Here is a 57,671-nt window from a genome sequence, read left to right as displayed (position 1 = left end):
TAATCACCGAACGGAGGACGAAACAGCGTCATATCCGCGCCGGTCAGTTCTTTTACTTTTTGATGAACAGTGAGCAGTTCTTCTGTCTGCTTTTTGGCGTCGAGACCGTTCATATCAGAATGCGTGGCGCTGTGATTTCCCAGATCATGACCTGCTGCCTGAATTGCTTTTATATCTTCCGGGTAGGCGTCGACCCAGCCTCCGGTCACAAAAAAAGTGGCGGTGACATCGTTGGATCTGAGGATTTCCAGAATCCGGGCAGTGTCTTCATTGCCCGATGCGGTATCGAAGGTCAGGGCGATCTGAGGGCTGTCTGTCTGGACACATTTGATCGGGAGCTCACTGCTGCCGGATGCGCCTCCGGAGACTGTCAACTGCCCCTTGATGTTGCTCCAGTATAAGACGGACAGTGCTGATATCAGGCAGAAGGTAAATGCCAGAAGGGCACCGTATCCCCGTGTTTTCATAGAATGCTCCCTTTTATCAGGTTTCTCTATATATATGCGGGTTGGGATGCAATCTTTCCGGTGAATGGGGGGATGCCTCCGACAAAAGTCAAAAAACAGAAAGATTACGGTTAAAATTCGGAGAAGATCGTGTTATTATATAAGATAAGTGAAAATCTACTGACACACTGGCTATCGAGGGCAGGGGGGAACTGAGTTGAAAAGATTTGTAAAGGAATTTAAACGGGATTACATGATAATGGCATTGATGTGCATTGTTGTAGGAATATTATTCCTGTTTTTTCCGGTGTCTTCCGGAAAGATCATTTGTTACATGATTGCCATTCTATTCGGTGTGATGGGCGTGATACATATTGTGATTTACTTCCGGAAGGCGATCGATGATTATATCTTCCAGATGGATTTTGCGCGGGGTCTGATGGAGGCGGCCTGCGGGGTGTTCTTTCTGATCAGGCCTGAGCTGCTGCTTGGCATTTTGCCCATTGCGCTTGGAATCCTGGTCATAGTTGACTGCTTTGTGAAGATTCAGCACGGGACGAACCTGATGCGCATGGGATATGAATACTGGTGGGTGGTCATGCTGCTCGGCATTGCGGCGGGTGTGCTGGGGATCTTCATGCTGTTCAATCCTTTCGGGACGATGAAGGCACTGATGATTTTTATCGGAATTGCCCTGATCGCTGATGGCCTGATGGACTTCTGGACACTTTTCTGTGTATCCGGGCTGTTGAAGCGGATCTCTGAACAGGTCCTGGAGGAGGATATTGTACTCTATGATGATGAACAGAACCGGAGGGCATGAAAAGAGCGTTTCCCGTATCAGCAGAAGCTGAATACAGGAAACGCTTTTTTCATGTCAAAAATTAAAGGTCCAGTATTTTTCGTACGCTCCTCAGAGTGAAGCGGTAGAACAGCCAGATGACCAGGGTCATGATTATGACAAAAACGGCACAGTTTCGAAGACCCGCGAGTTCACCTGGAGTCAGTCCGTCGTCGTTAAAATACATAATCATAAAATACAGCAGATACATTAGAACAGTTCCCACAATCACGGGCGTCTTAAATACCTTCCCAATCTGACTCCTGACAGAGGCGTACAGGTAATTTTGGTCAGCGCCCAGATGTTTCAGATCGTCATAGACCTGCCGGTTGATATATGCAACAGTCATGCACCGGGTATAAGCGATCACAAATACTGCGGCAAAGCAGATGACGGAGATAAATACAAACAGCATCAGAAAGACTGCAAATGTTGTGTTAAAGTCATTCAGATCCATGATCCTGAACATCGGCGTATATTTCCAGTAGATTTTGAATTCAGACGAGTAGAGGTCTTTATAATGTAAGCTATAATTATCCATATCGTATGTCTCGCCGTTTTCTTCGGCGCGCTGCCTGATGATGCGGTCATAAGAATCGGCGACTTCACATTCCGGACCAAAACGACGGACGATCTCCTCGTAGAGGTTTCTTGCAAATGCATAGGAGGCGTCCACATCCTTTACGTTAAAGACGGTCAGGTATTCCTTCCATTCCGGGGTGGAACCCTCGGTAATCTTCTGATAGTCCGCATCGTCCAGCACGTAGTAATTAGCGGCGAGCATATCGTCATACGCATATGTTTCAAATGCGATATCCATCTGCAGACCTGTTACCGGATTCGTAAGCTTGGTGATATCATTTGGGATCATATAGCTGCCGCTTCCGTCTTTTGCAAGGACCGCACGCAATTTCCCCCTGGGCACATCGATGGAAGTGCCGGTTATCTTTGTGAAATCAGATTCAGACAGAAAGTTGCCCTCCCGGTTTATTTCCAGGTATTTCAGATCATACGTTCCGTTGGAGTGCTCAATCTGCTCATATCCGTCGGTGGCAATATTCGTGGTCTGTACCTGTGTGTAATCTGTGATATCGACATTGTAAATGTCAGCCATATCGCGGATATCAGCTTCTGTCAGCATATTCTGGTCCTGACGGTAATGGAACATATAATCATATGGACGGTTGTCAATGCTCATCCGGCTTCCTGTCGTGAGCATCGGCGCATAAAATGAGGCAAAGTAGGCGCCTGCAAGAAGTACTGTGATGATGAGCATGTTGTTGACCGTCTGGCGGCCCTGAAATTTCATCATGCTCCGGGTTATAATATCCTTATAACGGTTCTTTCCATGTCTCCAGCCGTGTATCACGGTGTAGAGCAGCAGCATATACAGTCCCGCAAAAAGCGGAAGATAGGCGATATTGATCCATGCGGGCGGGTACCAGTGCAGTACGGTAATGCAGAAAGAAGGGAGGATATAGCCGCCAAAGCCGCCGACTGCCATCAGCAGGATTCCGACAATGCCATACCATGGACGGACATCGTGAACGGGTTCGCTCCTGCGCTGTGCATTGACGATATCGATGATATTGGTCTGACGGATGAAGCGGATACTCATAAAAAACAGTGCAGCAATCACGTAAAGCAAAAACACACCGGCAAATAAGTAGGCCTGAGCAGAAAAAACAAAATCCATCTCAGGACTGTTGACGAGCAGCGTGCCGAACAGTTTCCAGATGCCGAACGCCAGAGGAGTGCCGAGAGCCGCACCCAGAAGGCAGGCGCCGACTGCGATCTGCATCAGTTCCTTGAAAAGCTGCCGGTGCAGCTGGCTGGCAGAGGCGCCGAGTGCCAGAAAGATACCCGTATCCTTTGCCTTATCTTTGAAAAACAGTGCTGCCGTATAAGTTACAAAGACACCGCAGCCGACAGCGGCGAGTATGAAAACTGCCATGACCTGTTTGCGGGAATCTCCGCCTTCCGGCAGGATCGTCAGTACTGTCGGCGAGCGCATCATAGTGACGTACGCCGTGATCAGAAGGACTGAGAAAAAACAGCAGAAAAACAAAAGCCGGTAATGCTTTTTGTGATGGCGGCGCAGTGCCTGATTGATCTGTGTTAAGGTCTTCATACATTATCACCACTCATTTCTTTGATAATTTCGAGAAGCTGATCCTGAAAGCTGCTTCTGTTGCCGCCGTTTTGGGCGATACAGAAGATGCTGCCGTCCTTCAAGATAATCACGCGGTCGCAGAAAGAGGCTGCGTAGCTGTCATGCGTTACCATAAAGATCGTGGCATTCAGCTCATGGCGTGCCTGTTCAAAGGAGCTGATGACAGCCTGGCTGGATTTGGAATCCAGATTCCCGGTGGGTTCATCTGCCAGCATGACCAGAGGATGGTTGATCAGAGCACGGGCGACTGCGGTTCGCTGTTTTTCACCCCCGGATATTTCGGCGGGATACTTGCCGCTGATATGCGTAATGCCGAAGATGCCGCAGAGACGGTCTGCCTCTTTTTCCATGCTGCTGTCGATCCGCCCGCTGATGATTCGAGGGAGCATGATATTGTCACGCACTGTCAGGCCGTCCAGCAGCATAAAATCCTGAAAGACAAATCCCAGCTTCTGATTACGGATATGCGCCAGTTCATTTTCGCTTAAGGAGGCAAGATTTTCATCTCCCAGCCGGATCTCTCCTTTATCAAACGGGATATAACAGGATATACAGTTCAGAAGAGTCGTCTTTCCGGAACCGGAAGGGCCCATGACAGCCACAAATTCACCCTTTTCCACTTCGAAAGATACATCTTTTAAAACCTCGTAGTTCATATTTCCGGTATGATAAGTTTTGTATAAATGCTGTATTTTCAGCATAGTCGTACACCTCCATTAGGTTATGTGATTTCTTTGCTGCAACTCTATTGTAAGGCACAGGCGCATCCCTGTTCCCCTCCAATTTTGTCATATTTGACACAAAATTTGTAACGTTTGGTTCCGGTACTTTTTAACCGGGGAAGAATGTGTTAGAATGGGGAACATGACAGAAGAAAGAGGTGAAGATGTGATACAGATTGCCGTGTGTGATGATGAAAAAGGACAGAGGAGTGTGCTGCGGGAGATCCTGACTTTGCATCTGCAGCTGAAGGCGGAGGCGCATGAATTCTATGAATTTGCATCGGGAGAAGAACTGTGCACTGCCTGCCTGAGAAACAGTTTTGATCTGATCTTTCTGGACATTGAGATGAGCGGGATGAACGGCATGGAGACGGCCAGGCAGCTGCGGCAGCTGGGTGTGCAGTCGGTCCTGGTCTTTGTGACGGCATATCCTGATTTCGTGTTCCAGGGATATGAAGTACATGCGTTTCATTATATATTGAAGCCGTATAAAGAGAAGAAGATCAGAGAAGTGGCAGACGCTGCCCTCAGAGAGATTGCCGGCCGTGAGGCAGAATATTATCTGATCCCGACGGGAAGCGGAAGCTACCGGCAGAACCTGCGGGAAGTCTGCTACTTCTACAGTGACCGGCGCAGAATCACGGCAGTGACAAAATCAGATAAGAAGACGTTCTACGGGAAGCTGGACGAGCTCCAGAAAGAACTGCCGGACTATTTCCAGCGTATTCACCAGAGATATCTGGTCAATATGAATCAGGTTATGGAGACGAAAGACAATTCCGCGCTGGTTGGGACAGAGATACTTCCGGTGAGCCGGGCACACAGACAGGAGTTCCTGATCGCATTTGCAAAGAGAATGTTAAAATAGGGGGGATAATACGAAATGGAAGCAATAGGAACAGCCGCCCGGCTGGTTCAGTTTCTGCTGATGTTGGGGACTGCTGTCGTATTCATGCGCATGACGGGGGCATTTGCAGAGACCAGAAATCAGCTGTGGGCAAAAATACTGATTGCCTTATCCCTGATTCCTGTTTCGAGTATTGTCATTTTCAATGGTGATATTGTAAATATTACGTACGCGGGTATCTGGTATCTGATCGTGGTGATGGCGGGGTACAGGGGAAGACTGATTAAAAAGCTGTCCGCCGTCCTGATTCTCTATCCGCTGGTGGTGGCGGTCAATTTTCTGGTTCCGTATGTGATCAGTATTGAGTATAACAGGTATCCATCCCCCCGCTGGTATCTGGAACTTTGTCTGCATGCGCTGCTTTGTCTGCTGGCATGGCTCGGTATCTATCAAACGTTTTTTGGCAAAATCCGAAGGGCAGGAAACTATCTGACCATACAGATGTGGGCGATGCTGGACGTCGTGTCACTGATGCCGCTGTTTGTCACAGGATACGTCATTATCATAACCACGGAAGCGCAGGTAGCCTTCAGTATAGGTATCACGGTCATCAGCTTTATATCCAATCTGGGAATTTTATACCTTATCACCTATATGATAGAAAACACAAAGGTCCTGCTGGAGAACGAAAACCTGCACCAGGAACAGGAATATTACCGGGAGCTGGAACATAACCAGAAGGAGATCCGGAGGCTGCGCCACGATATGAATAACCATCTCGCCGCAGTGGACGCCCTGCTGGAACAAAAGGAGACGGAGAAAGCCCGGGCATATTTTGCAAAGCTGTCTGCAGCGGCCGCGGGGACGAACCGTTCTTTCTGTAAAAACAGCCTGGTCAATGCGGTACTTGCAAGCAAGTATCAGCGGGCGGAAGAACTGGGAATCGATCTGTTTTTCAATATCGACCTGGGGGAGGAACTCTGGATGGATGAAGTGGATGTCTGTTCTCTGTTTGCCAACACGCTGGACAATGCGATGGAAGCCTGCATGCAGATCCGTGAAGCCCAGGAGCGCAGGATAGAGCTGCGTGCCCGGATAAGCGGGGGATATTTCAGTTTTCAGCTGGAGAATCCTTATGTAAATGAAATCACATTCTGCCATGGGGAGTACCGCACAACGAAGCGTGACCGCAGGCAGCACGGGCTGGGAATCGGAAAGGTCCGTGATATTGTAGAAAAATACGGAGGGAATCTGAAGATATCCCACCAGGGCGGCATTTTTTCGATAGTTGCCATTATTCCCAAAGAAGGCGTGAATCCGGCTGAATGATCAGCGGGTCTCACGCCAAAACACAATCTGTTTTATATCGTCGTTCAAGTCAGCCGCGAAGTCTCGTGATAAAATTTTCCAGGCGGCTCACGGCTTCTTTTAATTCCTGGATAGAATATGCATAGGAAAGCCGAAGATAACCTTCGCCGCTCTCACCGAATGCGCTGCCGGGGATAACCGCAAGTTTTTCTGATTCCAGCAGCTTCAGTGCAAATTCTTCGCTCGTCATCCCGAATTCCCGGATACTGGGGAACATATAGAACGCTCCCTGTGGCTTAAAACAGGGAAGATTCAGCCGCTGCAGCTCATGGTGCAGATAGTTCCTACGCTGGTTATAGGAGATACGCATTTCTGCAACATCCTGATCCCCGTTAGTGAGCGCTTCCACAGCAGCGTACTGGCTGACCGTCGGTGCGCACATGATGGCAAACTGGTGGAGCTTGAGCATCTGTTCCATGATCTCATGATGGGCGGCGGCATATCCGAGACGCCATCCTGTCATCGCATACGCCTTCGAAAAACCGTTGATCACAATGGTGCGGTCGCGCATACCCGGGAGTGACGCGATGCTCGTGTGGGGCTCACCATAGGTCAGTTCACTGTAGATCTCATCGGATATCACGATCAGATTATGCTCTCTGGCCACCTCTGCGACAGCTTCCAGATCACCTCTGCTCATAACAGCTCCCGTCGGGTTATTGGGAAATGAGATCAGCAGCGCCTTGGTCTTCGGTGTGACGGCGGCCTCAAGTTCTCCCCTGGTCAGACGAAATTCATTTTCCTCGCGGAGAGGAATTCTCACAGGCACGCCGTTTGCCATGATGATGCACGGTATGTAGGATACGAAGCACGGTTCGGGACAGATGACCTCGTCACCATCGTTCAGGATGGTGCGCAGTGCAAGATCAATCGCTTCACTTCCGCCTACTGTCACTAGGATCTCATGCTGCCAGTCGTAAGTATTCTGAAGGCTTCGTTTCAGATAATCGCTGATCGCGCGGCGGAGCTTTGGTGTTCCGGCATTTGACGAATAAAAGGTCTTACCGTCTTTCAGTGTGCGGATTCCCTCCTCGCGGATATGCCAGGGAGTGTCAAAATCAGGTTCTCCCACGCCCAGTGAAATTGCATCCGGAATATCGGAAACGATATCGAAAAACTTACGGATTCCGGAAGGGGCAAGGGCAACGACACGTTTGGACAACAGTTCTCTCATGGTGTCACCACCATCCTCTGATCTGGTTTCCCCGCTTCCAGGTCAACACCCAGTTCTTTATATTTGGTCAGCGTAAAATGTGTGGTCGTACTCTGTACTTCTTCGATTGATGCGAGCTTTGAGTTGACAAACATGGAAATTTCTTTTAAATTCCGTCCCTTCACCATGACCAGAAAGTCGTAGGAACCGGACATCAGGTACAGGGTCTCGACCTGGGGGTATCCCTTGATCTCGTCTGCCAGCCGCTGGTATCCATCTCCGCCGTGAGGGGTTACGCGCAGTTCAACGAGCGCCTCCACGTCGTCTTCACGCACCTTGTCCCAGTTGATCAGGGCGCGGTATCCGCAGATCACATGCTCTTTTTCCAGCCTTTCCACTGTGGTCCGTACCTCCTGTTCGGGTTCGTCAAGCATGACCGCCAGATCTCTGCAGCCAAGCGTACAATCTTTCTCGATGAGCTTTAATAACTGCTCCTTTTTATTCATATCCATCTGTTAACCCTCCTGTTCTGATGGTGAGTAGCGTTCTGATAAAAATCACCCCCGGCAGCCGTGTGTTCACGGGATAATCGATGTGAGACCGGACACCGGCTATACGGGCGGAACCGCACTCCTTTCGGAACCTGGGGATATTAAAAGTATATCACTATTTTAACAAAATACAATAATCTTTTCCGGCGTTGTCTGGGCAGGGATACTTCTGGTGGTGTTGAAGTAATATACGAGCAGAATGTGGCCGCCGGGAGAGCAGTCAAAACGCTGACCGTTTACCGTGGTCACATTAGTCGAACGGCTGATATTCAGGCTCAGTGTTCCGTCGGATGAGGTCAGGTCTTTGCCGAAGTAGTCCAGTTTGACATTTTCATTCGGCCTGAGTACGGTGATCATCTCAGCGCGGTACTGCGGGGGAAAGATCAGAGGAACGGGCAGATCGCTGTCATAAAAGGCGGCAACACGCATTCCGGGCCGGAGTCTCGTGCAGCCCACTACGAAGGTTTCCGGCGCTACGACAAAGTTGGTAATGCCGCCGGAAGACATGATGGATATCATGCGGTTGCAGCATTCTCCTGTCATTGGTGTGATTTCCCGTATAATGCCGGTAACGGGTACAAAAGATTGATAAGGCATATAAAACCCCTTTTTCTTTATCCTATGAGAAAAAGGGGGAAAGGGTACTTATTTTGCTTTGAAGTATATCTGCTGCTGGTGGCTGCCATTGGAGATCCGGTTGATCTCATAATCGCCGAGCGACTTCACGAAAGGTGTCAGTTTGGCGTAGCCAAAGTTACGGACGTCGAAATCAGGAAGACGCTTTGACAGCTGGTCACCCAGTTTTCCTGAGAAGATCCAACCGTCCTCGTCGGAGAATTTCTCTACGATCGCGGCAATCGTCAGTTTGATAACGTCCAGATCGGACTGCGGCTGTATGTCTTCCGGCGGCGGTGCTGCGGATTCTTTTTTGCTGGCTCGGCTCTTTTCTTTCACCGAGGACCTGATTTCCTTTATCAGGGGACGCTCGGCCGCAGCTTTCTTTTCCTTTTTCTGCTGATTGGAGAAGAGGAGATCCAGGTATTTAAACTGGTTGCATGCTGCGATAAAAGGTTTCGGGGTCTTGCTCTCGCCCATACCGATGACCTGCATGCCCGATTCCCGAAGCCGCGCTACGAGCCGGGTGAAATCACTGTCCGAGGAGGCGATGCAGAATCCGTCTACGGTTCCCGAGTAAAGAATATCCATCGCATCGATGATCATCGCGCAGTCCGTCGCGTTCTTTCCGGAAGTATAGCTGTACTGCTGCATCGGGATAATGGAATTGTCCAGAAGCACAGATTTCCAGGACGCCAGCTGCGGACTTGTCCAGTCTCCGTAGATCCTTTTGTAAGTTGCGACTCCGCTGTTTGCGGTTTCCTCCAGAATGATTTTAATGTATTTATCAGATATGTTGTCTGCATCAATCAGTATGGCAAATTTTAATTCGGTTTCCATGTACTTACCTCAATCATTTTTTATCTATACTATACCATTTTCCGGATGCAGGCGTAAAGGCTAATCTTTACATTTATTGGATGATCAAGTATCATGGAGGAAGGAAACCAAAAGAGGAGGACGCCGGATGAAAGATATTGGCTACTACAACGGCGAAACAGGGAGAATAGGGGAACTGAGAGTGCCGATGACCGACAGAGCGCTTTACTTCGGGGATGGATGTTATGACGCGGTAAGGATCGCCAACCGTGTCCCCTTTGCGCTGAATGAACATATCGAGAGATTTTATGAAAGCTGCCGGCTTCTGGAGATCGAATTTCCGTACGGCGCGGAAGCGCTGAGAGAGATTCTGACGGGGCTTGCCGGTGAGCTGGACGATGATGAGGGCATGCTGTACTGGCAGACGTCACGCGGGCTCGCGCCGCGCGGGCATGCATTTCCGGAGACGGGGGGAGACGCAAGCCTCCTGGCATATGCCTGCCCTGCCAGGATGTGTCCGATTGACCAGGAATTCCAGATCATCTCGCTGGAAGATACCAGGTTCTATCACTGCCACATCAAGACGCTGAATCTGCTGCCGAATGTGATCGCATCCCAGAGGGCAAAGGAAGCGGGATGCCAGGAGGCCGTGTTCCACAGAGGGGAACGTGTGACGGAATGCTCGCGCAGCAGTATTCTGATGCTGAAGGACGGCGTGCTGTGTGCGCCTCCGCTTGACCGGCTGATACTGCCGGGGATTACCAGAGCACATTTGCTGCAGCTGGCAAAAGGACTGCTGATTCCGGTGAGAGAGGAGGCGTTCTCATTACAACAGCTGCGTGAGTCGGATGAAATCATCGTCTGCAGCTCCGGCGCATTGTGCAACCGGGTATCGAAGCTGGATGGACGGGCTGTCGGAGGAAGGGCGTCTGGACTCCTCAGGAAACTTCAGGATGCATATGTTGATAAGTTTAAAAGAGAGACGGGTCAGAGATAAGCAGATGGATATTAAGGATTTGCAGTATTTTCATGTGGTATATGAGGATAGGAGCATTAACCGTGCGGCGGGCAAACTGTTTATCTCCTCTCAGGGCCTGAGCAAGATCATCCTGAAGCTGGAGGAGGAGCTTAAGACAACTCTGTTTGAACGGAGCAAGAAAGGAGTCCGCCCCACGGAGAGCGCGGTTTTTCTGTATGAGAAGGCGGAAGAGATTATCCGGCAGTATGAGGAAATCCGGCACGGGATCTATCAGCTGACGGTCAAGGATAATACGCTTCGGCTTGCGTGTGCGAGAGGTGTGCTGAACGCGCTTTCTTTCGAGCTTTTGATGGATTTTATACGGGGACATTCCGGGATCGAGGTGGAATGGGTGGAGGAATCCAACCAGGACGTCAAGGAGAAGATTGCGTCGATGCAGGCGGAGGTGGGGATCGTAGTCGGACATACCAGGCTGCCGGAGGTGCAGGAGATGAAGCTGGCGAGCCGTGCAATCCGGCTGATCGTTTACCGGGGACATCCGCTGTATGAGCGCAGTGAGATCGGCATTGATGAACTGCGTGGCGAGCGCATCATTATCTTGAACGAACAGTTTGAGATTTATCACACGTTTGCGGGGGTCTGCAGGGCGAAAGGGTTCGAACCGGATATTGCAGCAAAGACGGTGGACAGCAGCTTTTTGTATCAGCTCTGCAAGGGAGGTGTCGGCATCGGTGTGGTGATCGATTTTTCCACGGAACATTTTCGGATGGACGGAGTGCGGGTCATACCGCTTCGGGAACGGATCACGTGGGATATTTATCAGATCTGGAATAAAAAGAGCGCCCGGTATCCCAATGTCCGGGAGTTTCAGCAGTATCTAACAAATCGTTGTAAGGTGGCAGAGGATTATTGATAGTCCGCGCCGCCTTTTTTTGTTATGCTGGAATCAGAACACAGAATATCGAGGAGGAAAACAATGAATTATAAATATCCGAATTTATGTAAACCCATCAGGCTGGGAAATGTCACGTTCCGAAATCGTATGTTCTCCGCGCCGATGGGCGGCACGGACATCACGGCGGACTGCTGTATCGGAAGAGGGTCAACAGGTTTCTATGAACTCAGAGCCAAAGGAGGTGCCGGAGCGGTTACAGTCAGCGAATGCATGGTGCACCCGGAGACGGACGGCTCCCATGCCTTTCACCTGGATCTGGCGACGCCGGGCTCTCTGTCAGGATTTACATACACAGCAGATGCCATCCGCAGACATGGCGCAATCGCCAGCGTGGAGCTGTCGCATTCCGGTCAGTATGCGGGAACGTATCTGACAGACAAGGACAGGAAGAGAGGACTGGCGCAGTATGGTCCAAGCGCCGGCGTACGGCCGGACGGCCTGGAAGTGAAGGAACTGACGAAAGAACAGCTTGCGGACATCGCGGCCGCCTACGGACACTGTGCGGAGCTGGCAAAGCGGGCGGGCTTTGAGATGGTGATGGTACACGGAGGACATGGCTGGCTGATCAACCAGTTCCTGTCACCGTATTTCAACCACAGGACCGATGAGTACGGCGGTCCGCTCGAAAACCGGGTTCGGTTTGCGAAAGAAGTTCTCGACAGCGTGCGAAAGGCAGTCGGACCGGGCTTCCCGATCGAATTCAGGATGAGCGGCTCAGAGCTGTTCGAGGGCGGTTATGACCTGGAGGAAGGTGTAGAGATCGCAAAACAGCTGGAGAGCCGCGTGGAGCTTCTGCACATATCCGCCGGCACATACCAGCGGGGGTTCTCAGTGACACATCCGTCGATGTTCCGGCCGCACGGCTGCAACGTCTATCTCGCGGAGGAGATCAAGAAGCATGTGAGCGTGCCTGTCGCGACGCTGGGGGGGCTGAACGATCCGGCGATGATGGAAGAGATTATCGCGTCCGGGAAAGCCGACGTGGTGGAGATGGCGAGGGCCCTGCTCGCGGATCATGAGCTGCCGCGTAAGGTGATGGCTAACAGGGATGAAGACATTGTAAAATGCCTGCGGTGTTTTACCTGTATGGCGGAACGTGCGGTGACCTCGACGAGACGGTGTACGGTCAACCCGCTGATCGGGCGGGAGCTGGACGGCACGGAAGTACTGCCCGCAGCGAACAGAAAAAAAGTCCTGGTGGCGGGAGGCGGACCCGGCGGGCTGAAGGCGGCGCTGACGGCCGCACAGAGAGGTCATGAAGTCATTCTGTGCGAGAAGGAAGACCGGACAGGAGGCATTCTAAAAGGGGAAGAGGCAATCCCGTTTAAGCATGAGATGTACGAGCTGGGAGTCACCCTTGAGAAGCTGGCACGTGACGCGGGAGTTGAGATTCGTCTTAACACGGAGGTGACCCGGGAGTACGTGGACCGGGAGAATGTGGATGCGCTGATCATTGCGGTGGGCTCCGCCCCGCTGATTCCTCCGGTGGAAGGGCTGGACGGCAGTCAAGTTGTCGTTGTCAATGACTATTATCTGAAGCAGGATCAGGTGGAGGATGAAGTTGTCGTGCTCGGAGGCGGACTGGCAGGATGTGAAGCGGCAATTCATCTGGCTCAGGAAGGAAAGTGCGTGACTGTCGTGGAGATGCGGGATGAGGTTGCCGTGGATGCCAATATCAGACACCGTCCGATTCTCCTGACGGAACTGGCAGACAAAAATGTAAGGCTCTGTACGGGATACCGGGGGCTGCGTGTGACCCGGGAGGGCGTCATTTGTCTGAATCCGGAAGGAAAAGAAGAACTGGTTCCGGGAAAAACGGTCATCTGTGCAGCCGGTCAGCGGGCGCGCAGGGAAGTCGCGGACAGTCTTCTGGGAACAGCGCCTTATATCGCGCAGATCGGTGACTGTGTGCGCCCCTCCACAATCACGACGGCAGTCTATCAGGGATATCACGCTGCGCTTGATATTTAAAATCATTTATTACTATAACAGGAAAGCTGCTTATCTAACCATATGTTATGTGTCTGGCGGCAGGCACAGTGTTGGCTGGATAAGCAGCTTTTTTGCTTTTATGGCTGAAACCCTTCCGGGTCAAAGAACTTGCGAAACATGGCGGGCGTCGTACCTGTGATTTTTTTAAAGGTCCGGATAAAATGTGAGGAGCTGGAGAAACCACATTGTATCGCAATGACTTCTATCGTACTCCTCGTTTCTGTCAGCAGCTGTTTGGCGTGGCGGATCCGGATGCCGGTCAGATGTTCATATGGAGCGCAGCCGGTCTCATTCTTAAACACACGGGAGAAATGATACTGGCTTAGCGAGGCGTGATCAGCAATGTCCGACAGACTGATCGGTTCATGATAATGGCTCAGCATGTATTCCTGGGCTTTTGCGACCGGGGCGCTCACAGCGGAAGATTCCTGCAGTGTCAGAACGCTTAAGATATTGTGAACGAGAAAAGAAAGCTTGTGATCGTTCGGAAAATCGCCGGAAATCTCATCCTGAAGATAATTAAATAAAAAAGAGGTTTTGGCACGGTTTAAAAAGTGGACCCCGTGTTGTCTGTAAAGCATATCAAAATATGCCTGAGAACAGTTGCCGGTAATCATGTATGTCTGAAGACGGAGCGGTCCGAGTGCCCTGTAATAATGCGGGAACCGTGCATCGAGAAATACAACATCGCCGGAAGTGGCGGTAAAGGATTTTTCACGGTATTCGAAAAACATCCCTCCGTCCACAATACGGAATAAGACAAGGGTATCCAGATAATTCCGTCTGACCTTGTACGGTACATCACAGACGTACTCATCTCCCCACAATACGCAGAACAGGTTCTGGCGGGCAAACTGTGACGGCGAGTGAAACCCGCCGCCTTTTTTCTGGAGTATTCCGGGTTCCACGGGTATGACGGCATCTTCCTGAATTTTTTCAATTGACATTGTGAATCCTCCTTGCAGCAATATATGTATATTGAAGAGCAGCATTAGCTAGTGAAAACAACATAAACTTATTATATTATAAATTACAGAGATACACAATCAACAAAAATCATAAAAACAGAGATAAAAAATTGAGAAAAATGACAAAAAAATATAAAATTATATTAATATTCAAACAGCAATAAAAGATCATTATAAAAATATGTTAGAAGCATCACGCGATGTTTTTATAGAAAAACATGAATTTCCACAGGAAAAGGTGAAGGAGGATTTTTTTCATGAAAAAGAGACTGGCATGGTTACTGATTGGGACAATGATGGTGAGCACACTCGCAGGATGCGGCGGCAAGTCGGAGAAGTCAGCGGAATCAGCAGCGGCAGATGAGGCTTCCGCTGAAGATGTTGGAGAAGCCGAGGGGGATATTGAAATCGGTTTTTCCGGAGATTACCTGAGTGACTTTATGGCTAACGTAGTCAAGGGAGTGGAGACCGCAGCTGCAGACAACGGCGCCAAGGTTACGGTTCAGGATGCAGAGTTTGATACGGCAAAACAGCTGCAGCAGGTGGAGAATTTCATCAACGCGGGTGCTGATGCAGTCGTCGTAAAACCGGTTGATTCTGATGCGTGTGAGCCGATGAAAAAGGCATGTGAGGAAGCGGGCATTCCATTCATCGTTGTCAACTCTGAGAGTAATGCGGGCTGTGACGTGTATGTAGGATCTGACCATAAGTATTCCGGACAGCTGCAGGGTGAGTTTGTGGCGGAAAACCTGCCGGAAGGCGGAAAAGTCGGTATCCTGATGGGTGAGATGACGGTACAGGCATCCACACAGAGGACAGAGGGTGCAAAAGAGGCGATGGCAGTTAATGATAAGATTGAAGTGGCATCCGAACAGGAAGCCGGCTGGATGCGCGACGAGGCAATGCAGAAGATGGAAAACTGGCTGAACTCAGGGCTTGACCTCTCCGCAGTGATCGCTAACAATGATGAGATGGCGATTGGTGCAGCCAAGGTCCTCAAGGAGAATGGCGTGGAGGGTGTTCTGGTCTGCGGCATCGACGCGACAGAGGATGCGCTGAACATGATTAAGAGCGGTGATATGTCCATGACTGTATTCCAGAACGGCTACGAACAGGGCTATCAGGGGGTTGTCTCCGCAATCAAGCTGGTGAACGGGGAAACAGTGGAAGAGTACGTGGACGTGCCGTATGAGCTGGTGACAGCAGAAAAAGCAGACGAATACCTTGAGATTGTCACCGGACAGTAGGCCATAACAACGATATGATCAGTCAAGATGAGGAAGGGAGTGTTCCTGCTCCCTTCCCTCTTTATCGGAACACGAAGAACAGGAAGTTAGCTTTAGGGGGAAGGCACATGAGCAATACACCGTTATTACAGATGGAACATATTCGGAAGGTTTTTCCGGGCGTAGTCGCCCTGGATGACGTATCCCTGACGATCAAAGAGGGCACGGTGCATGCCCTGATGGGAGAAAACGGCGCCGGGAAATCGACGCTGATGAAGATCCTGACCGGCGTCTACACGAAGACGGAAGGGAGCATCAAATGGCAGGGAAAGGACCTGGACACCAGCTCCATCACGAACGTTCTGCACGCCGGGATCACGATGATCTTCCAGGAACTCAACCCGATCAGGACCATGAAGGTCTGTGAGAACATCTTTGTCGGGAGGGAGCCATATAAGATCAGGGGCGTGATGGTCGACCACAAGAAGATCACGGAGGATACCCGGAAACTGTTTGAGGAGCTGGAGATGACGGACATTGACCCGCACGCGCTGGTCGGGACGCTGTCGACCGCGAAGATGCAGATGATCGAGATCGCCAAGGCGATCTCCTATCATTCAAAACTGATTATCATGGACGAGCCGACCTCATCCATTACCGAGAAGGAATGCCAGCATCTGTTCCGGCTGGTCAATAACCTGAAGAAGAAGGGCATTGCCTTTATCTTCATCACTCATAAGATGGACGAGGTGTTCCAGATCTCCGACGAGATCACCGTGATGCGGGACGGCACGTATGTGGGAACCTATGATGTGAAGGATATCACACAGGAAGACCTGGTAAAGCTGATGGTGGGCCGCGAGATCACCAACATGTTCCCGAAGGAGGACGCCGAGATCGGGGATGTAAAGCTGGAGGTCACAGGCATGGACGTCAAAGGCCTGCTGCATGACATCAGTTTCAAGGTCCATAAGGGTGAAATCCTGGGATTTGCCGGCCTGATGGGTGCGGGCAGGACGGAAGTCATGGAGACCCTGTTCGGGATCCGGAAGATGGAATCCGGGAGCATCCGGATCGACGGGAAAGAAGTGCAGATGCATTCGCCGAAAGAGGCGATGAAACATAAGATTGCGTTCCTGACGGAGGACCGCAGGGGCAGCGGATGCTTCCTGCCGCTGTCGGTGGGGGACAACATCATGGTCTGTAATTATAACCAGGCGGTCAGCGGCTTTGGGAAGATCAGCATTTCCAAAGAGAAGAGGCTGTGCCAGGAGCAGATCGAGAAATATGCGGTAAAGACACCGGGTGCATCCCAGATCATCGGGAATTTAAGCGGAGGAAACCAGCAGAAGGTGCTGATTGCCCGCTGGCTGATGACGGAGCCGGACATCATCATCCTGGATGAGCCTACCCGCGGGATCGACGTGGGCAGCAAGTCGGAGATCCATAAGATGATCAGCCGTCTGGCACAGCAGGGCGTGGCGGTCATCCTGATCTCCTCGGAGCTGCCGGAGGTCATCGGCATGAGTGACCGGATCATGGTCATGTACGAGGGAAGGATCACCGGGGAAGTGGTGCGCAGCGAGGCGACCCAGGAGAATATCATGCGGTATGCATCCGGGATCACAGAATAACGTGGGTGTGGGGAAAGGAGAAAGATTCCATGAAAGATAAAACAATGAAAGAAAAAGCGCTGTACATATACGGCAGGGCGGGGGTGCTTCTGATCCTGCTTTTGATGGTTATCCTGCTGACATTTATGACAGATACGTTCCTGACATACCGGAACCTGATCAATATCGTGCGCCAGGTGACGTTCTATGCGATCGTGGGCTACGGTGCGATGGTCACCCTGATCGGCGGGGATTTCGACCTGTCGCCGGGTTCGGTCATCGGTTTGACGTCGATCCTGTCGACAATGGCAATCACAGGGACAGAGCGCGGAGTAGGGCTGCCGCTTTTGATCGCGGTCGCGGTAGGACTTGCCGTCGGCTTTGTCAACGGGTTTCTGATCGCTTACTGCAGCCTGCCGGCGTTCATCGCGACGCTGGGCACACAGACGCTGCTGAGGGGGCTCGCACTGTACATCGCGAACGGAAAACCGATCAGCGGGTTGTCTGAGAAGTTCACTAACGTAGGCGGAGGGAGCATCGGTATCGTGCCGATTCCGGTGATCATTCTGATCATTCTGGGGTTGGTTACCTGGTATATCATGAAGTATACGCGTCTGGGACGCCATATCTATGCGATCGGCGGAAATGCCCAGGCGGCAGTAGTATCGGGCGTGAATGCAAAACGTGTCAAACTGTTCACGTATCTGTATGCGGGGGTGATGGCGGCGATCGCAGGCGTAATCCTGACGGCGCGTGTGGCGTCCGGAAACGCTGCTCTCGGCGAGACGTACGAGATGAAGGCAATCACAGGCTGCGTCATCGGCGGTGTCAGCCTGAACGGCGGAATCGGAAGCATCTACGGCATGACCTGCGGTATCCTGGTAGTCGGCGTGCTGACAAACGGGATGGACCTGATGAACGTCAGCGGCTACATGCAGAAGGTGGCGGAAGGCATCATCATGATCGTGGCGGTACTGCTGGACGTGGTCCGTGCAAAATCTGCAAAATAAGAATATTTTCAGTCAGGGAGTGCAAAACGGGCGCTCCCTGAATTTTACATCTTAAATCCGGCGGGATCAAAGAATTTCCGGAACATGGCGGGCGTCACTTCGACGTCCTTTTTAAATGCCCGGATAAAATTTGAAGTATTGGAGAAGCCGCACTGTGCGGCGATGCTGTCCACAGTCTCACCGGTGTTGCTCAGAAGCTCACGCGCATGATGCATCCGTACATTAAACAGGTACTCGTGGGGAGAAAAGCCTGTCTCTTCCCGGAAGAGCCGTGAAAAATGAAACTTGCTCAGAGCGGCATGCCGGGCGATATCTTCTACATTCAGCGGTTCGTGAAAATGATTCAGGATATACTGCTGGGCATCAGCGATCGGCGGACTTGAAATTTTGGCTTCATGGGAGGCGAGGGTACTGAGCAGATTATAGATCATGCTGGAAAGCTTATGGTCATTCGGGCGGCCTCCGCTTAATTCTTTCATAAGATAGTTACAGAGCAGAGAGGCATCGGATGCTCCGGAGAACAGAGCGCCGTGCTGCTCATACAGCATGTCGCAGAATTCCTGTGAGATATTGCCGCTGAAATGGAAGTACTGGAATTTCACCCGTTTTTCCGTCCAGTAGTGGTTGCGCACATGACAGTCCAGCAGCACAATGTCACCGGAGCGCGCTGTGAAATTTTGTCCCCGGTACTCGAAAAGAAGTTCCCCTTCCAGAATATGAAAAAGAATAAAAAAATTTAGATAATGGCGAAGTACCCGGTAGGGAGGAACGCAGATGTATTCACTTGCCCACAGGATACAGAACATATGGCTTTTGGCAAACTGTGACGGGGTCTGGAAATAAGGCCCCTTTTTGCGGACGATGCCTTTCTCACCCACGATCAGTCCCTCATCGGGAATTTTTTTGATTTCCATAGACTCCTCCTTTTAGCACAAAATGAATATTTTCCAGCATACGCGGACAGTGAAAGTCCTTAAAATATAGTATATATTAAAGGCATACGAAATACAAGAAGGCGCAGAAATACAAAGTATGTTTTGAGGAAAAGGAGAAAAGGATTATGACGTCAAAAGAGAGAGTACAGGCAACGTTTGCCCACACACAGCCAGATAAGGTGGCGGTTGATTTCGGAGGCATGAGCTGCTCCATGATCAATGCTGTCGTGCTGAAAGAGCTGAGGGACTATTACGGACTGGAAAAACGTCTGCCGAAGATCAATGACATGTCAACCATGACAGCATTTGTCGAGCCGGACCTGCAGGAATGCATGGGTGTGGACGTACAGCAGCTCTACAACTACGGTGATACATACGGACATATCAACACGGACTGGAAAGAATGGTCATACCGCGGAGAGGCCGTGCTGATCCCGGGCAATGCGATAGTGAAAGAGGACGGAAACGGCGGATACTATGTGTATCCGGAAGGCGATGACAGTGTGGAACCGAGCGGCCATCTGCCGGCGAACGGGTTTTATTTTGACAACCTGACACGTACTCCGGAGTTCGACGAGGACGAGGCTGACGCAGCTGACAATACGGCCGATTATATGGAAGTTTCCGACGCACAGATTGCATATCACAAGAAAGTGCTGGAGGAAGTGAAAGGCAATAACCGTGCGATCCAGGTGGGACCGTGCTACTCGGGACTCGGCGATGCCAACAACATCCCGGGACCGAACCTGAAACACCCGAAGGGGATCCGTGACATTTCTGAATGGTACATGGCTCCGCTTCTGTATCCGGAATATGTGGAGGAAGTATTTGACCGCGGAACAGATATTGCGATTAGGAACTTTAAAAAATACTGGGATGCATTTGGCTCCGACATCGATGTTCTCTTCATCTGCGGAACAGACTTCGGAACTCAGAGAGGACCGTTTATGGATCCGGAAGTGTTCAAAGAGTTCTATCTGCCTTACTATAAGAAGATGAATGACTGGATCCATGAGAATACCACATGGAAGACACTGAAACATTCCTGCGGAGGCATCTTCCCGATTCTTCCATATCTGATCGAGAGCGGATTTGACGCGGTAAATCCGGTGCAGTGTTCGGCGGAGGGGATGGACCCGCAGAAGCTGAAAGACACTTATGGAAAGGACATCGTATTCTGGGGCGGCGGAGTCGATACACAGAAGGTGCTGCCGTTCGGAACTCCGGAAGAAGTGCGCGAGCAGGTTCTGGAGAGACTGGATATCTTCTCAAAAGACGGCGGATATGTCTGCAATACGATTCACAATATCCAGGCGAACACACCGATCCCGAACATTGTTGCTATGGTTGATGCGATCAAAGAATTTAACGGTGACAAATAAAGAATATAATAATTACCCTTAAACCTTCTTGATAAGAGGTGTCCGGAAAGTGTATACTTTTTCTGGGCACCTCTTTGGGTTTGCCAGGACAATTTCAGGAAGGAGACACGGTATGCTTTGGTCAGAGACAAATCGAAAAATTGCAGAAATCTTTGAGGGCGGACAGCTGCCGACGATGGTTTATATCAGTAAGCAGGGATACGAGCGAAAAAAGGTCCTGAGATCTCTTCACCGCCATGAGTCTATCTGCGAACTGCTTCTGATATACAGGGGGGAGGGTTCTTATCAGGTCGAGGGGAAACATTATCCGCTGAAGGAAGGGAGCCTGATTTACTATAATCAGGGTGATCTGCATGAGGTCGTGTCGGGATCGGAGCATGAGATCGGTTCCTACTGTATCGGGATAACGAATCTTCAGAGAAAAGGCCTGCCGAGGAACCATCTCGTGGAGACTGGCGGGCCCTACGTGCGGCAGACGGGCAACCTGTTTCCGATACTGCGGTCCATGTGCGAGCAGATGTATGAACTGGAGGGGGCGGACGAAGAAGGACGTCTGGTCGCGCAGCTTCAATGTGCTTCGTTTCTTGTCATGACCAGCCGTCTGAAAAGCTTTCCGACGGTGGCTGCCCAGAGGACTTCGGAAGAACAGAATGTCCTCCGGATCCGTGATTATCTGAATCAGCATTTTACGGAAAATATCACACTGGATATGACCGCAAAGGATCTGGGATATTCAGCTACTTATGTCTCACATATCTTTAAAAACAGTACCGGGCAGACGCCGATCCAGTATGTAATACGAAGACGGGTGGGGCTGGCTCAGACGCTGCTGATATCGACGGATTTTTCGGCGACACAGATTGCGACCATGGTGGGATATGATAATACGAATTACTTCAGTACGCTGTTTACCAGGACAACAGGCATGACTCCTATCCGGTACCGGCAGCTCTATAAAGAAGAGATGAAGGGGACGAACAGACAATCATAGATAACATAATCATAGAAGGGCTGTGCCGGCTTGTGATCCTGCCGGGCAGTTCTTTTTTTTGTGCCGATGACAGGATAGTGGAGTGGCGGATGAAAAAAGCCGCGGTGCGCACGGAAAATGGCGGGTTTGATGGGAAAATATTTACAAAATTGTGAAGGTGAAAAAATCTTAAACAGATATAATGGACAGTAGAAAGAGAAAACAAGTGCAGACAAAGGAGGTTTATAGCGATGAGGATAAGTATTTGTGGGGCTCCCTGCTGCTGGGGAGTGGATGATGTGAAAAACCCTTACAACCCTCCGTGGCAGAGAGTGCTGAGGGAAGCAGGGGAGGCGGGCTATCGGGCGATTGAGCTCGGCCCGTACGGTTATCTGCCTGCGGACGTGGGAACGGTTTCTGATGAACTGACAAAAAACGGACTGTCTGTCGTGGCTGGTACGATATTCGATAATCTGCTGGATGAGGAGAATTACGAAAACGTGCTCAGGCAGACGGACGAGATATGCTCACTGATAACGAAACTGCCGGTGCTTCCGAAGTATGAGGAACAGCATTTTCCGACGCCGTATCTGACAGTTATGGACTGGGGGCACGATGAACGTGATTACGCAGCAGGCCATTCAGACCGTGCGCCGCGCCTTTCGCAGGAGAAATGGTCAGTGATGATGAGACACATCAAAGGTATCTGTGAGAGGGCGGCGGAGTATGGGGTGCGCCCCGTGATCCATCCCCACGCGGGAGGCTATATTGAGTTTGCGGACGAGATTGAAGCGGTGGTGAGGGATATTCCACGTGAGATAGCAGGGCTTTGTCTGGACACCGGGCATTTATATTACTCCGGCATGGATCCGTGCGAGTGGCTGGAAAGATATCCTGACCGGCTGGATTACGTACATTTTAAAGATGTAAACGATTCTGTATACCGGGAGGTTCTGGGTGAACGCATCCGCTTTTTCGAAGGATGTGCAAAAGGATCCATGTGTCCGATCGGGACAGGGACACTGGATTACCCGAAGATTCAGGAGACGTTAAAAAAGATCGGTTACAGCGGATACATAACCATTGAACAGGAACGCGATCCCCGCAATGCTGACACGAGTCTCAGAGATGTAAGAAAAAGTGTGAGCTATCTGAAAAGTGTGGGATACAACATATAAAAATCATGAAGGAGGAGGGATCTCATGTATTACGGTGAAAAAAGGATAGAACAACCGCTGCGGTGGGCGATGGCAGGCGGAGGCAGAGGAAGTCAGATCGGTTATATCCATCGTTCGGCAGCGCTGAGGGATTTCAATTTTGAACTTGTGGCAGGAGCCTTTGACATCGATCCTGAGCGGGGACGGGACTTCGGAAGTATGCTCCATGTGGACCCGGACCGATGCTATCCGGATTATAAGACGATGTTTGATGAGGAATCCAGGCGTCCGGATGGTATCCAGGCAGTTTCCGTAGCGACACCGAACGGGACACATTTCGAGATCACGAAGGCGGCACTGAACGCGGGACTGCACGTTGTATGTGAAAAACCGCTCTGTTTTACGACGGAGGAAGCCCGGGAGCTGGAGGCGCTTGCAGCAGAGAAGAACAGGGTCGTAGGTGTGACATACGGATATGCAGGGCATCAGATGATCGAAGAGGCACGGCGTCTGATACAGGAAGGGGTTCTGGGGGAAATACGCATTGTCAATATGCAGTTTTCGCATGGCTTCCACAATGCAGCGGTGGAAAATACGACGGCGTCCACAAAATGGAGGGTAGATCCGAAAGTTGCGGGCCCTTCCTATGTACTGGGGGATCTCGGGACACATCCGCTGTATCTGTCGGAGGTGATGCTTCCGAACTTGAAGGTGAAACGTCTGATGTGCAGCCGTCAGTCCTTTGTGAAGTCAAGAGCTCCGCTTGAGGATAATTCCATGACGGTGATGGAGTACGATAATGGTGCGGTCGGCTATGTGTGGTCATGCTGTGTGAACTGCGGCTCCATGCATGGACAAAAAATCCGTGTCATCGGTGAGAAAGCGTCGCTGGAATGGTGGGATGAACATCCCAATCAGCTGACGCTGGAAGTACAGGGAGAGCCGGTACGCATTCTGGAACGCGGCATGGGCTACCTGGAACCGTCGGCGCTTTCGGACGACCGCATCGGGGCAGGGCATCCTGAGGGGCTGTTTGAGGCATGGAGTAATCTGTACAGCCGTTTCGCGTGCGCGATGGATGCCGCAGACCGGGGGGAAGCCGTCGAGTTCTGGTATCCCGATATTCATGCAGGCGCAGAGGGCGTCCGCTGGGTGGAAGACTGCGTGCGTTCCGCGGACAATGGCGCCGTCTGGGTGGACTGTCAATAACATCATGGAGGAGATTCAAAGAGCTTTCGAAAAGAGGCCGGTGTCACGCCGGCTTCTTTTTTAAATGCCCGGATGAAGTGGGAGGTGCTGGCGAAGCCGCAGGCTGCTGCAATCGTTTCAATGGATTCCCGGGTCTCGGCGAGCATCATCCTTGCATGTTTCAAACGAAGCCCCAGAAGGTACTGATGCGGTGACTGCGAAGTATACCGCTTGAAAAGCCGGGAAAAGTAGTACGGACTCAATGAGACATGGCTGCAGACGTCCGCCAATGTCAGCTCTTCGCAGAAGAAACTGTTCATATACTCCATTGCTTTCCTGACGGAGGGATTCACCTGCCGGTCTTGCGGAATAGAAAGCTGCCGAAACAGATCCGTGACCAGAAAAGAGAGCTGGTGGTCATTCGGGGAAGATTTCTGAAGTTCGGTGAGCATGTCATCGAATAGAGGTCCCGCAGTTGAAAAGTTGCGGAAACAGGCGCCGTACTGTTCATAGAGCATGTCGCAGTAGGGCTGTGTGACCCCTTCGGAAAAGTGGATGAACTGCAGCCGCACACGCTCTTCGGCCCAGTAGTGGTTGAACAGTTTACAGTCCTGGAGCACGATGTCACCTGCCTGGGCAATAAATGTTTTTCCTCGGTACTCATAGTGGAGAGAACCTTCCAGGATTCTGGTAAACATAAAGGCGTTCAGGTATTCCCGCCTGACCCGGTAGGGAAAATCACAGACGTCTTCAGCACCCCAAAGCACACAAAACAGGTGCTCTTTTGCAAATTCTGAGGGTGAATGAAAGTAAATGCCGTCTCTTTTTAAAATCCCCTTTTCATTCGGGATGATCCCCTCTTCGTGTATTTTTTCCATAAATCCTCCTGATTATCTGGGCAAGAAATGTATATTTTAGGGCAAATGGCGATAGTGTGAAGCGCTTTTCTGTATTATATAATAACCACATCAGATGCACAAGAGGCGCCGCATCGGACAGGACATTTGGATATCCATAAGATCGATAACAGGTAAAGGGAAAACAGGAGGAATACATTATGTCAACTATAAAAGTGGGAATTGCAGGTCTTGGGCGCCTGGGAAAGGTGCATGCAAAAAATCTATGCTACAGGATTCCGGGGGCGTCGCTGACTGCGGCGTGCTCGATCATGGAGTCGGAGCTGGACTATGCGAAACGGGAGCTCGGTGTGAACGATGTGTACACGGACTTTCATGAGATGCTGGGAAAGGCAGACATTGACGCGGTGGCGATCGTGACGACAAGCGGGGAACACTGCTGGCAGATCGAGGCCGCTCTTGCGGCGGGCAAGCATGTCTTCTGCGAAAAACCCCTCGGCGTCACGATTGAGGAGTGCAGGCAGGCGGAGCGCGCAGTGGAAAAATACTCGGATAGAGTCTTTTTCCTGGGATTTATGCGCCGGTACGACCAGTCTTATGCATATGCAAAGAAGAAGATCGACGAGGGTGCGATCGGGAAACCGTATCTGGTGAAGGCAACAGGGATTGACCCCGAAGCGCTCGTGGAAGGAGCTATCAGATTCTGCGGAACAAGCGGGGGGATCTACATCGATATGGCGATCCATGACATTGACCTGATGCGCTGGTTCCTGGGGGCTGATGCAACGGAAGTGTATGCACTCGGCTGCACCTTCAAGCATCCGGAATTTGAGGAGAATGGAGACTGTGAGACTGGTTGTGCCATGTTTGAGTTTGAAAACGGGGCGCTCGGGCAGATTCATGTGGGCAGAACGGCGCCGCACGGCTATCATATTGAGACAGAGATCGTGGGCACGGAGGGATCCATCCGGATCAGCCCTGTCCCGGCAAAGAATCTGGCGGTTATCTATGATAAACACGGGGCGGTGCAGGAGTGTGTGGAATCGTTTCCAGTCAGATTTGCAGAATCCTATCAGCTTGAGATGGAAGAGTTCATATCCTGTATCAGGGAGGGAAGAAAGCCGGGCGTAACGGTGTACGACGGAACGAAATCTACGGAGATGGCGTTTGCCGCGGCGGAGTCATTCAAGAGCCACAGGGCTGTGAAGATATCTTAAATATTTTCGGCAGAAATTAATTGCCGCATTCAAAAAGGACCGGTCTGCATGTTTCATTGCATGAGCAAACCGGTCCTTTTTGATAACTTTTCACGTATTCTGTTTCTATTTATTCATTTGATAAGAGATTTCAAGGTAAAGACGGATGCGGGGATCGTCCAGATCCAGGCTGGTCAGCTGCTGGATGCGGTCCAGCCGGTAGAACAGAGTGCTGCGGTGGATGTACAGCGTCTTTGCAGTCTGTACAACGTTTCGCTCCAGCCGCAGGTAAGTCTCAAGCGTCTCGTTCAGTTTCGTGTTGTGCTGTTCGTCGTAGTGTGCGAGCTGCTGGATGGACTGCGCGCAGAGATACTCATACGGGATATCTTCACAGATTTTATCAAACATGTAATCCAGTACATAATCCTTAAAATCATAACACCAGATCATGCTGTTGCTCCTGCTGCCGTATTCAAGCGCGATGGACGCCTGGCGGTACCCCTGGTGAATCTGTGAGAAGTCAAAGATTTCATTGCTGACGCCCATCTTGAACAGACCTTCCCGTATCAGCCACGCCATGTTGCTGACGATCTGGGGCGTCGTATTTTTGCCCACCGTCTGATTGACGATCACAACAATGCTCTGGTCGTAGAAAAAGGCGTGGCTTGCGGCTACCTGGGACTCGATGTAACCAAAGGTGCTGGTGGTGAAGCGGTAATCGGTGTTGGAGTGTTCTGTTCCCAGCTTGATAATGATATATTTATCGTGATATCCCCAGCCCAGAAAGCGCAGAAGATGGCTGATCTCGCGCTCGTCAGTGACAGACTGGCTGAGAATCTGTTTGCATATTTCTTCCGCATTCCTGCCGAGACTGGTCCAGAAAACGTTGCGCTCTGAGATGCATGCGAGTACGATGCTGGACAGGTACTCCAGTGCAAGGTAGTCTCCCGGCTTGATTATGCTCTGGAGCTCATTGACCAGGACACGGCCTTCGTAACGGTTACCGTTCCAGAGATTGTTATACAGAATGCGGTAACCGCGCTGATTGGCGGAGAACATATCGGCACTCTGGGTCTGCAGCGTGTGGATATACTCATGGTCGATCTTGAGGTCGTTGATGACTTCCAGAGGGACCATATCCCGGCCGTTCCTGGAATCGCGGCTCCACACAGTCATGCCTTCGACGACATTCGGACATGCCAGGATATAAAAATCGGTATCATGAATAAACATGGGGTTGCGGAAGATGCTAAGGCTGGCCTGAAGCATGTCGTTAAGGGGGTTATCGCTGTTCAGGGCTTTCTGCAGCGCCAGGTCCCAGGCAGAATAGCGGAGAAAAATATCTGTTGTAAAGTCGAAGACCTCCGAGATATCGGCATTCTCAGCTAAAATGATGTAGGAGGTACTGGCGGAAAGCATGGTCCGCTCCGGTTCTCCGATGATGATCAGTGAAACGTCCTGCAAAGAGGCAAAACGTTCATTGATCTGAAACGCCCACAGGATATACGCATACCCGATGGTCGGGGCGGTCCCGTTTCGGTAGTGGCGTATGCTTTTCAGTGTTGGACGGTTACCGGCAGGGGAAAATTCCAGCATATCAAACCTGTCTTCCAGAGAGTCTGCAAGTATCTGCATATTCAGTAAAAAGCCTTCTGAGGGAGGCGCTGAGTCAGGATACACTTTTTTCTGCATGGATGTTCAGCCTTTCTTTGTGCGGATTGTACATAAAAAACAGTTGATTCTTTTGACAGTATAACAAAAATGATAAAAAAATGCAAAAGGGAAGGACCGCCAGACGGCGGTCCCGGAAGGTGAAAGGTAAATTATTTATAAGTGTCTTTGTTATACTGTTCGATCTCATCTCGAATGATCTCATCAGTATGCGGGTAAATTGTTCCGGATAAACCATATGTCATACACGGGATAAAATGTCCGCCGGGTCCGTAAGCCTCGCAGGCTTTGCGTACGCTTGCACGGATTTCCTCATCTGTGGAATCAACGCGGTCGATTGTCGCGTCAAGTCCGCCCATCAGGGTCATTTTACCGTTCAGTTTTTTCTGCATCCCTACGATGTCATTTTCAGGAAGAACACCCTGCCATACCTGAATTCCGATCTCTGCCATATCTTCGATGATCGGCTCCAGGAAGGAGTCTGCATGGTGGATTACGATCACATCATGTTCACGCATATAACCGTAGATTCTGCGGTAGTGTTCTTTGAAGAATTCTCTCCAGATATCCGGATCCATGAACAGGCTGTGTTTTGCACCCCAGTCGTCATGGGAGAGGATGACATCAGGTTTCAGATTGTCAACAAGAAGTTTCGCATACTGGAAACGGTATTCAGCTACAGTTGCAACGAGATCCTTCATTGCTTCCGGCTCCAGTAAGAAGTTCATCAGCGTATCTTCAAAGCCCATCAGGAAATGACACTGTTCGAAAATACCGGTACCCATGAAGCCCATGACCAGTTTTTCGTCACGGTCTACCTCTGCAGCAGTTGCAAGTGCATTTTCCCATCCCTCGCTGCAGTTGCCGAGCAGATCCGGTACTTTTACATATTTCTGCCATTCTGTAACGTCAGGGCACACTTTCAAGTCATCAGTGACGTGAGGCATCGGTCCCGGAGCGTCTTCGGGAAACAGGATCGTTGTCCCCCATCTGTCTACGCTTGTTTTGCCGCGGACACGGTTTCCGCGGGTATATACACTGAGCGGATCATTACCAATATGTACGAATGGTTCATACTGATTTACCAGGCGGTCCGGCTTGCCGTCAACCTTGATCGTTTCCAGAAAATTTTGTTTTGCTGTTAACATGTGAATTCCTCCTTTTTTCCTCCAATACATTTCGTTCTCGTGATTATTCATACAATACGTTGAACTATATAACATGGCGTTTTCTCTATTATACTATAGGGGAAATCTGTCAGCAATCCTACATTGCATACCATATATTTGGGATTGACTGAACGGTTTGTAGGATAATTAAAAAAAGAAAAAAAAGACGTTTTCACTGAGGATTTGAAGTGTTAAACTGTGGATAAGCTAATTTATAATGACAGGAGATGAAAAGATATGTACGAAGAGCTTTACCGTGAGATTCCCGATGTCGGAGCATACCTTGAAAGACTGGGGCTGGAGGCGCCCGAGCAGTGTGATGAAGCGTATCTCGACAGGCTGGTCTATACCCATCAGTGTGAAATTCCATTTGAGAATATTGACGTGTACGACAGGAATCTTCCGATTTCCATAGGTACGGAAGATATTTTCGATAAAATTGTGACCAGGAAAAGAGGGGGATACTGTTTCGAACTGAATACGCTGTTCCTGAAACTTTTAAATGCGTTAGGTTATGATGCCTGTGCCTGCCGCTGTAGGATCGTCCGGGGAAAGGATTATCTGCCTCCGGTTCTGCACGTGGGGTCGCTCGTAACGCTTGAGGACGGCGTTTATTTCTGTGACGTCGGTTACGGAGGACCGCAGCCCGGCGGAGCTGTGAAGGTGGAAGACGGCTTTGAGAAGATCTGTGCGGGGCAGAAATTCCGTGTACAGAAAAGTGATGAGTATTGGTGGATGCTGTCGTACGTGACCGCTGGAACATGGGTGGATATCATGCAGTTTACGCTGATGCCGCAGGATGAAGTGGAGTTCGTGACGCTGAATCACTACTGTTCCACACATCCCGATTCGGTTTTTGTAAAACAGCGCATGATCAACCGCAGGCTTCATGGCGGCAGTATTTCGCTGGTGGGAGATACCTTTGCGAAAACGATTGACGGCGTGCGCAAAGAGGAGACGGTGAGAGATGACAGACGGTATCATGAACTGCTGAGGCAGGAATTTGGGATAGAAATATAGAAAAGTCCGGTTTCGGGGAAGACAAACTCCCGGAAACCGGACTTTTTCATGGTTTTTTGAACCGGTATTCTGTTATTTCTGCATTTCCAGATATTTTATACGGCTGTAGCGGTACAGCTCATCTGCAAGGTTGACTGCGCGGTCTGGTTTGTTGTCGCGCAGCCGGCAGGCAAAACGTCCGGTCATTGCAAGGTCATCCACGGTTTTGTGAATGTGTGCCACGGCATCCTCGTCGCTCATCTCCGCCGGGATGATGTACAGCGTACACTGTGCGAGATCTTTTCCGTATGTTTCCATGATCGCTTTCTTGTCGTTTGCGCTGTCCTGTCCCTCCCAGGCATCGAAGCCGGCCTTGATGATGAGGGGCATCAGCGTGCCGATGCATCCGCACGAATGCAGGCAGATGTACATGCCCATGTCATGAGCTGCCTTCGTGATCTTCTGGTATTGCGGAAGCAGGAGCTCTTCATAGAGATCCGGGGAGAAGAATGTGCTTCTCTGTGTTCCCATATCGTCGTGGAACAGGATCATATCTACATGGTAAACGTCATGAGCAATTTTGATCAGTTCAATGTGCCAGTCAACCAGCGCATCGTAAAACTCTGTCAGAACTTCCGGTTCCTCGAGAAGATAGCAGAAAGCGTCCTCGAAGCTGGTGAGGTCGGCGGTGCGCTCGAAGAGTCCGTTTACGATCGGAAAGTATGAGAAACGGTCCTCGGCGATGCGGTCTTTGAAATTCTCCTCGTAATCCTTCTGCCAGTCGATAGCGGAGAGATCAGGAAACGGGAGTTCTTCTTTCCAGTTAGTAATGTCAGATAAACGCCGGGTTCCCGGTTTTACCATAGCCGCGTTGGAAAGAGGTTCGTAAACCCACTCGATGCCAAACCAGTCAGTTCCGCCAAAAGCTCTCGCGTAAGCGTCGGGCTGGACCATCGGCTGGACGGCATTATTATCATAAGTCTGGTTCGGAACCCAGAGCGGCATTTCTCCTCTCAGCATGCGGAGCATGTTTTCCTTTGGAGTGATTGGGCGGTTCTGTTTCGGAACGATACAGTCCGGGGCGCCGTAGATGCCCGGCATACTGTATTCGCCGATTACTTCTAATTCTTTTTCGTTAAATGCAGTCATAATGAAACTCCTTTCTGTGTGTTAAAGAAAACCTAAAAAGCCAAGCGCAACCGGAACCCAGATGGAAACACAGAGTGTGATGACGATCTGAATCGGAATCGATACTTTGGGCACTTCGCCCATTTTGTAGTAGCCGGTAGCATAGGTCAAAAGCGGAACTGTATCCAGCGGCAGCAGGAAACAGCAGGATGCGCAGATGGTCAGCGGCATGATCAGCAGTGTCGGTGATATTCCCCATGCACCTGCCATGGAGAGGAAAGAACCGCCCAGCATGGAGATCAGAGCCGGCCCGATCGGAATCGGGATCAGCAGGAGAAATACGATCAGGCAGATCACTGCTACAAGCAGGACGAGGGGAAGATCGATCTGGCTGCTGAACAGAAGATCGACCAGCCATTCGCTGACGCCGTTAACTTTTAAGGCGTTGCCCAGGGACATCATAGTTCCAATCAGAAAGAAGGATGCCCAGCTCACGGTACGTGTGTAATCTTTCCAGTTGAGGACCTCAATGCCGGGAAGGAACAGGAACGCAAAGGCGATTGTTCCGACAACGGTGATATTTAAGGCCGGAATCCAGGAAGACAGGACCCACAGTGTGAATGTGCACAGTATTATGACTGACACGTATTTTTCATGAAAATCAAATTTTTTCGGAATATTCAAACTGGTAATATAAGCTTTTACTTTGTCATCGCCAATCTCCGCGGGTTTGAATACAAACGAGATAAGCTGCCATGCGGCGAACAGGGATATAAGCGCGATGGGAATACCGATGCACATCCACTGCACAAAGGAGATCCTGGTACCGGATTCGATCAGAAAATCCATTCCGAGCATGTTCAGGGGGCTTCCCGCAGGTGTCATCATACCGCCGATCATGCTTGCGATCGGAAGTCCGATCATAAATGCTTTTCCGCTGCGGCTGCGGGTTTCCTTGTCTTCGTAAACATTCAAAAAGCTCAGGACTACAGTGACAAATACTGCCGTCGTAGCTACATTTGACATGATGGAAGATAATACAGCCGCGCACAGCATCAGTGCGAGCAGGATGTTCTTTGTTTTTGTGCCAAACAGTTTAATCAACAGTACCAGCAGACGTTTGGAAAGCGGTACTTTTGCAATTGCTTCGGAAATTCCGAAAGAAACCAGTACAAAAAACAGAATATGGTTGGTGTAACCGGATAAGGCCTGACCGATATTTGGAACCGTGCCGAAGACCACCATCATGGGGACTCCGAGCATACAGACGATTCCAAGGGGAAGGGGCTCTGTAACCAAAGCGATAATAATGGCTATCAGAACCCCAAGAGTGTTTATTCCCTCTCTGCCAAGACCAATGCTCTCCGGAACGAAAAACATACCAACCAGAACTGCACATGCTAATATTGCACCGGCAATCTGGGTTCGTCTCATATTGTCCTCCGTATTACTGACGAGCAGCGATTTCAGCCTGGTATTGTTCTACTTTTTCTTTTGTGATGCGGAATCCAAACGCGAGCAGCAGGGCTGCAACGATCAATGCACATGCCGGAATTACCATGAATGCGAGGCAGATGCCTTTCTGAAGCTCAACGGTAGCAGCAGCAGCCTCGATGCTTGGATCGAAGTTTGCGACTGCGAGACATGCGGAGATAATGATACCGCGGAACATAACGCCGACTTTCAGCGGAACATTCTGAAGACCGCTGATCCATCCGGTTGCATTCTTTCCGGTCTTCCACTCGGAATAAACGATGGTATCTGCGTACAGTGCCGGTGTACATGCGTAGGCAACGCCGTAACCGAACTGTGCCAGAGACATCAGGATCATGACAAGCGTCACGTTGGTGTATGTGAAGTTGGCGATGATCAGAACGACTGCCATCAGCAGGAAGATACCGATCGTTGTCTTACGTGTGGAGAATTTTTTCGCCATATTCTTTGCCAGGTAAGAACCGATAACACAGAGAATATTGGAGATCAGGATATAAGTCGCAAGCATTCCTGCATTCTTTGCGACGTATGTAAAATAGTAAACTGCCACACCGGATACTACGAAGTTGAACATCCATTTTGCGAGATCTGAAATCAAAAGGATGATCAGCGGCGGGTTCTGCAGAAGCGCTCTTACGAGGTCCATGCCGCTTGTCTTTGTGGTATCTTTGCTGCGGTCTTTTACTGCTTCCATGTCGACTTCTTCATAGCCGTCGAACATTTTAAAGTGTGCAAAATATAAAGCTGCCATTACCCAGCCGAGTACGAATGCCGTTGCGCCGTACTGGCTTGTCTCTCCGATGATCCCTGCAAAAACTGCAGCCAGAGGCGGTCCGACATAGGAGAAGATAACTTTTGAGAAGTTTGCCCATGCGGCTCTTGTGGAAGAGAGCTGTGCTCTGTCATCGGGTGTCTGGCCGGCGATCGCGATCATGGATACATTTGCCACGTAAGGGAAGTTCCATACGACGTGGCTGGCGATCGTAGCTACAATGATGATGACGACGGATAGGACTCCGTCACCGATCTTCAGGAACTGGAACGCAAATAAGAATGGGACCAGCCATGGAAGTAAAATCAGCCAGGAACGATAGCGTCCCCATTTCTTTGGTTTGATACTGTTCAGTACGGCGCCGTACATCCATGACAGACAGGCGTCAACTGCGCTGGAAATTGTGGTGATCAGTGTTACGGTACCGAGGCCGAACTGAGCCAGGTTTGTCAGAAAGAAATTGAAGAAATAACTTTCCACGTTGGTCATCAGCGTAAAGCCGCAGTCACCAACACCATAGAACAGTTTCAGCGCTTTGCTGAGCTCTTTTTTTGGTTGTTTGTTTGGTGTGCTCATGTGTAACCCTCCTTCATTTTTTCGATTCCCGGGACCCTTCCCCGTGTGTCCTGAGGGAATAATCATATCTATTTCATTATATCCGTTTTGGGTCTGCAGGTTAATCCTACATTCCGTAAGATAGTTTTTTTGATTTTCGTACAATATGTAGGAGACGCGAAAGTTGGTTGAGTTTATAAAAAATTTATAAAAGCGGAAAAAATGAAAGAAAAACGTACAGAAAATTGTAGAAAACGACCGCGTAAACCGTAAAAATAAACAAATAGTAAAGTCTGATTATATGGAAACCATACAAATAAAAAAATGTAATGTACAGTTTGTTGCAATGGGCGGACCGGGATTGACAAATGGAAAGGCGCCTGCTATGATGTTAGCAGAACAAGGGCGTTCTTTGGGGAAAAGAACGCCCTTTTTGTATACTTTTTTGAAAATATGAGTTTAAAAAGAAGAGATAGGAGAGATGACTATGTCCAGATACACGAAGGAAGATATTTTGCAGATTGTGGAGGAGGAGGATGTGGAATTTATCCGCCTCCAGTTCACAGATATGTTCGGTGTGTTTAAAAATGTAGCGATCACCTCCAGCCAGCTGGAGAAGGCGCTGCACAATGAGTGCATGTTTGATGGTTCGTCCATTGATGGATTTGTCCGGATCGAAGAGTCCGATATGTATCTGTACCCGGATGTGGATTCTTTTGAAATTTTCCCATGGAGGCCGCAGCAGGGGAAAGTAGCCAGACTGATCTGTGATGTGTACCGGCCGGAAGGGGTACCGTTTGAGGGAGACCCGCGCCATATTCTGAAGAGAGTGCTGAAACAGGCGGACGATATGGGATATGAATTTAACGTTGGCCCTGAATGCGAATTTTTTCTCTTTCATACAGATGATGACGGACTGCCAACCACGATCACCCATGAGAAGGCGGGGTATTTCGATCTGGGACCGGTGGACCTCGGTGAGAATGCAAGGCGCGATATGGTGCTGACGCTTGAGGAGATGGGATTTGAAATAGAGGCTTCCCATCACGAAGTGGCGCCGGCACAGCATGAGATTGATTTTAAGTACGGACCGGCGCTTATCACGGCGGATAATATCATGACGTTTAAACTGGCGGTGAAAACAATGGCAAAGCGCCGGGGCCTGCATGCGTCATTTATGCCGAAGCCCAAATACGGTATCAACGGTTCCGGTATGCATATTAATATGTCGCTGTCGAAGGACGGCTATAATATCTTCCGGGATGAGGAAGATGCCGTGGGACTGAGTCATGAGGCGTACTGTTTTATCGGCGGACTTATGAGACATATGAAGAGTATGGCTGCGGTCACCAATCCGCTTGTAAACTCTTATAAACGTCTGGTTCCCGGTTTTGAGGCGCCGGTCTATATCGCATGGTCGGTTAAAAACAGGAGTCCCCTGATCCGGATTCCGACGGAGAGGGGGGAGGGAACACGCATTGAACTCCGCTGCCCGGACCCCGCCGCGAATCCGTATCTTGCACTTGCAGTATGTCTTGCAGCCGGTCTTGACGGCATTAGGAATCAGATCATGCCGCCGGACGCTGTCAAACGCAATATTTTTGAGATGAGCCGCGCCGAGAAAAAGGCGGCGGGCATCACGGCGCTCCCGGCAAATCTTCTGGAAGCGGTCAGGGAACTGGAGAAGAGTGAATTTATGAAAGAAGTGCTTGGAGACGCATTTGTGGAACGGTATGTCACAGCGAAAAGGGCAGAGTGGGAGGCTTATACGGCTCAGGTGACGGAATGGGAGATAGACCAGTATCTGTATAAAATCTGATGCGCCTGTATGATCGTGTGAACGTGTTATGATAGGAGGCGTAAGTGTGAGCAATATAATTGTGGTTTTTCCCAGGACAGAAGATGTGAAAAACATAAAGAATCTGCTGATACGCCATGGCTTTGAAGTGCTGGCGGCCTGTACTTCAGGGGCTCAGGTGCTGAATCACGCCGATCATATGTCAGACGGAATTGTGATCTGCGGGTACCGGCTTGCAGATATGCTGTATTCGGAACTGAGGGAAGAACTTCCGGCAAACTTTGAAATGCTGCTCGTTGCCTCGGATCGGGTACTGGGGAACTGCGGAAGCACCGGAGTGGTGTCTGTCGGCATGCCTCTCAAAGTACAGGAGCTGCTGGACACGCTGAGCCTGATGACCGGGCAGGGGTCACGGAACAGAAGGAAGCGCATGACCGGGCCCCGCAAGCGTTCCGAAAAGGAGAAAGCCGTGATAGAAAAGGCGAAAAAACTTCTGATGGAAAGGAACCGGCTGACGGAGGAGGAGGCACACCGTTATATTCAGAAATGCAGTATGGACAGCGGCAATCATATGGCAGAGACAGCGGAGATGATTCTGTGCTGTTACAATATGTGAGATCTCCCGGCTGAAATATTTATGCCTGATGAATTGTAAGTTGCACTGTTATAGGTTATAATCAATAGTTAATAATAAGTGCAGGTGAGAATTACGGCATGGGAGGTAAAAATGAAATTTACGAAAATGCACGGCATTGGAAATGATTATGTTTATGTAAACTGTCTGAAGGAGACGGTGGACGATCCGTGTGAGACGGCCAGATTTATCAGCGACCGCCATTTCGGCGTGGGCTCCGATGGCCTGATCCTGATCAAACCTTCTGATAAGGCAGACTTTATGATGGATATGTATAATTCCGACGGGTCCCAGGGCGCGATGTGCGGAAACGGCATACGGTGTGTGGCTAAGTATGTCTATGATTACGGGCTCACGGACAAAACCCGGATCGCCATCGAGACGAAGAGCGGGATCAAATATCTGGACCTGACGCTTTCGGAAGGGCTCGTTTCCACGGTGAGGGTGAACATGGGAGCCCCCGATCTGAAAGCGGGGAGGATTCCCATCATTTCCGATCATGACAATGTGGTGAATGAACCGATTGAGGTCGGCGGGCAGGTGTACCGTATGACCGGGGTTTCCATGGGGAATCCGCATGCGGTAGTATATATGGAAGATGTTGCAGGGCTGGAAATAGAGAAGACAGGGCCGATGTTCGAGAATCATCCGCGTTTTCCGGACCGGATCAATACGGAGTTCGTGCGCGTGATCGACCGCGGCCTGGTGGAAATGCGCGTATGGGAGCGCGGGTCGGGTGAGACACTTGCGTGCGGCACAGGGGCCTGTGCGGTAGCTGTCGCCAGCGCTCTGAATGGCTATACGGCGGATGAGATCACCGTGAAACTGCTCGGCGGGGATCTGACTGTCTGCTGGGACCGGGAGGAGAATCAGGTTTATATGACCGGACCTGCAACGGTGGTATTTGACGGAGAAATTGAGATCTGAGGAGGTCGCGATGTTTAAGATAAATGAGAATTATTTGAAATTACCGGGGAGTTACCTGTTTTCCAGGATTGCCGGAAAGGTAAATGCATTTCAGAAGGAGAATCCGGAAAAGAGTATCATACGTCTGGGAATCGGTGATGTCACGCAGCCGTTGGCGCCGGCTATCATATCTTCCCTGCACGCCGCCGTCGATGAAATGGCAGATGCAAAGACGTTTCGTGGGTATGCACCCGATCTGGGTTATGAGTTTCTGAGAAATGCAATTGCAAAAAACGATTACGCCGGCCGCGGATGTGAAATTGCGGCGGATGAAATTTTTGTATCGGACGGTGCCAAGTGTGATTCAGGAAATATACAGGAAATCTTCAGCACGGATAATAAGATTGCGGTCTGTGATCCGGTGTATCCCGTATATGTGGACACGAATGTGATGGCGGGAAGAACCGGGACGTATGATCCATCCGCGGAGACCTGGAGCGATGTGATCTACATGCCGTGTACGGACGCCAATGATTTCGCGCCGGAACTGCCGGGAGAAACACCGGATATCATCTATCTGTGTTTCCCGAACAATCCAACGGGTTCTGCGATCACGAAGGCGCAGCTGCAGGAATGGGTGGATTACGCCAATAAAGTGGGAGCCGTCATCATCTATGATGCCGCCTATGAAGCATATATATCGGAAGCGGATGTGCCGCACAGTATCTATGAGTGTGCGGGGGCGAGGACGTGTGCGATTGAGCTTCGCAGTTTCTCTAAGAATGCAGGATTTACCGGGGTGCGTCTGGGATTTACGGTTGTTCCAAAAGATCTGAAGTGCGGAGATATCTCTCTGCACGCGCTGTGGGCAAGGCGTCACGGTACGAAATACAACGGAGCGCCCTATATGATCCAGAGAGCGGGTGAGGCGGTATATTCACCCGAGGGAAAAGAGCAGCTGAAAAAACAGGTCGCATACTATATGAACAATGCGAACGTGATCTATGAGGGATTGAAGAGTGCCGGTTACAGCGTATCGGGAGGCGTCAATGCCCCGTATATCTGGCTGAAAACACCGGGTTCCATGACCTCCTGGGAGTTTTTTGACTTCCTGCTTGAGAGGGCCGGTGTAGTCGGTACACCGGGATCAGGATTCGGACCCAGCGGAGAGGGATATTTCCGCCTGACGGCATTCGGAAGCTATGAGAATACCGTGGCGGCTATCAAACGCATAAAAACATTATAACTGTATTCAGGGAAAGAAGGGGATGTTATGACGAAAGTAATGATCAATCCTGGTATCTGCGGTTTTATCACGAGCGCAGAAGCTGTGTCGGATGACGACACAGAGGTAAAAGTGAAGGTGAAATCAGGGTGTCCCAGCGTGAAAAAGATGTTTGAAGAGCTGGGGGATACGTTTGATGCATTTGAGGTATGCCTTCAGAAACCGGGTGAGGGGCCGTTCTTCGACTATGCGAAAGAACATTTTCCGGTGCATGTCTCATGTCCGATCCTGGCGGGGATCATAAAGTGCATGGAAGTGGAATGCAATCTTGCGCTCAAAAAAGACTGCGAGATCAAATTTGTGGATGAATAGATGACGTGTTCGTACCATAAAAAAAGATTGCGCTCTCGCGCAATCTCCGCGCGCGAGCGGACTGCAAAGCAGTAGTTTCCTTTCCGCGAGCTGCGCAGCTATGCACGAAGTGCATTTTATTACATAGGGGATTCCAGAGGAATTTCCTATGTAATAAAAAGAACGCTGCCGGGCACCTTGTTGCCTGGGCAGCGTTCGCATTTCTAAAGAAGTGTGATGCCGTTCTTCGCGGCTTCTTCGATGATCTCGGGCGGCCACAGAGAACACTGCACTTCTCCGATATGCGCTTTTCGAAGGAAGAACATACAGATTCGGGACTGTCCGATTCCGCCGCCGGCGGTATAAGGGAGCATTCTGCGCACGATGGCTTTCTGGAACGGAAGCTGGGCGCGTTCCGGACATCCGGCGATCTCCAGCTGACGCATCAGGGCTTTCTCATCTACGCGGATTCCCATGGAAGACAGTTCAAGGGCTATATCAAGCACCGGGTAATATACGATAATGTCGCCGTTTAAGGACCAGTCGTCATAATCCGGGGCACGGCCGTCATGCTTCTGACCGGATGCCAGGTAATCTCCGATCTGCATGATAAAGACAGCGCCTTTGTCTCTGGCGATGCGGTATTCCCGTTCTTTGGCAGTCAGGTCCGGATAGAGATCCTCCAGTTCCTGTGATGTGATAAAGAAAATTTCCTTCGGAAGAATCTCTTCGATATAGTCATATTCGATTGCCATATATTTTTCTGTCTTTTTTAATGCCTTATACACCTTGCGGACGATTTCCTTGAGGGTGTTGATGTTGCGTTCGTGGCGGTCGATGATGATCTCCCAGTCCCACTGGTCGACAAATATGGAATGGATATTATCAGTGTCCTCGTCCCGGCGAATCGCGTTCATATCCGTATAAAGGCCTTCACCGTAGATAAAACCATATTTCTGCAGTGCATATCGTTTCCATTTAGCAAGAGAATGAACGATCTCAGCTTCCTCGTCATCCTGTTCTTTGATGCCAAATGTAACGGGACGCTCCACTCCGTTTAAGTTGTCATTGAGTCCGGACTGCGGCTGTACGAAAAGCGGAGCCGTGACGCGCAGCAGGTTGAGCTGTTCTGACAGGGCTTTCTGAAAAAAGTCTTTTACCGTTTTGATACCTACCTGTGTATCGTGAAGATTCAACGCGGAATGGTAGTTTTCCGGTATGATTAATTGATCCATGATAGTTCCTCCATGTTTACTGAGGTGCAGTGCACCCGGTGTCAATGTTTCCATTATACAGAGAAATGTATTGCTTGACAAGTGAATCCCGGGATACGGAATGATAAATTTTCATGAACTCCTTGTCAGGAAAAAATAATTATGATAAAATTATTGCAACAGTTCAGAGGGCGGGAATATTGACACAAAAAGATCCCCCTCTGAACAGACATTTATTTTCAAATATGAAAAGGCTGAGAGGGAGACTCTGCTTTGGGAACTTGACAGGAATACGGCGCCACCGACTGAGAGCGCTGTTGGAGGGAAAAAAGCAACAGGGAACACTCCGGAGCCGGCTGGCTGAACGGATGAGTAGGTCAGCACGCGGCACCCGTTAAGTGCGAAAGAGGCAGCGGTGCGGTATTTATTCGCCGGTCTGCAAAGCGGGTGGTACCGCGGGAAATGTATGATATCCCGTCCCGGAATATGTATGTATTCCGGGACGGTTTTTTCATGGTAAAGAGGATATATTTGGCAGGCGCTTCGGGGAAGCGGATAGGAGCAGAGTATGGGAGAGAGCAGGTGTTTACTATGTGAAGGCCGTATCGTGAACGGCAGGTGCGAGGACTGCGGGATGAATTATAACCGCAGAAGAACATACCGCTTAAATGGTAGCGGGGGATATACTGTGACAGTGCAGAAGGAGAAAGCTGCGGGGAATAAAAAACCACCTTCCGCGCAGGCGGTGAATGCGCAGAGGACTGAGAGCACGCAGCGCAGGACAAAGGAGATGTATGGAAACCGGGCTTCCTACCCGTATCATAAAGAACAAACGGCGAAGAAGAGGAATTTTGGCGGGATTGTGGTCGCCGTGATTGTGGCAGTCGGCGTTATTTCGAGCGCGGGTGAGTGGATCTATGACAAGGTTTCTGAGATTCAAAGCGGCCGGGCGGAAACTGCAGCGGTATGGGAAACCAATACGGGTGATGAAGAATATGTTTACGATCCATACGAGTATGTGACCGAAGTGCTGCCCGAAGGCGGAGAGAGTATGACCGCGGTACTGCAGCCGGGCGTCTATATCGGCGGAAGCCAGCTGCCGGTTGGGCAGTACAGCGTAAAGGCAGTGGAAGGTCTGGGGAATGTGACACTGGAGGACACGGATCTGATGATCTGCCGCCTGGAAACGCTTTGGTCGGAAGAGGTGGCGGCGTACGATGAATATCAGGAAGAATATCCGTATGAAACAGAGACAACCGCGGATGATTTTCGGCTGTTTGAGGGCTGGGCGCTGAAGGTTCAGCCGGGGATGGCTGTCGAAGTTTCTTCGGAAAATGCACAGACTGCTTCTCAAAAAGTACCGCAGAAGAATGCACAGGATCACTCGGTTGTGTTGGAGGACGGAATGGAGGCCGGAGTGGACTTCCCGGCGGGCGATTATAATCTTACAGTGGTCAGTGATTACGGATCGGTAGTGGTGAAGCGCGGAGACTATGAGGTGTTCCATTCATTTCTGGAGGCAGGGCAACTTACAGGCGAGTACAGGAATCTTGTCCTGAAAGAGGGCGATCAGATTATCATTGAAGAGGACTATACCGGAGAAGGATTCGAAGTTCATCTCGATGCATGTGAAAAGATTTATCCGGAGTAACGAGCAGAAAGGAGATCACAATGGCTGATATGATTAATGACGCAACGATCGAATATGTTGGAATACTGGCGAAGCTTGAGCTTTCCGCTGAGGAAAAAGAGCAGGCGAAGAAAGATATGGGACGTATGCTTGACTACATCGATAAACTGAAGGAGCTGGATACATCGGGTGTGGAGCCGATGTCCCACATTTTCCCGGTCGAGAATGTCTTCCGTGATGATATCGTGGAAAACGGAGATGACAGAGAACGCATGCTGGCAAATGCACCGGAACAAAAAGACGGGCAGTATCAGGTGCCCAGGACAGTCGATTGATGCAGGAGGAACAGATTCATGGAAATATTGAGTATGACAGCTGTCGAGCTTGGCAGAAAAATAAAACAAAAAGAGATTTCCGTCGCCGAGGCAGTCACAGTCTCTCTGGAGCGTGTGCGTGCTGTCGAGGGGGAAATCCATTCCTTTGTGACAGTAGAAGAAGAGGCGGCAATGAAAAGGGCAGAAGAAGTTCAGAGGCAGATTGACGACGGTACGCTTGCGGGGCCGCTTGCGGGTGTTCCCGCTGCGGTAAAAGATAATATCTGTACGGAAGGTACGCTTACGACGTGCAGCTCCAGAATTCTGAGTAATTTTGTTCCGCCGTATTCGGCAGAGGCAGTGAAAAACCTGGAAAAAGCAGGAGCGGTAATCCTTGGCAAGACGAATATGGATGAGTTTGCAATGGGGAGCACAACAGAGACTTCGGCGTTTGGCGTTACACGCAATCCCTGGAATCTGCAGCATGTGCCCGGCGGTTCTTCCGGCGGGTCATGTGCCGGTGTTGCCGCGGGCGAATGCTTCTACGCGCTCGGTTCTGATACCGGAGGTTCGATACGGCAGCCGAGTTCTTTCTGCGGGGTCACGGGACTGAAGCCCACTTATGGCACGGTATCGCGTTATGGGCTGATTGCCTACGGATCATCGCTGGACCAGATTGGACCGGTAGCGAGGGATGTGACGGACTGTGCGGCAGTTCTGGAAGCGATTGCTTCCTATGATAAAAAAGACAGCACATCTGTAAAACGCGCATCGTATGATTTTACCAGTGCGCTTGAAGATGATGTGAAGGGAATGCGGATCGGTATCCCTTCTGATTATATGGGAGAGGGTCTCGAAGCAGAAGTGCGGGAGGCGGTACTGGAGGCGGCTGACGTGCTGAAGCAAAAAGGAGCCGTTGTGGAGGAGTTTGACCTGAGCCTGGTGGAATATGCGATCCCGGCATATTATGTTATTGCATCTGCAGAGGCGAGCTCGAACCTGTCGCGGTTTGACGGCGTCAAATACGGCTACCGCACACCGGAATACGAAGGACTGCACAACATGTATAAAAAAACCCGCTCGGAGGGCTTTGGCGAGGAAGTGAAGCGAAGGATCATGCTGGGCTCTTTTGTGCTGAGCTCAGGATATTATGATGCGTATTATCTGAAAGCCCTGAAGGCCAAAGCGCTGATCAGAGAGGCTTTCAGCCGGGCATTTGAAAAATATGATGTAATCCTGGGACCGACAGCGCCGTCGACAGCCCCCAGACTGGGCGAGAGTCTGGCCGACCCGCTGAAAATGTATCTGGGTGATATCTATACGATATCGGTGAACCTTGCAGGCCTGCCCGGAATGAGTGTCCCGTGCAAAACGGATGCAAAAGGGCTTCCCGTCGGCATCCAGCTGATCGGAGACTGTTACCGGGAGGACAATATCATACGGGCAGGCTATGCGTTTGAACAGACCAGGACATATCGGGAACCTGTGATGAGAGGAGTGAAGTAGGATGAGCAGACAGTATGAGACGGTGATCGGACTGGAAGTCCACGTGGAACTTGCGACGAAGACAAAGATTTTCTGCTCCTGCTCCACACAGTTCGGCGGCGCTCCCAATACCCACACATGCCCGGTCTGTACGGGGATGCCCGGGTCATTGCCGGTACTGAACAAACAGGTAGTGGAATATGCGCTGGCGGTAGGGCTTGCTGCCAACTGTGCGGTCAATCAGAACTGTAAGTTTGACAGAAAGAATTATTTCTATCCGGATAATCCGCAGAACTATCAGATTTCTCAGCTGTACCTGCCGATCTGTCACGACGGATTTGTTGAGATTGAGACGGAGGACGGGGGAATAAAGCGTGTTGGCATACACGAAATCCATATGGAGGAGGATGCCGGGAAACTGATTCACGATGAATGGGAGGACTGTTCCCTCGTGGATTATAACCGGAGCGGCGTACCATTGATTGAGATTGTATCCGAGCCGGACATGCGCAGTGCGCAGGAAGTTATCGCGTATCTCGAGAAACTCAGGATGATCATCCAGTATCTGGGGGCTTCTGACTGTAAGCTTCAGGAGGGCTCCATGAGAGCGGACGTCAATCTCTCCGTCCGGGAGGCTGGGGCGGAGACGTTCGGCACGAGGACAGAGATGAAAAACCTGAATTCCTTCAAGGCGATCGCAAGAGCGATCGAAAGTGAAAAAGAGCGACAGATCGATCTGCTGGAGGACGGGAAAACAGTGGTGCAGGAGACGCGCAGATGGGATGACAGTGCCGGGGAATCCTATCCGATGAGATCAAAGGAGGATGCGCAGGACTACCGGTATTTTCCGGATCCGGATCTGGTGCCTGTTGTGATCAGCGACGCATGGATTCAGGAGATACGTGCCCGGCAGCCGGAGCTGCGCACTGAGAAACTGAAACGCTACCAGCAGGAATTTGGGATTCCCGGGTATGATGCACAGATTATCACCTCGTCCAAGCGGCTGGCGGATCTGTTCGAGGCGACGGCCGCGATCTGCAGGAAACCGAAGAAGGTGTCAAACTGGCTGATGGTGGAGACGCTGCGTCTGTTAAAAGAGCGCGGGATGGAACCAGAAGATATCCGGTTTGCGCCGGAAAACCTGGCAAAGCTGATTGAACTGGCTGATGCAGGCACGATCAACAGTACGGTGGCGAAGGAAGTCTTTGAAAAGATATTTGACGAAAATATAGATCCGGATGCGTATGTAGAGGAGAAGGGTCTGAAAACGGTCCACGACGAGGGTGCGCTCCGCAGTACGATAGAAGAAGTCATTGCTGCAAATCCACAGTCTGTGGAAGATTACCACAATGGAAAGGAGAAGGCGGTCGGCTTCCTCGTGGGGCAGACGATGAAGGCCATGAAAGGAAAAGCAAATCCGGCTATGGTCAATCAGATCCTGAAAGAATTACTGTGATGGAGAAAAAACAATTTTATAAAATGGTGTTTTCCCTGGTTCTGCCGATGGCGGTTCAGAACCTGATCAACGTCGGTGTGACTGCGGCCGACGTTATTATGCTGGGGAGAGTTGGAGAGACGGCGCTTTCGGCGGCGTCTCTTGCAAACCAGATCAGTTTCATACTCAACCTGCTGATGTTCGGACTCACTTCGGGGGCAGCTGTGCTGACGGCACAGTACTGGGGAAGAAAGGATACCCGTACCATAGAAAAGGTGATGGGGATGTCTTTCCGCTTTGCGATCATCGTAGGCCTGCTGTTTGGTGCGGCCGCGATTTTTATACCCGGAAGGCTGATGCTCATTTTTACGAAGGAAGATATCATCATAGCGGAAGGAATCCGTTATCTGAGGATTGTAGGATTCTCCTATCTGCTGATGTCTGTCAATATGGTTTATCTGAATCTGATGCGAAGTGTGGAGCGTGTCCTCGTGGGCATGGTTACCTATGCGGTGTCTCTGCTGGTCAATGTCATCGTCAATGCCATTTTTATCTTCGGGCTGCTGGGAGCCCCAAAACTCGGGACTGCAGGTGCGGCGATCGGTACGCTGACAGCACGCTGCATAGAACTGGTCATCATTGTGCTGTATGACAGAAAGTACAACGATGTGCTGAACGTCCGGATACGTGATATCTTTGTCAGGGACGGGGGACTCAGGCGGGACTTTGTACGCTATGCGATGCCTGTTGCGGCAAATGAGCTGATATGGGGGTCCGGAATGGCGATGATCAGCGCTGTCATGGGACATCTGGGGGGCGCCGCGGTAGCGGCACACTCAGTGGCACAGACGAGCAGACAGCTGGCGATGGTCGTGTCTCTCGGGGTGTCGGGGGCAGCTGCCATTATCCTGGGCAAGACGATCGGAGAGGGCCGCAGGGATCTTGCAAAGGTATATGCTTCCCGGTTCATGAAGCTTTCGCTGATCGTCGGGATTGCCGGGGGACTCTTTATCTTTTTTGCGGTCCGGCCTGTGGCGGATGCGTTTCTGGTGCTGACTGGCGAGGCAAGGGAATATCTGGGATACATGATGTTTATCATGTCATATTTCTGCGTGATCCAGAGCGTTTCCTGCACACTGATCGTGGGTATCCTCCGGTCCGGCGGCGATACAAGGATCGGACTGATACTGGATGTCTGGGGACTCTGGGGCTGCTCCATCATACTGGGGGCCGTAGCGGCGTTTATCCTGAAATTACCGGTTCCCGCAGTCTATGCCCTGATCACGTGTGATGAGGCGGTGAAATTTCTGCCGGCGTTTAAGAGGTACCGTTCCTATAAATGGCTGAAGGATGTGACACGGTAAAAGTCTGAACATAGTCTGGCACTCTGCTTGGGGGATTTGACTTTCCACAGGACGCGTGCTATACTCATGGATACAAGATATAGTGATAAAAAAGTTATTTGACGCCCGAAAACACAAGATGTTGATAGGGAAAAGGTGTCAGCAAAAAAGGAGACAGATAAAATGGTATACATCATAAAAAAGGACGGGACGAGAGAACCATTTAATGCGGACAAGATTGTCAGAGCGGTCAATAAATCGGCAGGGAGGATCTTGTACCAGTTCACGGATGAAGAGATTGCATTCATCTGTAAGTATGCGACGGAGAAGGCGGAGAGACTCGGGAAGAAAGAACTGCCCATTCAGGATATGCACAATATCGTGGAAGGGGCGCTGGAGGAAGTGAATCCCGCGGTGGCAAAGAGCTACCGTGATTATCGGAACTACAAGATAGACTTTATACATATGATGGATGATGTGTATACAAAGAGCCAGTCCATCCGCTATATCGGCGATAAGAGCAACGCCAACACGGACAGTGCGCTTGTGGCGACAAAGCGAAGCCTGATTTTCAATGAACTGAACAAAGAACTGTACCGCAAATTTTTTATGAATCGCAATGAGCTGCAGGCATGCAAGGACGGCTACATTTATATCCATGACCAGTCTGCCCGTCTTGACACGATCAACTGCTGTCTGTTCGATGTGGCAACGGTGCTTAAAGATGGCTTTGAGATGGGAAATGTCTGGTACAACGAACCGAAGACTCTCGACACGGCATTCGATGTGATGGGAGACATTATCCTGAGCACTGCAGCACAGCAGTACGGCGGATTTACAGTTCCGGAAGTGGATAAGATTCTGGGACCCTATGCACAGAAAAGCTACGACAAGTATTATGCAGAATTTTTGAAATATGCGGACGCGGGTTGGGCCGGAAGAGAAGAAAAGGCAATGGAATACGCCATGGATAAGGTTCGCAGGGATTGTGACCAGGGATGGCAGGGCATCGAATATAAGCTGAATACGGTCGGTTCCTCCAGGGGGGACTACCCGTTTGTGACCGTGACGATCGGACTGGGAACAGAGCATTTCGAAAAAATGATCTCTCTGTCTCTGCTGGAAGTTCACATGGGCGGACAGGGAAAGAAGGGACATAAAAAACCGGTTCTTTTCCCCAAAATCGTTTTCCTGTTTGACAAGAACCTGCACGGACCGGGATGCCCGTGCGAGGAGGTGTTCGAGGCGGGGGTTTCCTGTTCGGCGAAGACGATGTATCCCGACTGGCTGTCCATGACGGGCAAGGGATATATCTCGAGCATGTATAAACAGTATGGGAGGGTGATCAGCCCTATGGGCTGCCGTGCATTTTTGAGCCCCTGGTATGAACGGGGCGGGATGAACCCCGCCGATCCGGACGATAAGCCGGTATTCGTGGGAAGATTCAACATCGGCGCTGTCAGCCTGCATCTCCCGATGATTCTTGCGAAATCCCGTTCGGAAAACCGTGATTTTTACGAGGTGCTGGATTTTTACCTGGAGATGATCCGTCAGCTTCATATTCGCACGTATGATTATCTGGGCGAAATGAGAGCGTCTACGAATCCTCTGGGATACTGTGAGGGCGGTTTCTACGGAGGCCATCTGAAGCCTTCGGATAAGATTCGTCCTCTTCTGAAGCCTATGACGGCGTCATTTGGAATCACGGCTCTCAATGAGCTGCAGGAGCTGTATAATGGAAAGTCCATTGCAGAGGACGGTCAGTTTGCGCTTGAGGTGCTGCAGTATATCAACGATAAGGTTGCAAAATACAAACTGGAAGACGGCATTCTGTATGCGATTTACGGAACGCCTGCGGAGAGTCTGTGCGGATTACAGGTGGAGCAGTTCCGTAAGATGTACGGGATCGTCCGCGGTGTATCGGACCGCCCTTATGTCAGCAACAGTTTCCACTGCCATGTGACGGAGGATATCACGCCGATCGAGAAGCAGGATCTGGAGGGAAGGTTCTGGGAACTGTGCAACGGCGGGAAGATTCAGTATGTGCGCTATCCGATTGATTACAATGTTGAGGCGATCAAAGCTCTGATCTGCCGTGCGATGGATCTGGGATATTACGAGGGCGTCAATCTCTCGCTGGCGTACTGTGACGACTGCGGTCATCAGGAACTGGAGATGGATGTGTGCCCGGTCTGCGGTTCCACGAATCTGACGAAGATCGACCGCATGAACGGTTACCTCTCATACAGCCGCGTTCACGGCGATACGAGGCTGAACGACGCCAAGATGGCGGAGATTGCGGAGAGAAAATCCATGTGATCATAAGAAACACTATGCCAGTGTCATGTAATATATGCCTGTTGTGATGTGCCCGTAGAGTGAATCGGTCACAGAACAACAGGCTTTTTAATCTTACGGAATTCCTTGTAATTTCTGAAAGCTGTGTTATAATTCGATTCATGGCGGCAACCGGGAGAGTAAAATGGAGGAATTGTTTGATGGAGACGGAAATAATCATTGCATACAGAGATAAAATAAAGAGCGCGGGGGCTTCGGAGCAGGAGTCCTTGTTCCGGGAGATGACGGAAGCAGTGCTCAGGCACCGGAGGGTGGCAAATTCAGGCATCATGCAGATGATGAAGATGGAGCTGGCATATTGCAGTTACCGGGAGCAGAGTATCACGCTTCGCTTTCCGGTGGAACACTGGCAGCTGAACCCCCTGAATACCATGCATGGGGGACTCTCAGCGACAGCGTGTGACAGTACGGGAGGCCTGCTGACACGTGTAGCGGCGTTTACGGGGATTACCCCGACTGTTTCGCTGAATATGAATTATCTTGCTCCCATCCAGGAAGGCACACATCTGATGATAAAGGCCACGGTTGAGCATCTTGGCAGGACTCTGGCGCAGATTTCCATGGACGGGTGGATTGAAGAGACCGGAAAACCGGCGGTGATGGCGACAGGCGTCTATATGCCGAAGGCGCCCGCGTGAGCAGAGGAGTTCACGAAAATATGATTGTTTTACTCTGTTAAAAGTGCTAAAATAAAAACGTATGTATAAATATGAAGATTTCAGGAGCGAATTACGATAATGAAAATAATCGAGAAAGTATTTGGAACGCACAGTTCCCGTGAGGTAAAGCGGATTCTGCCGCAGGTCGATCAGATAGAGGCTCTTCGCCCCGCAATGCAGGCGCTTGGCGACAGTGAGCTGCGGGATAAAACCCGTGAATTTAAAGAACGCCTTGAAAAAGGCGAGACGCTTGACGATCTGCTGGTTGAGGCGTATGCGGTTGTGCGTGAAGCGGCAAAGCGTGTGCTGAACATGGAGCATTACCGCGTGCAGCTGATCGGAGGCATTATTTTACATCAGGGCCGTATTTCTGAGATGAAGACTGGTGAAGGTAAGACATTGGTATCCACACTTCCGGCATATCTGAATGCCCTGGAAGGAAAAGGCGTTCATATCGTTACTGTCAACGATTATCTGGCGCACCGTGATGCTGAATGGATGGGAAAAGTCCATGAGTTTCTGGGACTGACAGTCGGCGTTGTGCTCAATTCCATGAAGAGCGATGAGCGCAGGGCCGCTTACGCCTGTGATATCACATATGTGACAAACAACGAACTGGGATTTGACTATCTGCGTGATAACATGGTCATCTATAAAGAACAGCTCGTGCAGAGGGACCTGCACTATGCGATCATCGATGAGGTCGACTCTGTTTTGATCGATGAGGCGAGGACGCCGCTTATTATATCGGGACAGAGCGGGAAATCCACGAAACTGTATGAAGTCTGCGATATCCTTGCAAGGCAGCTGGAACGAGGCGAGGCGAGCGGCGAGATGACGAAGATGGTCGCGATCATGGGTGAGGAGATCACGGAGACCGGTGATTTTATCGTCAATGAAAAAGATAAGATCGTAAACCTGACGGAGGAAGGTATCCGCAAAGTCGAGAAGTTCTTCAGCATTGAGAACCTTGCCGATCCCGAGAATCTGGAGATCCAGCATAACATCATTCTGGCTCTGCGGGCACACAATCTGATGTTTAAGGATCAGGATTACGTTGTGAAAGATGAACAGATACTGATCGTCGACGAATTTACCGGCCGTATCATGCCGGGAAGAAGGTATTCCGACGGCCTGCACCAGGCGATCGAGGCGAAAGAGCATGTGAAGGTACGCAGGGAGAGTAAGACGCTTGCGACGATCACATTCCAGAACTTCTTTAATAAATACGCGAAAAAGGCCGGTATGACCGGTACGGCTCTGACCGAGGAGCAGGAATTCCGTGATATTTACGGGATGGATGTCATCGAGATCCCGACGAACAGGCCGGTGGTCCGCATGGACCAGGACGATGCCGTCTATATGACCAAGAAAGAAAAGTTCAAAGCCGTTGTGGAAGAGATCCGGGAAGCACATGAAAAACAGCAGCCCGTCCTGGTCGGTACCATAACGATCGAGACCTCTGAGCTGCTGAGCGGCATGCTGAAGCGGGAGGGTATCCCGCATCAGGTGCTCAATGCAAAATTCCATGAGCTTGAGGCGGAGATCGTGGCACAGGCAGGTGTTGCCGGCACGGTGACGATCGCGACGAACATGGCGGGCCGTGGTACGGATATCAAGCTGGATGACGTGTCCAGGGAGGCCGGCGGATTAAAGATCATCGGCACGGAGCGTCACGAGTCCAGGCGTATTGACAATCAGCTGCGCGGCCGTTCCGGACGCCAGGGAGACCCTGGAGAATCCCGTTTCTATATTTCTCTTGAGGATGATCTGATGCGTCTGTTCGGCTCAGAGCGTATGATGAAGGTGTTTACGACACTGGGCGTTGCGGAGAATGAGCAGATCGAGCACAAGATGCTGTCAAATGCGATCGAGACGGCACAGAAACGAATCGAGAGCAATAACTACGGCATCCGTAAGAACCTGCTGGAATATGATCAGGTCAACAACGAACAGCGGGAGATCATCTACAAGGAGAGACGCCGGGTTCTGGACGGCGAGAATATGCGGGATGCCATCTATAAGATGATCACGGACACGGTTGACAATGCCGTGGATATGTGCATCAATGAGGACAACGACTCCTCCGAGTGGGATCTGGGAGAACTGAACACGGTACTGCTTCCGATCATTCCGCTTGAGCCGCTGACGGAAGAACGCGTGGCGGGACTGAAGAAGAATGAATGCAAACAGAAACTCAAGGAAGAGGCAGTGAAGCTCTACGAGATGAAAGAAGCGGAGTTTCCGGAGGCGGAGCAGCTTCGTGAGCTGGAGCGCGTCATTCTTCTGAAGATCATCGACCGCAAATGGATGGACCATATCGACGACATGGACCAGCTCCGTCAGGGAGTCGGCCTGCAGGCATACGGACAGAAGGATCCGAAGGTCGAGTATAAGATGGCGGCGTATGAGATGTTTGACGAGATGACCGCATCCATTCAGCAGGATACCCTGCGTCTGCTCTATCATGTCAGAATAGAACAGAAGGTGGAACGGGAGCAGGTGGCTCAGGTCACCGGAACCAACAAGGATGACAGCGGCCCGAAAAAACCGGTGCAGCGTACCGCAGAAAAGGTATATCCGAACGATCCGTGCCCATGTGGAAGCGGAAAGAAATACAAACAGTGCTGTGGCCGCAGAGCGTAACGTATCTGCAGGCATGCTATAAAAATTTAAGAAAGAAGGTGAAGCAGTGGTTGAATTAGATCAGTTCAGGGGCATCCTGAACAATTACACAGAACCATTAGTGGAAGTGAGGGATTCACTTTGACCTTGCTAACAAGGAAAAGCGAATTCAGGAATTAGAAATGGAAATGGAAGCGCCGGGCTTCTGGGACAATCCGGAATACTCTCAGCAGCTGATGAAAGAGCTGAAGGGACTGAAAAATGATATGGACACATACCAGGGGCTGATATCCATGAAAGAGGATATGGAGACGCTTATCGAGATGGGTTATGAAGAAAATGACCCGGAAGTCATACCCGAAATACAGGAACTGTTGGATGAGTTTACCAAAACGTTTGAAGATATCCGCGTGAAGACACTGCTGTCCGGCGAGTACGACAGGGATCATGCGATCGTGACCCTGCACGCAGGCGCCGGCGGAACAGAGTCATGCGACTGGGCAGGCATGCTGTACCGCATGTATAACCGCTGGGCGGAACGAAAAGGGTATACCGTGGAAGTACTGGATTATCTGGACGGCGATGAGGCGGGCATCAAGTCCGTCACGTTTGAGGTGCAGGGAGAAAATGCCTACGGATATCTGAAATCGGAAAAGGGAGTTCACCGCCTGGTGCGCATCTCTCCGTTCAATGCGGCGGGTAAGCGTCAGACCTCATTTGTATCCTGTGACGTGATGCCGGATATCGAGGAGGACGTGGACATCGAAATAAAAGACGATGACATCCGGATCGATACGTATCGTTCAAGCGGCGCCGGAGGACAGCACATCAATAAAACGTCATCCGCCATCCGTATCACACATTTTCCGTCAGGGATTGTGGTACAGTGTCAGAATGAGCGTTCTCAGCATATGAATAAGGACAAGGCGATGCAGATGCTCAAGGCAAAACTGTATCTCCTCAGACAGCAGGAGAACGAGGAAAAGCTGTCTGGTATCCGCGGAGAAGTATCTGATATCGGATGGGGAAATCAGATCCGCTCTTACGTTATGCAGCCGTACACAATGGTTAAAGACCACCGGACAAGCGAAGAGCGCAGCAATGTGGATGCGGTGATGGACGGTGACATCGATTCGTTCATCAATGCATATCTGAAATGGATTGCGCTGTCTTCGAAAAAGACAGAGAACGATTAAAACTGTTACAATAAATAAAGACCATAAGGAGATAAAACGATGATTAATATTGCAGTGTTAGGTTATGGTACCGTGGGATCCGGTGTGGTGGAGGTCATCAATACAAACCATGACAGCATCAATAAAAAAGCCGGTGAGGAGATCAATATCAAGTATGTGCTGGATCTTCGCGATTTTCCGGGGGATCCGGTACAGGAAAAGATCGTCCATGACTTTGAGACGGTGATCAACGACCCGGAGATTAAGATTATCGTGGAAGTACTGGGTGGCATTGAGCCCGCCTATTCGTTCGTCAAACGTGCGCTGGAGAGCGGTAGAAGTGTCTGCACATCCAATAAAGAACTGGTTGCAAAACATGGTGTGGAACTTCTTGAGATTGCCCGCTCGAAAGATATTAATTTTCTGTTCGAGGCAAGCTGCGGCGGCGGAATACCGATCATCCGCCCGCTCAACTCTTCCCTGACTGCAGATGAGATCGATGAGATCACAGGAATCCTGAATGGGACGACGAATTATATCATGACGAAAATGAGCGCAGACGGCTCTGACTTTGATGAAGTACTGAAGGATGCTCAGGAAAAAGGGTATGCAGAGCGCAATCCGGAGGCGGACGTGGAAGGCTATGACGCCTGCAGAAAAATCGCGATTCTCTCCTCACTGGCATTCGGAAGGTTTGTGGACTACGAAGATGTCTATACAGAAGGCATTACGAAAATAACAGCAGACGACATCAAATATGCGAAAAAAATGGGGACCAGCATTAAACTTCTGGCAACCAGCAAAAAGGTGGGAGACGGATTCTATGCAATGGTCAGCCCGGTCATGATCGACGGTTCCAACCCGCTGTTCAGCGTAAACGGCGTATTTAACGCGATTTTTGTACACGGCAATGTCCTGGGTGATGCCATGTTCTATGGAAGCGGAGCCGGAAAACTCCCGACCGCGAGTGCAGTGGTGGCTGACGTTGTGGATGCCGCAAAACATCTGAACCGCAATATCATGATGAACTGGAGCAGCAAAAAACTGGAGCTGATGGACATCAGCCAGGTAGAGGAGCGTTTCTTTGTACGCATGAAAGGTTCTGTGGCAGCGGACGGACAGAAAGTAAAAGAACTGTTCGGCGATGCGGCATTTGTCGAGGTGGATGACCTGGAAGGTGAATTCGCGTTTGTAACGGGCGTGATGACAGAAGCCGCTTACCAGGAAAAAGCGCAGCATGCGGACGGAATCATCAGCATGATCCGTGCCAGATTTTAAGAGTAAGAGGAGACAGGGATGAAATACGTAATAGTTCTGGGGGACGGCATGGCGGACGAGCCGCTTGCGGCCCTCGGTGATAAGACCCCGTTATCCTATGCGAAGACCCCGGAAATGGATGCGCTGGCAGCGTGCTCGGAAATCGGCATGGTCCATACCATTCCGAAGGGCATGAGCCCGGGCAGCGACACTGCGAATCTTTCTGTGATGGGATACGATCCGAAACAATATTATACCGGGCGTTCTCCTCTTGAGGCGCTGAGCATCGGTGTGGATATGAAGGCGGATGACGTGGCGATCCGCTGCAACATCGTGACGCTCTCCGAGGATGAGCCGTATGAAAAGAAAACCATTATCGACCATAGCTCGGACGAGATCAGCACGGAGGATGCTAAGATTCTTCTGGAAGCGGTGGCGGAAGAGCTGCAAAATGAGACATATCAGTTTTATCTCGGCACCAGCTACCGCCACTGCCTGATCTGGGCGAAAGGAAGCGTCGTAACACTGACGCCTCCGCATGATGTGCTGGGACAGACGATCAGCGAATACCTGCCGCAGGATGCGATGCTGCGCAGGATGCAGGAGAGAAGTTATGAGATACTTTCACAGCATCCGCTGAACCTGGAACGGAAGAAAAAGGGGCTCAATCTGGCGAACAGCCTCTGGTTCTGGGGAGCCGGCACGCGTCCAGCACTCGACTCTTTTGAAGAAAAATATCATAAGAGAGGTGTCATGATATCGGCGGTCGACCTGTTAAAAGGGATAGCCGTTGGAGCAGGGATGGATAACATCGTGGTGGAAGGCGCAAACGGCGGTCTTCATACGAACTACGAAGGGAAAGCCCGGGCCGCCGTAAAGGCGCTGACAGAGGGCGGATATGATTTTGCCTACATCCATGTGGAAGCGCCGGATGAGATGGGGCATCAGGGCAGTGTAGAGCGCAAGATACAGGCGATTGAGAATCTGGATCAGCGGGTCATCCGACTGGTGAGGGAAGGGATGGACGCGTCGGGTGAGGCATATCGGCTGATGGTTCTTCCGGACCATCCGACGCCGATCCGTGTCAGAACTCATACCAGCGATCCGGTTCCCTATCTTCTGTATGACAGCACTGCGCCCGGAGATCACGACTGGCATTATAATGAGGCGGAAGCTGCAGGGAGCGGAAATGTGCTTGAAGAGGGATGGCACCTGATGAACCGCCTGTTCTCATAACACTTCGGCAGCACCTGATGTTTCAGACAGAGAAAAAGAGGATACCGCAGAGAGGTATCCTCTTTTTCAGATTTAAGACCAGGAATCCTGTGCATCATAATCCGAGTAAATCTGATCCCGCGGACCGCCGTCCAGCTCGCCGATTGTTTCACGGTAAAATTCCATGAAGGTTACGGACATGTAGGGGAACGCCCAGAGATATCCGATTCCGAAAGAAAGTATACACAAAAGGCTGATCCCGATAAAACTCAGTGAGATATAAAAATAACGGCCCTTATTTCCTTTCATCAGGGCTGCACTTGTCTTCATCGCCTCTATGGCGCCCATATCCGGATTGTCGATCAGAAGCGGTATGGACAGTGAAAAGCCAAGCGTGATGATGTATGAGATGATGCCAAACACAAGTGAGCAAAGCAGCAGACCTGCAATCCAGGAAAGCGGCGTATAATAAAATGACTGATAGCCCAGCGATACCGTGATGAGGATCGTGGGAATCTGACAGACGATGCCCACCAGTGAGATCAGGAAGTTTACCACAATGACCCTGTCCGGGTGATGCGAAAAGCAGTAGAACAGGTCGCCGACGCCTGCCTGAAGACCGCGGGAAACATTCAGACTGAGCCGGTTAAAGCCGGCCGCTAAAATACTGATAATCAGCGAGAGGATCAGAGTGATGACCTGGCTGATCACGATCCCCGAAGATCCTTCGGTTCTGAGGAAAAAGACCGGTACACTCTCGATTGCCATTGCGATCAGAAAGTATACCAGAAAAGTTCCGATGAATATTCCATATCTTCCGTTTAATATGACGCGGGCATTTTCTTTTAATTCTCTGGACGAACGTTTCATGTATTTCTTCTCCGTTTTCTTTGTGATATTTGTGTTATACTGTAGGAATGAAACTGAAAGGATGATAAACATGAGGAAACTTTTCATGCACCCCTGCATTTTTCATCAGGTGACAGGTTTTTACTGCCCCGGATGCGGAGGCACAAGGGCTGTACTTGCTCTTGTGAAAGGTAATATGATTCAGTCATTTCTCTATCATCCAATTGTCGTATATACGGCGGGACTGCTTATCTGGTACGGCATCAGCCATGTGCTGGAATGGATGACCAAAGGGAAGCTGAAAATCGGCATGCGGTTCCGAAACGGATACGTGTATGCGGGGCTTTTCATCGTTCTCATCAACTGGCTGATACGGAATTTTCTGCTCTTCCAGTATGGGATCACGCTGGGTGATTTATAACTCACCCTCGGTCAAAGAGCCGCCCTGTCCCTGCCCATCCTGGTAACGGCGCAGAAGGTCATCCAGATAATCATCGCCGTCATAGTCGTCGTAGTAATCATCCTCGCCGTTATGATAATAATATTCATACCCCCGAAGTACATTGTCGAACTCTCCGGATGATACAAAAGACACGATGTAGAAAGTATATACGGTAATTGAGAGAACGATTCCGATGATGGATAATGCAAGACCGGCTTTTGCCGTTCCGTTCATTGGTGTCCGGCCCCTGGAAAGAATGGCAAAGATGATTCCCAGTGCACCGAGAATAAAAGATCCTCCGCAGCAGATCAATACCAGAGAACAGATCCCAAGTACAAGGGAAGCGGTCGATAAAGGCGAAGAGGATGCCGGAGGCGGTGCCTCCTGCCGGTTCTGATAGTAGTAATTCTGCTGTGGGTTTTCGTTGAAATTAGTATTTTGCTCCATGATACGATCCCGCTTTCTGAATGTAATGATAAATTCTTTTTCTGGGTTTACGTAACAGTCAGACTGCTACGCGTATATTTTATCATGAAGTAGAGGGCTTTACAACAAGTATTGACAAATTGAAATGGGGTTGATAAGGTTATCATAGCAAAAATCAGGAGGAATCATATGGACATTAATCAGGCGCTCGGCGAAGAGCTGAATATAAAAAAATCACAGGTGGATGCGGCAGTAAAGCTGATCGATGAGGGGAATACGATACCCTTTATCGCCAGATACCGAAAAGAGATGACAGGTTCCCTGGATGATGAGGTCTTGAGAAACCTGTACGAACGTCTGATGTATCTGCGCAATCTGAATGAGAAAAAGCAGCAGGTTATCACTACGATCGGAGAACAGGGAAAACTGACGGAGGAACTGAAAAAGGCTGTGGAGAATGCCAGAACCCTGGTGGAGGTGGAAGATCTCTATCGTCCGTACCGTCCAAAACGGCGGACGAGAGCGATCATTGCAAAGGAGAAGGGACTGGAACCTCTCGCCGCTGTGATCACGCTTCAG

General features: G+C 50.4%; 51 protein-coding genes (2 of these 51 only partly in view). 33 read left to right on the top strand and 18 right to left on the bottom strand.

The annotated features are described in order from the left end of the window. Nucleotides 1-467 carry the 5' portion of a polysaccharide deacetylase family protein gene (locus tag NQ502_RS06420; RefSeq protein ID WP_044983689.1) on the bottom strand. Its footprint begins 301 nt before the window's first position, so 467 of the gene's 768 nt are visible here — the first part of the coding sequence; the start codon lies at nt 465-467; its stop codon lies beyond the left edge, outside the window. 196 nt (nt 468-663) lie between these two features. Here NQ502_RS06420 and NQ502_RS06415 point away from each other — a divergent pair, with 196 nt between their 5' ends. Next, nucleotides 664-1,269 (top strand): HdeD family acid-resistance protein, encoded by a 606-nt coding sequence (locus NQ502_RS06415; protein ID WP_028530419.1) that lies wholly within the window; start codon nt 664-666, stop codon nt 1,267-1,269. Between the two features lie 61 nt (nt 1,270-1,330). Here NQ502_RS06415 and NQ502_RS06410 read toward each other — a convergent pair whose 3' ends face one another. Beyond that, nucleotides 1,331-3,418 (bottom strand): FtsX-like permease family protein, encoded by a 2,088-nt coding sequence (locus NQ502_RS06410; RefSeq protein WP_028530420.1) that lies wholly within the window; start codon nt 3,416-3,418, stop codon nt 1,331-1,333. Beyond that, on the bottom strand, nt 3,415-4,161 hold the full coding sequence (locus NQ502_RS06405; RefSeq protein WP_028530421.1) for an ABC transporter ATP-binding protein: 747 nt from the start codon (nt 4,159-4,161) through the stop codon (nt 3,415-3,417). The genes NQ502_RS06410 and NQ502_RS06405 overlap by 4 nt, the downstream gene beginning before the upstream one ends. A gap of 163 nt (nt 4,162-4,324) precedes the next feature. Between NQ502_RS06405 and NQ502_RS06400 the strand changes: the two genes are divergently transcribed. Beyond that, complete coding sequence (locus tag NQ502_RS06400) at nt 4,325-5,050, top strand: LytR/AlgR family response regulator transcription factor (protein ID WP_242830316.1); 726 nt, start codon at nt 4,325-4,327, stop codon at nt 5,048-5,050. A gap of 15 nt (nt 5,051-5,065) precedes the next feature. Further along, a complete protein-coding gene (locus NQ502_RS06395; protein WP_028530423.1) occupies nt 5,066-6,358 on the top strand; it encodes a sensor histidine kinase in 1,293 nt (430 codons plus the stop codon). 49 nt (nt 6,359-6,407) lie between these two features. Here the strand turns inward: NQ502_RS06395 and NQ502_RS06390 are convergent, their stop codons facing one another. The 4 genes from NQ502_RS06390 to NQ502_RS06375 all read right to left on the bottom strand — a co-directional run bounded on the left by NQ502_RS06390 (nt 6,408) and on the right by NQ502_RS06375 (nt 9,556). Continuing rightward, complete coding sequence (locus NQ502_RS06390; RefSeq protein ID WP_028530424.1) at nt 6,408-7,571, bottom strand: pyridoxal phosphate-dependent aminotransferase; 1,164 nt, start codon at nt 7,569-7,571, stop codon at nt 6,408-6,410. After that, on the bottom strand, nt 7,568-8,062 hold the full coding sequence (locus tag NQ502_RS06385) for an Lrp/AsnC family transcriptional regulator (RefSeq protein WP_028530425.1): 495 nt from the start codon (nt 8,060-8,062) through the stop codon (nt 7,568-7,570). Before NQ502_RS06385 ends, NQ502_RS06390 begins: the two co-directional genes overlap by 4 nt. Nucleotides 8,063-8,221: 159 nt before the next feature. Beyond that, nucleotides 8,222-8,698, bottom strand: a complete 477-nt coding sequence (locus tag NQ502_RS06380) for a hypothetical protein (protein WP_028530426.1) — start codon at nt 8,696-8,698, stop codon at nt 8,222-8,224. Nucleotides 8,699-8,746: 48 nt separating this feature from the next. Further along, on the bottom strand, nt 8,747-9,556 hold the full coding sequence (locus NQ502_RS06375) for an NYN domain-containing protein (protein WP_028530427.1): 810 nt from the start codon (nt 9,554-9,556) through the stop codon (nt 8,747-8,749). A gap of 127 nt (nt 9,557-9,683) precedes the next feature. Between NQ502_RS06375 and NQ502_RS06370 the strand changes: the two genes are divergently transcribed. From NQ502_RS06370 to NQ502_RS06360, 3 genes are all read left to right on the top strand, one after another. Beyond that, nucleotides 9,684-10,532, top strand: coding sequence for an aminotransferase class IV (locus tag NQ502_RS06370; protein WP_028530428.1), 849 nt, complete (start codon nt 9,684-9,686; stop codon nt 10,530-10,532). Next, a complete protein-coding gene (locus NQ502_RS06365; RefSeq protein ID WP_242830317.1) occupies nt 10,495-11,427 on the top strand; it encodes a LysR family transcriptional regulator in 933 nt (310 codons plus the stop codon). The genes NQ502_RS06370 and NQ502_RS06365 overlap by 38 nt, the downstream gene beginning before the upstream one ends. Nucleotides 11,428-11,490: 63 nt before the next feature. Then, complete coding sequence (locus NQ502_RS06360; RefSeq protein ID WP_028530430.1) at nt 11,491-13,440, top strand: oxidoreductase; 1,950 nt, start codon at nt 11,491-11,493, stop codon at nt 13,438-13,440. Between the two features lie 98 nt (nt 13,441-13,538). Here NQ502_RS06360 and NQ502_RS06355 read toward each other — a convergent pair whose 3' ends face one another. After that, the gene (locus NQ502_RS06355; protein ID WP_049898552.1) at nt 13,539-14,408 is read right to left on the bottom strand and encodes an AraC family transcriptional regulator; all 870 of its coding nucleotides are present in this window, start codon (nt 14,406-14,408) and stop codon (nt 13,539-13,541) included. Between the two features lie 278 nt (nt 14,409-14,686). Between NQ502_RS06355 and NQ502_RS06350 the strand changes: the two genes are divergently transcribed. The 3 genes from NQ502_RS06350 (at nt 14,687) to NQ502_RS06340 (ending at nt 18,278) form a co-directional block, all read left to right on the top strand. Next, nucleotides 14,687-15,676, top strand: coding sequence for a substrate-binding domain-containing protein (locus tag NQ502_RS06350; RefSeq protein WP_049898554.1), 990 nt, complete (start codon nt 14,687-14,689; stop codon nt 15,674-15,676). A gap of 107 nt (nt 15,677-15,783) precedes the next feature. Beyond that, nucleotides 15,784-17,289: a sugar ABC transporter ATP-binding protein gene (locus NQ502_RS06345; RefSeq protein ID WP_028530432.1), complete on the top strand. Its 1,506-nt coding sequence runs from the start codon at nt 15,784-15,786 to the stop codon at nt 17,287-17,289. Nucleotides 17,290-17,318: 29 nt separating this feature from the next. Then, nucleotides 17,319-18,278, top strand: coding sequence for an ABC transporter permease (locus NQ502_RS06340; RefSeq protein WP_028530433.1), 960 nt, complete (start codon nt 17,319-17,321; stop codon nt 18,276-18,278). 44 nt (nt 18,279-18,322) lie between these two features. Here NQ502_RS06340 and NQ502_RS06335 read toward each other — a convergent pair whose 3' ends face one another. Continuing rightward, entirely contained in the window at nt 18,323-19,192 is an 870-nt protein-coding gene (locus NQ502_RS06335; protein WP_028530434.1) for an AraC family transcriptional regulator, read from the bottom strand. 146 nt (nt 19,193-19,338) lie between these two features. Here NQ502_RS06335 and NQ502_RS06330 point away from each other — a divergent pair, with 146 nt between their 5' ends. The 4 genes from NQ502_RS06330 to NQ502_RS06315 all read left to right on the top strand — a co-directional run bounded on the left by NQ502_RS06330 (nt 19,339) and on the right by NQ502_RS06315 (nt 23,931). Next, a complete protein-coding gene (locus NQ502_RS06330; RefSeq protein ID WP_044983690.1) occupies nt 19,339-20,595 on the top strand; it encodes a uroporphyrinogen decarboxylase family protein in 1,257 nt (418 codons plus the stop codon). Nucleotides 20,596-20,707: 112 nt separating this feature from the next. After that, on the top strand, nt 20,708-21,586 hold the full coding sequence (locus tag NQ502_RS06325; RefSeq protein ID WP_044983691.1) for a helix-turn-helix transcriptional regulator: 879 nt from the start codon (nt 20,708-20,710) through the stop codon (nt 21,584-21,586). Nucleotides 21,587-21,816: 230 nt separating this feature from the next. Then, nucleotides 21,817-22,743, top strand: a complete 927-nt coding sequence (locus NQ502_RS06320) for a sugar phosphate isomerase/epimerase family protein (RefSeq protein ID WP_028530437.1) — start codon at nt 21,817-21,819, stop codon at nt 22,741-22,743. 24 nt (nt 22,744-22,767) lie between these two features. Continuing rightward, a complete protein-coding gene (locus NQ502_RS06315) occupies nt 22,768-23,931 on the top strand; it encodes a Gfo/Idh/MocA family protein (RefSeq protein ID WP_028530438.1) in 1,164 nt (387 codons plus the stop codon). Between the two features lie 2 nt (nt 23,932-23,933). Here NQ502_RS06315 and NQ502_RS06310 read toward each other — a convergent pair whose 3' ends face one another. Further along, a complete protein-coding gene (locus NQ502_RS06310; protein WP_028530439.1) occupies nt 23,934-24,788 on the bottom strand; it encodes an AraC family transcriptional regulator in 855 nt (284 codons plus the stop codon). Nucleotides 24,789-24,967: 179 nt separating this feature from the next. On the opposite strand from NQ502_RS06310, the gene NQ502_RS06305 reads away from it, so the two are divergent. Continuing rightward, nucleotides 24,968-25,984: a Gfo/Idh/MocA family protein gene (locus NQ502_RS06305; RefSeq protein ID WP_028530440.1), complete on the top strand. Its 1,017-nt coding sequence runs from the start codon at nt 24,968-24,970 to the stop codon at nt 25,982-25,984. A gap of 105 nt (nt 25,985-26,089) precedes the next feature. Here NQ502_RS06305 and NQ502_RS06300 read toward each other — a convergent pair whose 3' ends face one another. Beyond that, the gene (locus tag NQ502_RS06300; RefSeq protein WP_169579939.1) at nt 26,090-27,598 is read right to left on the bottom strand and encodes a PucR family transcriptional regulator; all 1,509 of its coding nucleotides are present in this window, start codon (nt 27,596-27,598) and stop codon (nt 26,090-26,092) included. A gap of 188 nt (nt 27,599-27,786) precedes the next feature. After that, nucleotides 27,787-28,782 carry a uroporphyrinogen decarboxylase family protein gene (locus NQ502_RS06295; protein ID WP_028530442.1) on the bottom strand — a complete coding sequence of 332 codons (996 nt, stop codon included), beginning with the start codon at nt 28,780-28,782 and terminating at the stop codon, nt 27,787-27,789. A gap of 258 nt (nt 28,783-29,040) precedes the next feature. On the opposite strand from NQ502_RS06295, the gene NQ502_RS06290 reads away from it, so the two are divergent. After that, nucleotides 29,041-29,823: an arylamine N-acetyltransferase family protein gene (locus NQ502_RS06290; RefSeq protein WP_028530443.1), complete on the top strand. Its 783-nt coding sequence runs from the start codon at nt 29,041-29,043 to the stop codon at nt 29,821-29,823. A 72-nt stretch (nt 29,824-29,895) separates the two neighbouring features. On the opposite strand, the gene NQ502_RS06285 is transcribed toward NQ502_RS06290, so the two are convergent. The 3 genes from NQ502_RS06285 to NQ502_RS06275 are packed head-to-tail and all read right to left on the bottom strand — an operon-like array spanning nt 29,896 to nt 33,772. Beyond that, a complete protein-coding gene (locus NQ502_RS06285) occupies nt 29,896-30,951 on the bottom strand; it encodes a uroporphyrinogen decarboxylase family protein (RefSeq protein WP_028530444.1) in 1,056 nt (351 codons plus the stop codon). Nucleotides 30,952-30,972: 21 nt separating this feature from the next. Continuing rightward, the gene (locus tag NQ502_RS06280) at nt 30,973-32,364 is read right to left on the bottom strand and encodes an SLC13 family permease (protein ID WP_028530445.1); all 1,392 of its coding nucleotides are present in this window, start codon (nt 32,362-32,364) and stop codon (nt 30,973-30,975) included. Between the two features lie 13 nt (nt 32,365-32,377). Beyond that, complete coding sequence (locus NQ502_RS06275) at nt 32,378-33,772, bottom strand: MFS transporter (RefSeq protein WP_028530446.1); 1,395 nt, start codon at nt 33,770-33,772, stop codon at nt 32,378-32,380. A 466-nt stretch (nt 33,773-34,238) separates the two neighbouring features. Here NQ502_RS06275 and glnA point away from each other — a divergent pair, with 466 nt between their 5' ends. The 5 genes from glnA (at nt 34,239) to NQ502_RS06250 (ending at nt 38,686) form a co-directional block, all read left to right on the top strand. Continuing rightward, on the top strand, nt 34,239-35,570 hold the full coding sequence (gene glnA / locus NQ502_RS06270) for a type I glutamate--ammonia ligase (protein ID WP_028530447.1): 1,332 nt from the start codon (nt 34,239-34,241) through the stop codon (nt 35,568-35,570). Between the two features lie 46 nt (nt 35,571-35,616). Further along, nucleotides 35,617-36,165: an ANTAR domain-containing response regulator gene (locus NQ502_RS06265; RefSeq protein ID WP_028530448.1), complete on the top strand. Its 549-nt coding sequence runs from the start codon at nt 35,617-35,619 to the stop codon at nt 36,163-36,165. Nucleotides 36,166-36,276: 111 nt separating this feature from the next. Continuing rightward, nucleotides 36,277-37,110: a diaminopimelate epimerase gene (gene dapF / locus NQ502_RS06260; protein ID WP_028530449.1), complete on the top strand. Its 834-nt coding sequence runs from the start codon at nt 36,277-36,279 to the stop codon at nt 37,108-37,110. 10 nt (nt 37,111-37,120) lie between these two features. After that, nucleotides 37,121-38,335 (top strand): LL-diaminopimelate aminotransferase, encoded by a 1,215-nt coding sequence (locus NQ502_RS06255; RefSeq protein WP_028530450.1) that lies wholly within the window; start codon nt 37,121-37,123, stop codon nt 38,333-38,335. 27 nt (nt 38,336-38,362) lie between these two features. Continuing rightward, complete coding sequence (locus NQ502_RS06250) at nt 38,363-38,686, top strand: DUF6951 family protein (RefSeq protein ID WP_028530451.1); 324 nt, start codon at nt 38,363-38,365, stop codon at nt 38,684-38,686. A 203-nt stretch (nt 38,687-38,889) separates the two neighbouring features. Here the strand turns inward: NQ502_RS06250 and asnA are convergent, their stop codons facing one another. Continuing rightward, nucleotides 38,890-39,900, bottom strand: a complete 1,011-nt coding sequence (gene asnA / locus NQ502_RS06245; RefSeq protein WP_028530452.1) for an aspartate--ammonia ligase — start codon at nt 39,898-39,900, stop codon at nt 38,890-38,892. A gap of 547 nt (nt 39,901-40,447) precedes the next feature. Here asnA and NQ502_RS06240 point away from each other — a divergent pair. The 11 genes from NQ502_RS06240 to NQ502_RS06190 all read left to right on the top strand — a co-directional run bounded on the left by NQ502_RS06240 (nt 40,448) and on the right by NQ502_RS06190 (nt 55,396). After that, on the top strand, nt 40,448-41,530 hold the full coding sequence (locus tag NQ502_RS06240) for a hypothetical protein (protein ID WP_028530453.1): 1,083 nt from the start codon (nt 40,448-40,450) through the stop codon (nt 41,528-41,530). 20 nt (nt 41,531-41,550) lie between these two features. Further along, the gene (gene gatC / locus NQ502_RS06235; RefSeq protein WP_028530454.1) at nt 41,551-41,844 is read left to right on the top strand and encodes an Asp-tRNA(Asn)/Glu-tRNA(Gln) amidotransferase subunit GatC; all 294 of its coding nucleotides are present in this window, start codon (nt 41,551-41,553) and stop codon (nt 41,842-41,844) included. A gap of 18 nt (nt 41,845-41,862) precedes the next feature. After that, nucleotides 41,863-43,329 carry an Asp-tRNA(Asn)/Glu-tRNA(Gln) amidotransferase subunit GatA gene (gatA, locus tag NQ502_RS06230; protein ID WP_028530455.1) on the top strand — a complete coding sequence of 489 codons (1,467 nt, stop codon included), beginning with the start codon at nt 41,863-41,865 and terminating at the stop codon, nt 43,327-43,329. A gap of 1 nt (nt 43,330) precedes the next feature. Further along, nucleotides 43,331-44,764, top strand: coding sequence for an Asp-tRNA(Asn)/Glu-tRNA(Gln) amidotransferase subunit GatB (gene gatB / locus NQ502_RS06225; RefSeq protein ID WP_028530456.1), 1,434 nt, complete (start codon nt 43,331-43,333; stop codon nt 44,762-44,764). Further along, complete coding sequence (locus NQ502_RS06220) at nt 44,764-46,107, top strand: MATE family efflux transporter (protein ID WP_044983692.1); 1,344 nt, start codon at nt 44,764-44,766, stop codon at nt 46,105-46,107. Before gatB ends, NQ502_RS06220 begins: the two co-directional genes overlap by 1 nt. Before the next feature lie 162 nt (nt 46,108-46,269). Next, entirely contained in the window at nt 46,270-48,405 is a 2,136-nt protein-coding gene (nrdD, locus tag NQ502_RS06215) for an anaerobic ribonucleoside-triphosphate reductase (protein WP_028530458.1), read from the top strand. A 179-nt stretch (nt 48,406-48,584) separates the two neighbouring features. Next, nucleotides 48,585-49,082, top strand: a complete 498-nt coding sequence (locus NQ502_RS06210) for a PaaI family thioesterase (protein ID WP_049898560.1) — start codon at nt 48,585-48,587, stop codon at nt 49,080-49,082. Between the two features lie 99 nt (nt 49,083-49,181). Beyond that, on the top strand, nt 49,182-51,749 hold the full coding sequence (gene secA / locus NQ502_RS06205; protein ID WP_028530459.1) for a preprotein translocase subunit SecA: 2,568 nt from the start codon (nt 49,182-49,184) through the stop codon (nt 51,747-51,749). A gap of 46 nt (nt 51,750-51,795) precedes the next feature. Beyond that, a protein-coding gene (gene prfB / locus NQ502_RS06200; protein WP_148511885.1) for a peptide chain release factor 2 occupies nt 51,796-52,924 on the top strand; the annotation gives its coding sequence in 2 pieces (ribosomal slippage) (nt 51,796-51,870 and nt 51,872-52,924; 1,128 coding nt in all). 39 nt (nt 52,925-52,963) lie between these two features. Further along, nucleotides 52,964-54,181, top strand: a complete 1,218-nt coding sequence (locus NQ502_RS06195; protein WP_028530461.1) for a homoserine dehydrogenase — start codon at nt 52,964-52,966, stop codon at nt 54,179-54,181. A gap of 18 nt (nt 54,182-54,199) precedes the next feature. After that, nucleotides 54,200-55,396 carry a cofactor-independent phosphoglycerate mutase gene (locus NQ502_RS06190; RefSeq protein WP_028530462.1) on the top strand — a complete coding sequence of 399 codons (1,197 nt, stop codon included), beginning with the start codon at nt 54,200-54,202 and terminating at the stop codon, nt 55,394-55,396. 72 nt (nt 55,397-55,468) lie between these two features. Here NQ502_RS06190 and NQ502_RS06185 read toward each other — a convergent pair whose 3' ends face one another. Beyond that, nucleotides 55,469-56,245, bottom strand: a complete 777-nt coding sequence (locus tag NQ502_RS06185) for a DUF975 family protein (protein WP_169579940.1) — start codon at nt 56,243-56,245, stop codon at nt 55,469-55,471. Between the two features lie 70 nt (nt 56,246-56,315). Between NQ502_RS06185 and NQ502_RS06180 the strand changes: the two genes are divergently transcribed. Further along, nucleotides 56,316-56,645 (top strand): DUF2752 domain-containing protein, encoded by a 330-nt coding sequence (locus tag NQ502_RS06180; protein ID WP_169579941.1) that lies wholly within the window; start codon nt 56,316-56,318, stop codon nt 56,643-56,645. Here NQ502_RS06180 and NQ502_RS06175 read toward each other — a convergent pair. Continuing rightward, nucleotides 56,640-57,113: a DUF4190 domain-containing protein gene (locus NQ502_RS06175; RefSeq protein ID WP_049898566.1), complete on the bottom strand. Its 474-nt coding sequence runs from the start codon at nt 57,111-57,113 to the stop codon at nt 56,640-56,642. The two genes, NQ502_RS06180 and NQ502_RS06175, sit on opposite strands and share 6 nt — an antisense overlap. Before the next feature lie 168 nt (nt 57,114-57,281). Here NQ502_RS06175 and NQ502_RS06170 point away from each other — a divergent pair, with 168 nt between their 5' ends. Next, nucleotides 57,282-57,671, top strand: the beginning of a protein-coding gene (locus NQ502_RS06170; protein WP_028530464.1) for a Tex family protein. It continues 1,752 nt past the right edge of the window; only the first 390 of its 2,142 coding nucleotides appear in the window; its start codon is at nt 57,282-57,284; the stop codon falls past the right edge of the window.

Source organism: Ruminococcus gauvreauii (assembly GCF_025151995.1).
GTDB lineage: Bacteria > Bacillota > Clostridia > Lachnospirales > Lachnospiraceae > Ruminococcus_G > Ruminococcus_G gauvreauii.
This window is presented reverse-complemented; position numbering and strand designations above follow the sequence as displayed.

What these genes read in the sequence shown, in the direction of transcription:
- NQ502_RS06410 (WP_028530420.1), bottom strand. Translation starts at nt 3,418, where the DNA reads ATGAAGACCTTAACACAGATCAATCAGGCACTGCGCCGCCATCACAAA.
- NQ502_RS06405 (WP_028530421.1), bottom strand. Translation starts at nt 4,161, where the DNA reads ATGCTGAAAATACAGCATTTATACAAAACTTATCATACCGGAAATATG.
- NQ502_RS06400 (WP_242830316.1), top strand. Translation starts at nt 4,325, where the DNA reads ATGACAGAAGAAAGAGGTGAAGATGTGATACAGATTGCCGTGTGTGAT.
- NQ502_RS06395 (WP_028530423.1), top strand. Translation starts at nt 5,066, where the DNA reads ATGGAAGCAATAGGAACAGCCGCCCGGCTGGTTCAGTTTCTGCTGATG.
- NQ502_RS06390 (WP_028530424.1), bottom strand. Translation starts at nt 7,571, where the DNA reads ATGAGAGAACTGTTGTCCAAACGTGTCGTTGCCCTTGCCCCTTCCGGA.
- NQ502_RS06385 (WP_028530425.1), bottom strand. Translation starts at nt 8,062, where the DNA reads ATGGATATGAATAAAAAGGAGCAGTTATTAAAGCTCATCGAGAAAGAT.
- NQ502_RS06380 (WP_028530426.1), bottom strand. Translation starts at nt 8,698, where the DNA reads ATGCCTTATCAATCTTTTGTACCCGTTACCGGCATTATACGGGAAATC.
- NQ502_RS06375 (WP_028530427.1), bottom strand. Translation starts at nt 9,556, where the DNA reads ATGGAAACCGAATTAAAATTTGCCATACTGATTGATGCAGACAACATA.
- NQ502_RS06370 (WP_028530428.1), top strand. Translation starts at nt 9,684, where the DNA reads ATGAAAGATATTGGCTACTACAACGGCGAAACAGGGAGAATAGGGGAA.
- NQ502_RS06365 (WP_242830317.1), top strand. Translation starts at nt 10,495, where the DNA reads ATGTTGATAAGTTTAAAAGAGAGACGGGTCAGAGATAAGCAGATGGAT.
- NQ502_RS06360 (WP_028530430.1), top strand. Translation starts at nt 11,491, where the DNA reads ATGAATTATAAATATCCGAATTTATGTAAACCCATCAGGCTGGGAAAT.
- NQ502_RS06355 (WP_049898552.1), bottom strand. Translation starts at nt 14,408, where the DNA reads ATGTCAATTGAAAAAATTCAGGAAGATGCCGTCATACCCGTGGAACCC.
- NQ502_RS06350 (WP_049898554.1), top strand. Translation starts at nt 14,687, where the DNA reads ATGAAAAAGAGACTGGCATGGTTACTGATTGGGACAATGATGGTGAGC.
- NQ502_RS06345 (WP_028530432.1), top strand. Translation starts at nt 15,784, where the DNA reads ATGAGCAATACACCGTTATTACAGATGGAACATATTCGGAAGGTTTTT.
- NQ502_RS06340 (WP_028530433.1), top strand. Translation starts at nt 17,319, where the DNA reads ATGAAAGATAAAACAATGAAAGAAAAAGCGCTGTACATATACGGCAGG.
- NQ502_RS06335 (WP_028530434.1), bottom strand. Translation starts at nt 19,192, where the DNA reads ATGGAAATCAAAAAAATTCCCGATGAGGGACTGATCGTGGGTGAGAAA.
- NQ502_RS06330 (WP_044983690.1), top strand. Translation starts at nt 19,339, where the DNA reads ATGACGTCAAAAGAGAGAGTACAGGCAACGTTTGCCCACACACAGCCA.
- NQ502_RS06325 (WP_044983691.1), top strand. Translation starts at nt 20,708, where the DNA reads ATGCTTTGGTCAGAGACAAATCGAAAAATTGCAGAAATCTTTGAGGGC.
- NQ502_RS06320 (WP_028530437.1), top strand. Translation starts at nt 21,817, where the DNA reads ATGAGGATAAGTATTTGTGGGGCTCCCTGCTGCTGGGGAGTGGATGAT.
- NQ502_RS06315 (WP_028530438.1), top strand. Translation starts at nt 22,768, where the DNA reads ATGTATTACGGTGAAAAAAGGATAGAACAACCGCTGCGGTGGGCGATG.
- NQ502_RS06310 (WP_028530439.1), bottom strand. Translation starts at nt 24,788, where the DNA reads ATGGAAAAAATACACGAAGAGGGGATCATCCCGAATGAAAAGGGGATT.
- NQ502_RS06305 (WP_028530440.1), top strand. Translation starts at nt 24,968, where the DNA reads ATGTCAACTATAAAAGTGGGAATTGCAGGTCTTGGGCGCCTGGGAAAG.
- NQ502_RS06300 (WP_169579939.1), bottom strand. Translation starts at nt 27,598, where the DNA reads ATGCAGATACTTGCAGACTCTCTGGAAGACAGGTTTGATATGCTGGAA.
- NQ502_RS06295 (WP_028530442.1), bottom strand. Translation starts at nt 28,782, where the DNA reads ATGTTAACAGCAAAACAAAATTTTCTGGAAACGATCAAGGTTGACGGC.
- NQ502_RS06290 (WP_028530443.1), top strand. Translation starts at nt 29,041, where the DNA reads ATGTACGAAGAGCTTTACCGTGAGATTCCCGATGTCGGAGCATACCTT.
- NQ502_RS06285 (WP_028530444.1), bottom strand. Translation starts at nt 30,951, where the DNA reads ATGACTGCATTTAACGAAAAAGAATTAGAAGTAATCGGCGAATACAGT.
- NQ502_RS06280 (WP_028530445.1), bottom strand. Translation starts at nt 32,364, where the DNA reads ATGAGACGAACCCAGATTGCCGGTGCAATATTAGCATGTGCAGTTCTG.
- NQ502_RS06275 (WP_028530446.1), bottom strand. Translation starts at nt 33,772, where the DNA reads ATGAGCACACCAAACAAACAACCAAAAAAAGAGCTCAGCAAAGCGCTG.
- glnA (WP_028530447.1), top strand. Translation starts at nt 34,239, where the DNA reads ATGTCCAGATACACGAAGGAAGATATTTTGCAGATTGTGGAGGAGGAG.
- dapF (WP_028530449.1), top strand. Translation starts at nt 36,277, where the DNA reads ATGAAATTTACGAAAATGCACGGCATTGGAAATGATTATGTTTATGTA.
- NQ502_RS06255 (WP_028530450.1), top strand. Translation starts at nt 37,121, where the DNA reads ATGTTTAAGATAAATGAGAATTATTTGAAATTACCGGGGAGTTACCTG.
- NQ502_RS06250 (WP_028530451.1), top strand. Translation starts at nt 38,363, where the DNA reads ATGACGAAAGTAATGATCAATCCTGGTATCTGCGGTTTTATCACGAGC.
- asnA (WP_028530452.1), bottom strand. Translation starts at nt 39,900, where the DNA reads ATGGATCAATTAATCATACCGGAAAACTACCATTCCGCGTTGAATCTT.
- NQ502_RS06240 (WP_028530453.1), top strand. Translation starts at nt 40,448, where the DNA reads ATGGGAGAGAGCAGGTGTTTACTATGTGAAGGCCGTATCGTGAACGGC.
- gatC (WP_028530454.1), top strand. Translation starts at nt 41,551, where the DNA reads ATGGCTGATATGATTAATGACGCAACGATCGAATATGTTGGAATACTG.
- gatA (WP_028530455.1), top strand. Translation starts at nt 41,863, where the DNA reads ATGGAAATATTGAGTATGACAGCTGTCGAGCTTGGCAGAAAAATAAAA.
- gatB (WP_028530456.1), top strand. Translation starts at nt 43,331, where the DNA reads ATGAGCAGACAGTATGAGACGGTGATCGGACTGGAAGTCCACGTGGAA.
- NQ502_RS06220 (WP_044983692.1), top strand. Translation starts at nt 44,764, where the DNA reads ATGGAGAAAAAACAATTTTATAAAATGGTGTTTTCCCTGGTTCTGCCG.
- nrdD (WP_028530458.1), top strand. Translation starts at nt 46,270, where the DNA reads ATGGTATACATCATAAAAAAGGACGGGACGAGAGAACCATTTAATGCG.
- NQ502_RS06210 (WP_049898560.1), top strand. Translation starts at nt 48,585, where the DNA reads ATGGAGACGGAAATAATCATTGCATACAGAGATAAAATAAAGAGCGCG.
- secA (WP_028530459.1), top strand. Translation starts at nt 49,182, where the DNA reads ATGAAAATAATCGAGAAAGTATTTGGAACGCACAGTTCCCGTGAGGTA.
- NQ502_RS06195 (WP_028530461.1), top strand. Translation starts at nt 52,964, where the DNA reads ATGATTAATATTGCAGTGTTAGGTTATGGTACCGTGGGATCCGGTGTG.
- NQ502_RS06190 (WP_028530462.1), top strand. Translation starts at nt 54,200, where the DNA reads ATGAAATACGTAATAGTTCTGGGGGACGGCATGGCGGACGAGCCGCTT.
- NQ502_RS06185 (WP_169579940.1), bottom strand. Translation starts at nt 56,245, where the DNA reads ATGAAACGTTCGTCCAGAGAATTAAAAGAAAATGCCCGCGTCATATTA.
- NQ502_RS06180 (WP_169579941.1), top strand. Translation starts at nt 56,316, where the DNA reads ATGAGGAAACTTTTCATGCACCCCTGCATTTTTCATCAGGTGACAGGT.
- NQ502_RS06175 (WP_049898566.1), bottom strand. Translation starts at nt 57,113, where the DNA reads ATGGAGCAAAATACTAATTTCAACGAAAACCCACAGCAGAATTACTAC.